55 protein-coding genes and 3 pseudogenes (1 of these 58 cut by a window edge) are annotated in these 55441 nt (G+C 71.1%); 35 read left to right on the forward strand and 23 right to left on the reverse strand.

Going from position 1 to position 55441, the window contains the following annotated elements; all coding sequences use genetic code 11:
• Positions 1-1522, forward strand: a pseudogene (locus IE311_RS20080) (AfsR family transcriptional regulator); the annotation flags it as partial.
• An 89-nt stretch (positions 1523-1611) separates the two neighbouring features.
• Here IE311_RS20080 and IE311_RS20085 read toward each other — a convergent pair.
• Positions 1612-2508, reverse strand: coding sequence for a siderophore-interacting protein (locus tag IE311_RS20085; RefSeq protein WP_189833127.1), 897 nt, complete (start codon positions 2506-2508; stop codon positions 1612-1614).
• A 193-nt stretch (positions 2509-2701) separates the two neighbouring features.
• Here IE311_RS20085 and IE311_RS20090 point away from each other — a divergent pair, with 193 nt between their 5' ends.
• From IE311_RS20090 to IE311_RS20100, 3 genes are all read left to right on the forward strand, one after another.
• Positions 2702-2902 (forward strand): hypothetical protein, encoded by a 201-nt coding sequence (locus tag IE311_RS20090; protein ID WP_189833128.1) that lies wholly within the window; start codon positions 2702-2704, stop codon positions 2900-2902.
• A 290-nt stretch (positions 2903-3192) separates the two neighbouring features.
• Positions 3193-4392: an acyl-CoA dehydrogenase family protein gene (locus tag IE311_RS20095; protein ID WP_189833129.1), complete on the forward strand. Its 1200-nt coding sequence runs from the start codon at positions 3193-3195 to the stop codon at positions 4390-4392.
• A gap of 492 nt (positions 4393-4884) precedes the next feature.
• A complete protein-coding gene (locus IE311_RS20100; protein ID WP_189833130.1) occupies positions 4885-6618 on the forward strand; it encodes a SulP family inorganic anion transporter in 1734 nt (577 codons plus the stop codon).
• Positions 6619-6735: 117 nt separating this feature from the next.
• Here IE311_RS20100 and IE311_RS20105 read toward each other — a convergent pair whose 3' ends face one another.
• From IE311_RS20105 to IE311_RS37100, 3 genes are all read right to left on the reverse strand, one after another.
• Positions 6736-9672 carry an ABC transporter permease gene (locus IE311_RS20105; protein ID WP_189833131.1) on the reverse strand — a complete coding sequence of 979 codons (2937 nt, stop codon included), beginning with the start codon at positions 9670-9672 and terminating at the stop codon, positions 6736-6738.
• Between the two features lie 2 nt (positions 9673-9674).
• Positions 9675-10412 carry an ABC transporter ATP-binding protein gene (locus IE311_RS20110; protein ID WP_189833132.1) on the reverse strand — a complete coding sequence of 246 codons (738 nt, stop codon included), beginning with the start codon at positions 10410-10412 and terminating at the stop codon, positions 9675-9677.
• Between the two features lie 121 nt (positions 10413-10533).
• Positions 10534-10656 carry a hypothetical protein gene (locus IE311_RS37100; protein WP_268257199.1) on the reverse strand — a complete coding sequence of 41 codons (123 nt, stop codon included), beginning with the start codon at positions 10654-10656 and terminating at the stop codon, positions 10534-10536.
• A 170-nt stretch (positions 10657-10826) separates the two neighbouring features.
• On the opposite strand from IE311_RS37100, the gene IE311_RS36765 reads away from it, so the two are divergent.
• Positions 10827-11048, forward strand: coding sequence for a molybdopterin dinucleotide binding domain-containing protein (locus IE311_RS36765; protein WP_229902053.1), 222 nt, complete (start codon positions 10827-10829; stop codon positions 11046-11048).
• A gap of 12 nt (positions 11049-11060) precedes the next feature.
• On the opposite strand, the gene IE311_RS20120 is transcribed toward IE311_RS36765, so the two are convergent.
• Genes IE311_RS20120 through IE311_RS20130 form a run of 3 tightly spaced genes read right to left on the reverse strand, consistent with a single transcriptional unit; the run spans position 11061 to position 13298 of the window.
• Positions 11061-11918 (reverse strand): universal stress protein, encoded by an 858-nt coding sequence (locus tag IE311_RS20120; RefSeq protein ID WP_189833133.1) that lies wholly within the window; start codon positions 11916-11918, stop codon positions 11061-11063.
• Positions 11915-12595 (reverse strand): CBS domain-containing protein, encoded by a 681-nt coding sequence (locus IE311_RS20125; RefSeq protein ID WP_189833134.1) that lies wholly within the window; start codon positions 12593-12595, stop codon positions 11915-11917. Before IE311_RS20125 ends, IE311_RS20120 begins: the two co-directional genes overlap by 4 nt.
• Before the next feature lie 37 nt (positions 12596-12632).
• Positions 12633-13298: a CBS domain-containing protein gene (locus IE311_RS20130; protein ID WP_229902039.1), complete on the reverse strand. Its 666-nt coding sequence runs from the start codon at positions 13296-13298 to the stop codon at positions 12633-12635.
• A 247-nt stretch (positions 13299-13545) separates the two neighbouring features.
• On the opposite strand from IE311_RS20130, the pseudogene IE311_RS37450 reads away from it, so the two are divergent.
• A pseudogene (locus IE311_RS37450) lies at positions 13546-13725 on the forward strand (DUF1918 domain-containing protein); the annotation flags it as partial.
• A 418-nt stretch (positions 13726-14143) separates the two neighbouring features.
• On the forward strand, positions 14144-15052 hold the full coding sequence (locus IE311_RS20140) for a universal stress protein (protein ID WP_189833136.1): 909 nt from the start codon (positions 14144-14146) through the stop codon (positions 15050-15052).
• On the opposite strand, the gene IE311_RS20145 is transcribed toward IE311_RS20140, so the two are convergent.
• On the reverse strand, positions 15016-15303 hold the full coding sequence (locus IE311_RS20145; protein ID WP_189833137.1) for a universal stress protein: 288 nt from the start codon (positions 15301-15303) through the stop codon (positions 15016-15018). The genes IE311_RS20140 and IE311_RS20145 overlap by 37 nt on opposite strands.
• 224 nt (positions 15304-15527) lie before the next feature.
• Between IE311_RS20145 and IE311_RS20150 the strand changes: the two genes are divergently transcribed.
• From IE311_RS20150 to IE311_RS20175, 6 genes and pseudogenes are all read left to right on the forward strand, one after another.
• Positions 15528-16433, forward strand: a complete 906-nt coding sequence (locus tag IE311_RS20150; protein ID WP_189833138.1) for a universal stress protein — start codon at positions 15528-15530, stop codon at positions 16431-16433.
• Complete coding sequence (locus IE311_RS20155) at positions 16430-17434, forward strand: universal stress protein (protein ID WP_229902040.1); 1005 nt, start codon at positions 16430-16432, stop codon at positions 17432-17434. Before IE311_RS20150 ends, IE311_RS20155 begins: the two co-directional genes overlap by 4 nt.
• A pseudogene (locus tag IE311_RS36775) lies at positions 17406-17549 on the forward strand (hypothetical protein); the annotation flags it as partial. The gene IE311_RS20155 and the pseudogene IE311_RS36775, both read left to right, overlap by 29 nt.
• A gap of 273 nt (positions 17550-17822) precedes the next feature.
• A complete protein-coding gene (locus IE311_RS20165; RefSeq protein ID WP_189833140.1) occupies positions 17823-18278 on the forward strand; it encodes an Hsp20/alpha crystallin family protein in 456 nt (151 codons plus the stop codon).
• Positions 18278-18781 carry a flavodoxin domain-containing protein gene (locus IE311_RS20170; RefSeq protein WP_189833141.1) on the forward strand — a complete coding sequence of 168 codons (504 nt, stop codon included), beginning with the start codon at positions 18278-18280 and terminating at the stop codon, positions 18779-18781. The genes IE311_RS20165 and IE311_RS20170 overlap by 1 nt, the downstream gene beginning before the upstream one ends.
• A 44-nt stretch (positions 18782-18825) precedes the next feature.
• Positions 18826-19416: an Rv1733c family protein gene (locus IE311_RS20175; protein ID WP_457853426.1), complete on the forward strand. Its 591-nt coding sequence runs from the start codon at positions 18826-18828 to the stop codon at positions 19414-19416.
• Positions 19417-19694: 278 nt separating this feature from the next.
• On the opposite strand, the gene IE311_RS20180 is transcribed toward IE311_RS20175, so the two are convergent.
• From IE311_RS20180 to IE311_RS20190, 3 genes are all read right to left on the reverse strand, one after another.
• Complete coding sequence (locus IE311_RS20180) at positions 19695-20369, reverse strand: DUF4389 domain-containing protein (RefSeq protein ID WP_189833143.1); 675 nt, start codon at positions 20367-20369, stop codon at positions 19695-19697.
• Between the two features lie 225 nt (positions 20370-20594).
• Positions 20595-21248, reverse strand: coding sequence for a CBS domain-containing protein (locus tag IE311_RS20185; protein WP_189833144.1), 654 nt, complete (start codon positions 21246-21248; stop codon positions 20595-20597).
• A 27-nt stretch (positions 21249-21275) separates the two neighbouring features.
• Positions 21276-22712 carry an MBL fold metallo-hydrolase RNA specificity domain-containing protein gene (locus IE311_RS20190; protein ID WP_189833145.1) on the reverse strand — a complete coding sequence of 479 codons (1437 nt, stop codon included), beginning with the start codon at positions 22710-22712 and terminating at the stop codon, positions 21276-21278.
• Positions 22713-22888: 176 nt separating this feature from the next.
• Between IE311_RS20190 and IE311_RS20195 the strand changes: the two genes are divergently transcribed.
• From IE311_RS20195 to IE311_RS20205, 3 genes are read left to right on the forward strand one after another with little or no spacing between them, the layout of a single operon-like run.
• On the forward strand, positions 22889-23929 hold the full coding sequence (locus IE311_RS20195) for a zinc-dependent alcohol dehydrogenase family protein (RefSeq protein ID WP_189833146.1): 1041 nt from the start codon (positions 22889-22891) through the stop codon (positions 23927-23929).
• Positions 23930-23936: 7 nt separating this feature from the next.
• Entirely contained in the window at positions 23937-24743 is an 807-nt protein-coding gene (locus IE311_RS20200) for an HAD family hydrolase (protein ID WP_189833147.1), read from the forward strand.
• Entirely contained in the window at positions 24740-27130 is a 2391-nt protein-coding gene (locus tag IE311_RS20205) for a glycoside hydrolase family 65 protein (RefSeq protein ID WP_189833148.1), read from the forward strand. The genes IE311_RS20200 and IE311_RS20205 overlap by 4 nt, the downstream gene beginning before the upstream one ends.
• An 8-nt stretch (positions 27131-27138) precedes the next feature.
• On the opposite strand, the gene IE311_RS20210 is transcribed toward IE311_RS20205, so the two are convergent.
• From IE311_RS20210 to IE311_RS20230, 5 genes are all read right to left on the reverse strand, one after another.
• A complete protein-coding gene (locus IE311_RS20210) occupies positions 27139-28128 on the reverse strand; it encodes an Acg family FMN-binding oxidoreductase (RefSeq protein WP_189833149.1) in 990 nt (329 codons plus the stop codon).
• A 22-nt stretch (positions 28129-28150) separates the two neighbouring features.
• Positions 28151-28774, reverse strand: a complete 624-nt coding sequence (locus IE311_RS20215) for a CBS domain-containing protein (RefSeq protein ID WP_189833150.1) — start codon at positions 28772-28774, stop codon at positions 28151-28153.
• Between the two features lie 266 nt (positions 28775-29040).
• Positions 29041-29775 carry an ATP-binding cassette domain-containing protein gene (locus tag IE311_RS20220; RefSeq protein ID WP_189833151.1) on the reverse strand — a complete coding sequence of 245 codons (735 nt, stop codon included), beginning with the start codon at positions 29773-29775 and terminating at the stop codon, positions 29041-29043.
• Positions 29763-31595, reverse strand: a complete 1833-nt coding sequence (gene pstC, locus IE311_RS20225; protein WP_189833152.1) for a phosphate ABC transporter permease subunit PstC — start codon at positions 31593-31595, stop codon at positions 29763-29765. The genes IE311_RS20220 and pstC overlap by 13 nt, the downstream gene beginning before the upstream one ends.
• A gap of 2 nt (positions 31596-31597) precedes the next feature.
• A complete protein-coding gene (locus IE311_RS20230) occupies positions 31598-32509 on the reverse strand; it encodes a phosphate ABC transporter substrate-binding protein (protein WP_189833153.1) in 912 nt (303 codons plus the stop codon).
• A gap of 774 nt (positions 32510-33283) precedes the next feature.
• Here IE311_RS20230 and arsL point away from each other — a divergent pair.
• The 5 genes from arsL (at position 33284) to IE311_RS20255 (ending at position 38318) form a co-directional block, all read left to right on the forward strand.
• The gene (gene arsL / locus IE311_RS20235) at positions 33284-34534 is read left to right on the forward strand and encodes an arsinothricin biosynthesis radical SAM protein ArsL (protein WP_229902041.1); all 1251 of its coding nucleotides are present in this window, start codon (positions 33284-33286) and stop codon (positions 34532-34534) included.
• A gap of 30 nt (positions 34535-34564) precedes the next feature.
• Positions 34565-35827: a GNAT family N-acetyltransferase gene (locus IE311_RS20240; RefSeq protein ID WP_189833155.1), complete on the forward strand. Its 1263-nt coding sequence runs from the start codon at positions 34565-34567 to the stop codon at positions 35825-35827.
• A gap of 36 nt (positions 35828-35863) precedes the next feature.
• Positions 35864-36970, forward strand: a complete 1107-nt coding sequence (locus IE311_RS20245) for a GTP-binding protein (RefSeq protein ID WP_189833156.1) — start codon at positions 35864-35866, stop codon at positions 36968-36970.
• Between the two features lie 19 nt (positions 36971-36989).
• The gene (locus IE311_RS20250) at positions 36990-37781 is read left to right on the forward strand and encodes a methyltransferase domain-containing protein (protein WP_189833157.1); all 792 of its coding nucleotides are present in this window, start codon (positions 36990-36992) and stop codon (positions 37779-37781) included.
• 201 nt (positions 37782-37982) lie between these two features.
• Positions 37983-38318 carry an ArsR/SmtB family transcription factor gene (locus IE311_RS20255; RefSeq protein WP_189833158.1) on the forward strand — a complete coding sequence of 112 codons (336 nt, stop codon included), beginning with the start codon at positions 37983-37985 and terminating at the stop codon, positions 38316-38318.
• 223 nt (positions 38319-38541) lie between these two features.
• Here the strand turns inward: IE311_RS20255 and trxB are convergent, their stop codons facing one another.
• Together trxB and IE311_RS20265 are read right to left on the reverse strand one after the other, a co-directional pair.
• Positions 38542-39540, reverse strand: a complete 999-nt coding sequence (gene trxB, locus IE311_RS20260; RefSeq protein ID WP_189833272.1) for a thioredoxin-disulfide reductase — start codon at positions 39538-39540, stop codon at positions 38542-38544.
• A 5-nt stretch (positions 39541-39545) separates the two neighbouring features.
• The gene (locus IE311_RS20265; RefSeq protein WP_189833159.1) at positions 39546-39965 is read right to left on the reverse strand and encodes an arsenate reductase ArsC; all 420 of its coding nucleotides are present in this window, start codon (positions 39963-39965) and stop codon (positions 39546-39548) included.
• Positions 39966-40036: 71 nt separating this feature from the next.
• Here IE311_RS20265 and IE311_RS20270 point away from each other — a divergent pair, with 71 nt between their 5' ends.
• The 4 genes from IE311_RS20270 (at position 40037) to IE311_RS20285 (ending at position 43031) form a co-directional block, all read left to right on the forward strand.
• On the forward strand, positions 40037-40345 hold the full coding sequence (locus IE311_RS20270; protein WP_189833160.1) for an ArsR/SmtB family transcription factor: 309 nt from the start codon (positions 40037-40039) through the stop codon (positions 40343-40345).
• Positions 40342-41427 carry an ACR3 family arsenite efflux transporter gene (arsB, locus tag IE311_RS20275; RefSeq protein ID WP_189833161.1) on the forward strand — a complete coding sequence of 362 codons (1086 nt, stop codon included), beginning with the start codon at positions 40342-40344 and terminating at the stop codon, positions 41425-41427. Before IE311_RS20270 ends, arsB begins: the two co-directional genes overlap by 4 nt.
• A gap of 76 nt (positions 41428-41503) precedes the next feature.
• Positions 41504-42562: an ArsO family NAD(P)H-dependent flavin-containing monooxygenase gene (locus IE311_RS20280; protein ID WP_189833162.1), complete on the forward strand. Its 1059-nt coding sequence runs from the start codon at positions 41504-41506 to the stop codon at positions 42560-42562.
• Positions 42563-42650: 88 nt separating this feature from the next.
• Positions 42651-43031 (forward strand): ArsR/SmtB family transcription factor, encoded by a 381-nt coding sequence (locus IE311_RS20285; protein ID WP_189833163.1) that lies wholly within the window; start codon positions 42651-42653, stop codon positions 43029-43031.
• A 10-nt stretch (positions 43032-43041) separates the two neighbouring features.
• Here the strand turns inward: IE311_RS20285 and IE311_RS20290 are convergent, their stop codons facing one another.
• Positions 43042-43455, reverse strand: a complete 414-nt coding sequence (locus IE311_RS20290; RefSeq protein ID WP_189833164.1) for an arsenate reductase ArsC — start codon at positions 43453-43455, stop codon at positions 43042-43044.
• A gap of 88 nt (positions 43456-43543) precedes the next feature.
• On the opposite strand from IE311_RS20290, the gene IE311_RS20295 reads away from it, so the two are divergent.
• From IE311_RS20295 to IE311_RS20325, 7 genes are all read left to right on the forward strand, one after another.
• Positions 43544-43852 (forward strand): ArsR/SmtB family transcription factor, encoded by a 309-nt coding sequence (locus IE311_RS20295; RefSeq protein WP_189833165.1) that lies wholly within the window; start codon positions 43544-43546, stop codon positions 43850-43852.
• 583 nt (positions 43853-44435) lie between these two features.
• Entirely contained in the window at positions 44436-45698 is a 1263-nt protein-coding gene (locus IE311_RS20300) for an ATP-grasp domain-containing protein (RefSeq protein ID WP_189833166.1), read from the forward strand.
• Between the two features lie 49 nt (positions 45699-45747).
• A complete protein-coding gene (mtnA, locus tag IE311_RS20305) occupies positions 45748-46773 on the forward strand; it encodes an S-methyl-5-thioribose-1-phosphate isomerase (RefSeq protein WP_189833167.1) in 1026 nt (341 codons plus the stop codon).
• Positions 46770-47462 (forward strand): methylthioribulose 1-phosphate dehydratase, encoded by a 693-nt coding sequence (gene mtnB, locus IE311_RS20310; protein ID WP_189833168.1) that lies wholly within the window; start codon positions 46770-46772, stop codon positions 47460-47462. Before mtnA ends, mtnB begins: the two co-directional genes overlap by 4 nt.
• Positions 47459-48034: a 1,2-dihydroxy-3-keto-5-methylthiopentene dioxygenase gene (locus tag IE311_RS20315; protein WP_189833169.1), complete on the forward strand. Its 576-nt coding sequence runs from the start codon at positions 47459-47461 to the stop codon at positions 48032-48034. Before mtnB ends, IE311_RS20315 begins: the two co-directional genes overlap by 4 nt.
• Positions 48034-48816, forward strand: coding sequence for an acireductone synthase (gene mtnC / locus IE311_RS20320; RefSeq protein WP_189833170.1), 783 nt, complete (start codon positions 48034-48036; stop codon positions 48814-48816). Before IE311_RS20315 ends, mtnC begins: the two co-directional genes overlap by 1 nt.
• On the forward strand, positions 48809-49630 hold the full coding sequence (locus tag IE311_RS20325) for an S-methyl-5'-thioadenosine phosphorylase (RefSeq protein ID WP_189833171.1): 822 nt from the start codon (positions 48809-48811) through the stop codon (positions 49628-49630). Before mtnC ends, IE311_RS20325 begins: the two co-directional genes overlap by 8 nt.
• A gap of 80 nt (positions 49631-49710) precedes the next feature.
• Here IE311_RS20325 and IE311_RS20330 read toward each other — a convergent pair whose 3' ends face one another.
• Positions 49711-50223 (reverse strand): GNAT family N-acetyltransferase, encoded by a 513-nt coding sequence (locus tag IE311_RS20330; protein ID WP_189833172.1) that lies wholly within the window; start codon positions 50221-50223, stop codon positions 49711-49713.
• A 120-nt stretch (positions 50224-50343) separates the two neighbouring features.
• The gene (locus IE311_RS20335) at positions 50344-51465 is read right to left on the reverse strand and encodes a permease (protein WP_189833173.1); all 1122 of its coding nucleotides are present in this window, start codon (positions 51463-51465) and stop codon (positions 50344-50346) included.
• Positions 51466-51853: 388 nt separating this feature from the next.
• On the opposite strand from IE311_RS20335, the gene IE311_RS20340 reads away from it, so the two are divergent.
• Together IE311_RS20340 and IE311_RS20345 are read left to right on the forward strand one after the other, a co-directional pair.
• The gene (locus tag IE311_RS20340; RefSeq protein WP_229902042.1) at positions 51854-52183 is read left to right on the forward strand and encodes an ArsR/SmtB family transcription factor; all 330 of its coding nucleotides are present in this window, start codon (positions 51854-51856) and stop codon (positions 52181-52183) included.
• An 11-nt stretch (positions 52184-52194) separates the two neighbouring features.
• Positions 52195-52590, forward strand: coding sequence for an ArsR/SmtB family transcription factor (locus tag IE311_RS20345; RefSeq protein ID WP_373313918.1), 396 nt, complete (start codon positions 52195-52197; stop codon positions 52588-52590).
• A gap of 98 nt (positions 52591-52688) precedes the next feature.
• Here IE311_RS20345 and IE311_RS20350 read toward each other — a convergent pair whose 3' ends face one another.
• A complete protein-coding gene (locus tag IE311_RS20350; RefSeq protein WP_189833274.1) occupies positions 52689-53201 on the reverse strand; it encodes a GNAT family N-acetyltransferase in 513 nt (170 codons plus the stop codon).
• Positions 53202-54491: 1290 nt separating this feature from the next.
• A complete protein-coding gene (locus tag IE311_RS20360) occupies positions 54492-54854 on the reverse strand; it encodes an ArsR/SmtB family transcription factor (RefSeq protein ID WP_189833174.1) in 363 nt (120 codons plus the stop codon).
• Between the two features lie 230 nt (positions 54855-55084).
• On the opposite strand from IE311_RS20360, the gene IE311_RS20365 reads away from it, so the two are divergent.
• On the forward strand, positions 55085-55441 hold the start of the coding sequence (locus IE311_RS20365; protein WP_229902043.1) for an NAD(P)-binding domain-containing protein. Its footprint extends 1011 nt past the window's final position; the window shows 357 of its 1368 coding nt (coding positions 1-357); it begins with the start codon at positions 55085-55087; its stop codon lies off the right edge, out of view.

Raw genomic sequence — 55441 nt, forward strand, 5'->3', positions numbered from 1 at the left:
GTCCGGGGAGCGGGCGGCGGTCGAGCGGCGCCATCTGACGTACTACCGCGAGCTGGCCCGACGCACCGACCCCGAACTGCGCGGTGCCGGACAGGTCCCCGCGATCGCCCTCCTCGAGCGGGAGCACGACAACCTCCGCGGTGCGCTGCGAACGGCCCTCGCACTCGGTGACGAACACGAGGTGCTCTGCCTCGTCCACTCCCTGAGCTGGTTCTGGCAGCTGCGCAATCACCACTCCGACGCCCGGACCTGGGCCGTGGAGGCCTGCCGCCTCGGCCCCGACCCCTTCGGGGAACCCGTCCTCGCCGCCGGGCCGCTCACCGGGCGGTGCGTGGACGTTCCTCCGCCGTGGACCGGCGAGCGTCTCCACGAGGCCCGGCGCGGCGGTCACCTCTACGCGGTCGCGACCCAGGGAGGCCGGGGCGCCACCGCCCTCGAGCACCCGGAGACCCGCGCCCGGCTCACCCGCCTCGTCTCGGCGTACCGCCCCGGCCTTCCCCAGACCTGCCGACAGCCGGGGACGATGTGGTACTACGCCCGCCTGATGAACGGGGAGTTCACCCGTCTCGACGAGGCCCTCACGGCCATCGTCGACGCCTGCCGGGTGCATGCCCCCGGCTGGGACCTGGCTTTCGCCCTTCTCGTCCGGGCCAAACTCGCCGGCCACGGCCCCGAGGACGCGGCCGAGGGGCTCGCGCTCTTCGAGGCGGCCGGCGACCCCTGGGGCATCGCGGAATGCCTCGCGGCCCGGGGTGAGGCCTATGAGCGTGCGGGCCGGCTCGCCGAGGCCGCCGCCGACTTCGAGCGGGCCTCGGACGCCGCCGCCCGTGTCGGCGCCCGCTCGCAGGTGCCCCTCTACACCGCGCGCCTCGCGGCCGTACGGCTCCGGCTCCGCCCCGAAGGCGACCCGGCGGCCGAACAGCTCCTGGCCGAAGCCGCCGAGGAGGCGGGGGAGTGGGGCGCCGAGGCGGCCGGCTCCGCGCGGTTGCTGCTCGCCCAGCACTACGGGCACACCGGGCGCACCGGCCTCGCCCGTGCTCAGCTCTCCCGTCTCGAGGGCGAGTTCGGAGATGTGACCCCGGCACTGTTCTGGGGCCTCGCGGGCGGGACGTGGGCCTGGCTCGACTGCCTGGACGGTGCGTACGACCGGGCGGTGGGGCGGCTGGCCCGGGCCGTCGCGGACGTCGAGACCCTCGCCCACATGGTCGCCCCGTACCTGGTCGCCGCCCAGTTCGCGACGGCCGCCTGGGCCCTCGGCGGGCGGGGCGGGGCAGGTGACGCCGTGGCCGGGACCCGGCTCCTCGGCGCGTACGACGCCCACGCGGGATCCGACGGGGGCGGCGGCTTCCGTCCGTTCACCCGCGATACGGAGGACCGGATCAGAGCGCGAGCCGAGGAAGCCCTGCGCAAGCACCTGGCCCCGGAGACGTACGCCCGCCACCACGCGGAGGGTGCCGGGCTCACGCTTCACGCGGCGGCGGCGCTCGTCCGCGACCCGGGAGGGGCTCCGGACGACGTCTGATCCGTCGGGAGCGGTCAGCCGAGCCGGCGGTGCCGGCGGGCCTTCCCCTGCCGGCCGGTTCCCTGTCCGCCGCCCGCCTCACGCCCCGTTCAGCCGGCCGCCAGGCGTTCCCGTGCCTCCGCGAGATCCTCGGTCGTCGGCGCGTCGTCCTGGGTGAGGCGGCGGCGCCAGTACCCGGTGAAGTGCACCGCCTGCCGGTCGACGCCGCGCTCTTCCACGAGGTGGCGCCGGAGAGCCCGGACGGCCGAGGCCTCGCCCGCCAGCCAGACGTACGGCCGTCCGTCCGGCAGCGGGTCGGCCCGCACGACCTCGACGGCCGAGGTGTCGCCGTACAGCGGGCGTACGGTCAGCTGCCCGGCCGTGGGCAGGGGCTGCACCTCGGCCGCGTCCGGGACGTGGACGTAGGCGACGGCCCGTTGCCCGGGCGGCAGCGCGGCCACGACGGTGGCGAGTGCGGGCAGGGCGCAGGCGTCGGCGTACAGGAGCGTCCAGTCGCCGGAGCCCGGGTCGACCGGCGTCGCGAAGACGGCGGACGGGCCGAACATGCCGACCGCGTCCCCGGGCCGCGCGGACCGCGCCCAGCGGGTCGCGGGCCCCTCGCCGTCGGGGTCTCCCGCGCCCCCGTGGAGGAAGAAGTCGATGTCGACGGTCCCGGCGGCCGGATCGTGAGCCCGAAGGGTGTAGCTCCGCATCCACGGCCGCGTGGCCTCGGGGAGTGCCGAGTACGACGCGTACCAGCGCATCACGTCCCCGTCGGGGCCGGGGGCGGGCAGAACGGGCTCGGTCTGCCCCGAACGGGGGAAGTACAGCTTCACCTGCTGGTCGGGCCCGGCGGTCGTGAAGCCTTCGAGATCGGATCCGCCGAGAGTGACGCGCCGCATGCGGGGGGTGATGAGGCGGTTGGCGACCACCCGGAGGAGCCGCAGGGGCAGGGGCAGGGGCGCGGGTGCGTGTGCGGGCTCGGACCGTGGCGAGGGCTGGGGCATCGGGGCTCCTGGTGTCGGGCGGGGGTGTCCTCCCACCCTCCCGGGCCCCGTCGACACCGGACCGACACCGCGTCGACACGGGGCGGAGCGCGGAGCGGGGCACGGCGGGCCGTGGCCCGACGCGCCGCCCGGATGCGCTCGGCGTGGCCGGACACGAGAATGGCCAGTGCCGGAAGAACACGTAGGAGGCGGCATGAACGCTGAGCCCGACAAGACGTCCCTGGGGGACTTCCCGACGCCCGACCGGCTGCTGCACGCCGGTTCGGAGGGCGAATTCACGCCGGAGGACCTGGTTCTCGCCTCCGGCCGTGACGTGAATCCGAAGACCCTCGCCTGGGCGGAACGCCGTATGGCGGAAAAGGGTCGTGCCTCCATGGACGAGCTCCTGCCGTAGGCCGGCCCGGCCAAGACACCGGTCGGCTTCGGCCCGACGGCATCGGCCCGATCCTCGGAATCCTCTCCTCGACACCTCGAAGTATCGAGCCACCTCGAAGTGACCGCAGTACCTCGTCGGCCCCGGTCGGTCGTACCGACCGGGGCCGACGGACGTCCGGAACCGAGGCACCCGCCCCGACTCGGCCCGCCCCGAGACTTCCGCATTTATGGAACACGTTCTACCGTGGCCGCCGTCGCGCGTCGCACCGCACCGAGGACGCCGCAGGACCGCCGCCACGGGAGGCCCCCATGCACCTCGAGTACACGCCCGCCCAGAACCGCCTGCGCGCCGAACTGCGCGCGTACTTCGCCGAGCTGGTCCCGGAGGACGTCCACACCCGCTACGCGGACCCGGCCGCGCAGAAGCGGTTCTACCGGGAGACCGTGCGGCGGCTCGGCGGCGACGGCTGGCTCGGGGTCGGATGGCCGACCGAGTTCGGGGGGCGGGGGCTCACCCCGATGGAACAGTTCATCTTCTTCGACGAGGCGGCGCAGGCGGGTGTGCCCCTGCCGCTGATGGCGCTGAACACGGTCGGACCGACGATCATGCGCTTCGGCACCGACGAGCAGAAGGCGTACTTCCTGCCGCGGATCCTCTCCGGCGAGATCGACTTCGCCATCGGCTACAGCGAGCCGGACGCGGGCACCGACCTGGCGGCCCTGAAGACCCGCGCGGTACGGGACGGGGACGAGACCACCGGTACGTACACGGTGAACGGCCAGAAGATCTGGACGACGAACGGCGACACCGCCGACTGGGTCTGGCTCGCGGTCCGCACGGCCACGCCCGAGGAGGGCGTACCGCTCCACAAGGGCATCACGATGCTGCTGGTCCCGACGAGCGACCCCGGCTACTCCTGCACGATCATCAACACCCTGGCCTCGCACGACACGACCGCCAGTTACTACGACAACGTCCGGGTACCGGCCTCGCGCCGGGTCGGCGAGGAGAACAAGGGCTGGCGCCTGATCACCAACCAGCTCAACCACGAACGCGTCACCCTGGCCGCCCACGGCACGATGGCGATCCGGGCGCTCCACGACGTACAGCGCTGGGCCGCCGCCACCCCGCTCGCCGACGGCCGCCGCGTCATCGACCTGCCCTGGGTACGCCGCACCCTGGCCCGCACCCACGCCCGGCTCGACGCGATGAAACTCCTCAACTGGCAGATGGTGAACGCCGTCCAGCACGGCACCCTCACCCCGCAGGACGCCTCGGCCGTCAAGGTCTACGGCTCCGAGGCCCGCCGCGACGCCTATGCGGCCCTCATGGAGGTCGTCGCCGCGGCGGGAGCCCTCAAGGAGGGCTCGGCGGGCACGGTCCTCCACGGCGAACTGGAGCGCGGCTACCGCTCGGCCGTCATCTTCACGTTCGGCGGCGGCAACAACGAGATCCAGCGCGAGATCATCTCCTGGATCGGCCTGGGCATGCCCCGGGTCCGCCGCTAGGGCGTGGCGTGTCCGTGAAGTCGATCGGTCGTTGCTCCGTTCGGGGGGCGTCGACATGAACTGACGGATGAGTCGTGGGCGTTGATCGCTCCGTTGCCGGCGCCGGCCGGATGGGCCGGCCGGCGCGGGGCCGGCGCCAGGACCGGCTGCCGGCCCACGTCCGGCAGTACTTTGACGCCGACGGGACGACGCCGCCCGGCGCGCGCTCGGACCCGATGTCATCCGGACGGGATCACCTACCGGCGCAGTGGGCACAGTCGTGACCAGAGCCAGGAAGGTGGGGCTGTGTCGAGCCCGTCGACCGGCGCAGGTTCACGACCTGCGTGGAGCGGCTCCAAGATGGCTACGGGTTTCAGCCGTCCGGCCCGGCGTTCGTGCCGGCGGGCGCCGTGGCGGTCACGTCCCGAAGCGGTGGCGGCGTGGTGGGACCTTCGGCTCTCGCGGCCGTGACAGAGTCGGTGAGGTCTTGAAGCGGCGGGGGAGAGGAGCCTCATGTCGCAGCACGCCCGATCCGGCGATCCGGGGTGGCGCCGGTGGGTACCTGGAGCGCCGGGCATCGCTGCCCTCGCCCGCTACGAGCGCTCCTGGCTGCGCGGCGATCTGCTGGCGGGAGTGACCGTCGTGGCATATCTCGTGCCACAGGTCATGGCATACGCGACCGTGGCGGGGCTGCCGCCCGTCGCCGGGCTGTGGGCGATTCTGCCCGCGCTGGTGCTGTACGCGCTGCTCGGCTCGTCGCGGCTGTTGTCGGTCGGGCCGGAGTCGACGACCGCGCTGATGACCGCCACCGTCGTCGCGCCGCTCGCCGCCGGGGACCCTGGGCGATACGCCGTCCTGGCGGCCGCGCTGGCGGTCGCCGTCGGGCTGCTGTGCCTGGTGGCATGGGCGGCCAGGCTCGGCTTCCTCGCCGACCTCCTCTCACGGCCGGTCCTGGTCGGCTATCTCGCGGGTGTGGCACTGATCATGATCGTGGATCAGCTGCCGAAGACGACGGGCGTGAGCCCCACCGGTTCAGGCTTCTTTCCGCAGCTGGTGTCCTTCGCACGGAACCTGCCCGAGGTCCAACCGGCCACCATCGCCCTCGCAGGCACCGCCCTCTTTCTCCTCTGCGCCCTTCCGCTCTTCCTGCACGCGGTGCCTGGGCCACTGGTGGTGGTCGGGCTCGGAACCGTGGCAGTGGCGGCGTTCGGCCTGGACGATCACGGCATCGCCGTGATCGGAGCGGTGCCGGCGGGGCTGCCCCATCCGGCACTGCCGGACTTCGACGAGCTGTCCCGTCTGATGGTTCCGGCGCTCGGGATCCTCCTCGTCGGCTACACGGATGTCATCCTCACCGCGCGTGCCTTCGCCGCCGGCGACGAGGTCGGGCGTCTGGACGCCAACCAGGAGTTGCTGGCCCTGGGTGCCGTGAACCTCGGCGCGGGCCTCCTGAGCGGGTTCCCGGTGAGCAGCAGTGCCAGCCGCACGGCGCTGGCGGACTCCACCGGCGCGCGAAGCCAGGTGTACTCGCTGACCGCCGGCGCGGCCGTTCTCGCCGTACTGCTGTTCCTCAGCCCGCTGCTGAGCCTGACCCCGGTCGCCGTGCTGGGCGCCCTGGTCATCTATGCCGCCGTCAAGATGATCGACCTGGCGGGCTTCCGGCGGCTGGCCTCTTTCCGTCTCAGAGAACTCCTGCTGGCCGTCGGCTGTCTGTGCGGCGTGCTGTCCCTGGACATTCTGTACGGGGTGCTGGTGGCGGTCGGTCTGTCGGTGGCCGAGCTTCTGACTCGGGTGGCGCGCCCGCACGATGCCGTCCAGGGGCTGGTGCCCGGCGTGGCCGGCATGCACGACGTCGACGACTATCCGGAGGCTCGCACCATTCCTGGGCTGCTTGTCTACCGATACGACTCGCCCCTGTTCTTCGCCAACGCGGAGAACTTCCGGCGCCGCGCACTGGCCGCCGTCGCGGAGCAGTCCGGGCCCGTCCACTGGTTCGTGCTCAATACCGAGGCCAATGTGGAGGTGGACATCACCGCACTGGACTCCGTCGATGAGCTGCGTCGCGAACTGTCCGGGCGCGGCATCGTGTTCGCCCTGGCGCGTGTGAAGCAGGACCTGCTCGACGACCTCGACGCCTACGGGCTGACCGATTCGGTCGGTGCCGATCTGATCTTCCCCACACTGCCCACGGCGGTGGCCGCGTACGGGGACTGGCACCGCACCCGCGACGACGGTTCTCCTGAGTAGGAACCTCGTTGTGGTGTAGGAGAGTTGCCGATTCCGGGAGGAGGTCCGCCGCTCGGTGGAGCCGCTCGGACGCCGAGGAGGGATGGGCAGGCGCGTTCCGCTCGGACGGGGTGCCCTTCATTCGGTGACGCGGACCGCGAGCGCCGGGCGGATGGCGGCGGCTCGGCGGGCCGGTCCGATCGTGGCGAGGAGCGACGCGGCGAAGGTGGCTGCGGCCAGGGCGCAGATACTCGTCCATTCGACCGGGAAACCTCCTTCGAGGCCTTCGAAAGCTGCGCTGTTGCTGTACATCAGCCAGGTGGTGAGGACGCCCAGCAGTGACCCGAGGACGATTCCCTCCACGGCGATGAAGGAGCTCTCCCACAGGAAGGACCGTTGGACCGTCCGTGCCCGGAAGCCGAGGGCCCGCAGGATGCCGATCGTGCGGCGGCGTTCGCGCACGGCCCGGACCATGACGACGCCGAGGCCGGTGATGCCCACGCCGAGGCCCAGGGCGAGGAAGCCCTGCATGAGTTGGAAGAAGGCGGTGCTGGAGTCGAACTGGCGGCGGATGTCCGACTCGATCGGCGTGGCCACCAGGCTGGCCGAGAGCTGCTCGCCCTGCAGTTGGGTCGCCAGGGCGTCGGGCGGGGTTCCGGGGCTGGTTCTCACCAGCGCGGAGGCGTTCTGTGCCTGGGGGCCGAAGAGCTCGCGCGTCGCCTTCTCGCTCGCCACGACGGGGTAGGTGGTCGAACTGGCGCCGGTGCCCGGGTAGAAGACCAGTCCGTTGCTGAGCACGCCGGCGATGACCTTCTGTTCGCTGCGGCCCGTACGCGTGTCCGTCAGGGTGAGGGTGTCCCCGGGGTCGTAGTAGTCGCCGGCCGGGCCGCCGGTGCTGCCGAAGAAGCCGTCGAGCACGACGTAGCGGGGGTCGGAGGCGAGGGCCTGCCACACGGCGGCGTCGTTGTTCAGGCCGGGCAGACGTTCCCGGAACGTGATTCCGGTGATCGCTTCGTCGGGCACGCCGACGACGGCGGCGTCCAGCGGTCGAGGGCTGCGGTGTCCCGGATCGGTGGCCCGCCCCGTGGCGTTGAGCAGCGGTGTCACGGCGGCGATCCCGGCGGCCGACGGGCCGCCGCGGAGATCGGAGAGGAGCCGGTCGCCGGCGACCTGTGGGTTGTAGTCCAGTCGCAGGGAGTATCCGGCGGTGGCATCGGAGACGACTCCGTCGACGCCGGCGCGGATGATGCCCGAGATCTCCGTCAGGAGGACGAGGACGAAGACGATGAGGGTGTACATCACCAGCGTCGCTCCTGTCCTGAAGCGTTTGGCCAGCGGATACGCGACGGCGAGCCGCGCCGCCAGGCCGCCCTCCGTCGGGCGCTGGAGGAGTCGTCGTACGGGGCGTAGCAACGTCTTCTGGTTGTTGCTGACGAGCACCACGGCGGAGAAGGCGGCCAAGGCACCCTGGATGACGTACACGGACATCGAGGGGGTGTCGAAGATCCGGGGGCGGATGACAGGTGCCAGCAGCGTCCAGGCGAGGACAGCTCCCGCGACCAGGGTGGTCGCCGTGTGACGAGGGAGGACACGCAGCAGAGCAGGAGTGGCGAAGGCGAGTGCGAGTGCCGGCATGAGGTAGGTCGCGTCGGGTTGGCTGCGCGCCACGGCCGGGACGGCCACGAGCGCGCACAGGACGGCCAGGGCTGTGGAGACCGCGAGGAGACGGCGGCGTGTGCCCCGGCCGGGCGTGGCGGGGAGGTCGCGGATCGCGGCGATGATGTTGAACCTGCTGATGCGCACGCTCGTCGCCAGGATCGCGGCGAAGGCGATGAGCAGCCCCATGGCCAGTCCGTTGAGGACGCTGGTGGGGGTGAGGGCGAACACGATGCGGAGGCTACTTCCGCCGACCGACCAGCCCTGGAAGATCTGCGCCGCCACCACGGCGACGCCCCAGCCGACGGCAACCCCGAGCGCCACTCCCGGCAGCGCGGACAACAGCGCGTAAGTGGCCCCTTCGAGAGTGAACGACCCGACAAGGCGCGAGCGCTTCATCCCCACGGCTCGCACCATGCCCATCTGCGACTTCCGCTCCTCGCCGAGCATCACGAAGATGTTCACCAGGAGCAGCGCGCCGGCGATGATGCTGAAACTGCCGATCATGAGGAACAGGGCTCCGAGGGAGTCCCCGGCCTGCTTGGCGTCGCGGAGGACCGTCTGCTTCGGCGTCTCGATCGCTGTCTGCCCGGCGAGCGGGCCCAATGCCTGCCGAATGTCGGTGGTCACCCGGTCGGTGAGGGCCTCGCCGCTCTCGACGCCGCCGCGGTTGGACACGAAGGTGACCGAGCGCGGCTCCGCACCGGCGGCCCGGGCTGCGGAGTCCAAGGCTCCCGGTGGCAGGAACACGTCGCGGTTCAGCCTGCCGCCCAGGCCCACTCCGGCCAGACCCCGCTCCGGCACCACACGCTCGACCTCGTACGTCTGGGGTGTCCCGAACAGGTACACCGTGACCGGATCCCCGGCGCCCACGCTCAGGGACTGGGCCAGCGGCTCGTTGACCACGACCTGGCCGGGCTTCGGGTTCGCCCCACCGAGACCGGAGTCTCCACCCGGCGCGCCGAAGCGTGCGGCCTTGTCGAAGTCCATCTGCCAGGCCAGGACGCGCGGTTCCGCGGCCGTGCGGTCGTCGGCGGTGCTGACGGCCGATGCCTGGGTGGCCCGGGCGTTCAGGACGCCGTCGACGTCGGGATCGCCCGCCAGGTCGGCCAGTCGTTCGGTGACGGCGCGCGCGGTCGGTCCGGGGGGTGCGACGACGCGCTCGTCCACCGGTCCCAGGGTCCGGTACGCCTCCTGGCGCACGGAGAAGTTCAGGGTGTCGCCGACGACCAGGGCCCCGATGACGATGGCCGTTCCGAGCATCGAACCGCCGATCACCAGCGCGGCCTCGGTGCGCCGGCGGGCGACCTGCCGGAAGGCCAGCCGCCGTGACACCGGCTGCCGGACGGCGACCACGACCAGGGCCGCGAGGGCGAGCACCAGGGCGGTGAGCAGCGGGACGAGGAGGTTCGGATACATGGTCAGCCCAACGGTGCGTCGCGGATCGGGACCGGGTCCGTGACGGTCTGGCGGACGTCGTCGACCAGCTGCCCGTCGCGCATCCGGATCAGTCGGGGCACGCGGGCGCCGATGGCGCTGTCGTGGGTGACCAGGACGATGGTCTGGTCCTCGTCCCGGTTGAGTTCGCACAGCAGGTCCATGACCTGGCCGGCCATCGAGCTGTCGAGGTTCCCGGTGGGCTCGTCCGCCCACACGATGGCGGGCCGCCCGGCGAGGGCGCGTGCGATGGTCACCCGCTGTTGTTCACCGCCGGACATCTCGCTCGGCCGGTGCTCGACCCGGTGGCCGAGGCCCACCCGGTCGAGTATCTCCAGAGCCCTGCGACGCGCTTCACGCGGACGCGTGCCCACGAGCAACAGGGGCAGTTCGACGTTCTCCACCGCGGAGAAGACCGGTATGAGGTTGAACGCCTGGAAGACGAACCCCATGGTGTGGGCCCGGTGTTCCGTGCGCGCCGCGTCCGACATCGCGAACAGGTCGTGGCCGTCGACCTCCACCCGGCCGGCGTCGATGTCGTCGAGACCGGACAGGCAGTTCAGGAGCGTGGTCTTTCCGGAGCCGGACGGGCCCATGACCGCCACCATCTCCCCGTGGCGCACGACGAGATCCAGGTCGATCAGGGCGGCGACTTCGACGGAGCCCGTCCGGTAGATCTTGCGTACCCCGCCGGCGACGAGGAGTGGGCGGTCGGCGTTCATGTCTTCCATACCAGCCCCCGGAGAGAACCGGTGGCTACGGCCACCCAGGCCCCGAATCGGGCCGAACGGCCCAATCGCCGGGTATCCGGGAAGCCTGCACAGGTGGTCTTCGCAGCCGCGATCAGGCGTCCGCGGTCGCCCGGGCGTGTCGCCGGACAGCGGTGGTGGCCAGGGTGCCCGCGCCGGTCGCGGTGACGGCGAGGAGGACGAATCCCCACGGACTCGCCCACGTGTCGGCAGCCACCTGTCTACCGCCCGGCGAAGAACCGGACGAGGATTATCCGTTGGTGCTCGTCACCGGGCGCCGATGGGCCCGCTACAACTCCGGGAGCATGCCCCGGCGAGGCGGCAACCTTCTTCTCGACGCCTCCGACCGTCTGGACCCTGCACCCGGAGGACGCCGCCCGGTTCGGTATCGGGGACGGCACCCCGGTCACCGTCGAGAGCCGTCACGGACGGGCGCGACTCGTCGCCCACGTCGGAACGGAATTCGCTCCCGGGCAGGTCTTCTGCGCGTTCCACTTCCCGGTCAGCGGCGTCAACTCCCTCACCTCGGAGCACGCCGACACCGTGACCTCGTGTCCGGAGTACAAGGTCACGGCGGTTCGGCTGCGTCCGGCGGTGTCGGACGACTGAGCGGTACCGGGTTCAGGCGTGGGGCACGAGGGCCACGGGAACCGGGCTGTGGTGCAGCACCGCATGGGCCACGCTGCCGATGTGCGCCCCCAGCTTCGAGTGGCGGGTACGCCGGCCCACGACCACGAGGGAGGCCTCCCGGGCGACCGCCACCAGTTCGAGTCCGGCCGATCCGACTGCCACGCGGGCGACCGCATCGACGTCGGGACACTTCGCCCGCCAGGGCTCCAGCATGTCCTCCAGCGAACGCTTGATCTCCGGAACCATGGAGAGCCTGAAGTCCGGGACCATCGCGGGCCCCATGCCCGCGTGCAGCGGGAGCTGCTGTACGTAGACGACGAGGACCTGGGTGTGCCGTCGCGCCGCTTCCTCGAAGGCGAAGCCCAGCACGGAGTCCACGGGCTGCCGCACGTCGGCCCCGACCACGACGGGTCCCCGTGGAGCGGTTGCGGCGCTGACGGCCCGTACGAGCACGACGGGACGCTCGACGACACCGGCGACCGTCAGGCCGACCGACCCGAGCAGGTATCCGGCCACGCTGCCCAGCGCCCGTGAGCCGAGGACGAGCAGATCGCTCTCCTCGGCCGCGGCGACGAGACCCGGAACGGGCCCCGAGGGCAGCGCCTGCGAGGTCACCGACACGCCGGGATGGCGCTCACGCAGTTCACCGGCGGTGCGCGCCATCATCTCCCTGGCCCACGGCTCCTCGGACTCCCACTTCAGGAGCGATAGAGCGGCCTCCGGTACCGGTTCCGCCGCGTGCACCAGATGCACGTCCGTGCCGCGCAGCAGCGCCTCCTCGGCCGCCCACTCCGCGGCTGCCTTTGCCTGTTCCGTGCCGTCCAGGCCGACCACGATGCTCCGCGTCATGATCGTCCACCTCCTCGTTCGGTGTCGTCGACGTCGTACGTGAGACGGGTGCCGGAGACGGAGACCACGCCGTCCACCGTGGAGCACATGCGCTCGATCGCGGTCGACATGCCGCGGAAGGGCAACCTCCCACGCAGCTCCACCCGCCCGTCGTGCACCTCGACGGCAAGGGCGGCCGGTTCGAGACGCAGGGTGTCACCGAGCACGTCCCCGACGATCTCCCGACGGATGTCGTCATCCTCGCGGAGGAAGATGCCCAAAAGGTCACGCCGGCTCACGATGCCCAGCAGGTGGTCGTCGCCGTCGACGACGACGAGCCGTTTCACCCTCTGGACCTCCATCAGCCGTGCCGCCTCGGTCACGGTCCACTCCGGGCGGGCGCACACCGCGGGGGCGGACATCAGCTCTTCGGCCCGCGTTCCCTCGGCCTTCGCCCGCTCCCATGTCTCCAGGTCCGGCACGGCCGGCATGCCACTCGGTGTGGCTGCCTGGTCGGCGGTCTTGCGCAGCAGATCACCCTCCGAGACCACCCCGACGACCCGGCCGTCGCCGTCCATCACGGGTACAGCGGTCACCTGGTGCTGCGAGAGCGTACGGACGATCTCCTTGAACGGTGTGTCACCGCGCACGCTCACCACCTCACGGGTCATCAGCTGGTCGATCCTGCGGTGGCGCATCTCCCTCTCCTTCCTCGCGCGGACGCACCGGCATCGGTCACCAGGCGATCGGCGCAGCCGTCCCAGGTGTCGAGGGCCGGAAATGATGGCGCCGGTCTCGGTCTGCCACCAGGTGTCGTGGACCGGAAGCCCGAGTGCCTCCCGGCCCCAGCGCACCCCCAGTGCACGGCCTCGGGATTGAGCGGCTCTCCGACGCTCGCGACGAACCGTTCGATCGATTCGTGTCGGCCAGGACGTCGTGCTCGATCTCGTCACGGATCGCGGTGTCACTGCGCAGGAAGGGCCGCGACAGGTCGCTACGGCTGATGATCCCGACGAGCCGACCGGTCTCGTCGGTCACGGGCAGTCTCTTCACAGCTTTGCGCTGCATCGTCCGGGCCGTCTCGACGAGGTTCCAGTTCGCCCGAGCCGTGACGGCCAGCGAGGTCATCAGCTGGGCAGCCGTCTCCGCATCGGGCAGCCCTCGCTCCTGGGACAGCAGCCGGACGCCCGCCCGACGGCCCTCCAGGCCGGGGAGCTCAGCGCTCGACCGCAGAAGGTCGGCCTCCGAGACCACACCGAGCAGCCGCCGGTCGGCGTCGACGACCGGGACCGCCGAGCCGTCGTGGTCGGCGAAGAGCCGGGCGATCTCCTTGAACGGGGTCTCGGGGGCTGCGGTGACCACGTCGGGGGGCATCACCTCGAAAACCGTACGGTGCTTCATGACGGTTCTCCTTCGCGTGACGAGGCCGCCCCAGATCTCACTCTGCTGTGCGAAGCACACCCGGGGCAGTGCCGAACGGTCCCCGTCCGGGACCGTTGGCCCCTATGGAGGTCGGCCGGCCGGGACGCACGGTGGAGAAGGCGGGAGAGCCCGTCTCGGGAGGACCGTGACCGGGCGATCGTGCCAGGAGGCGAGAACCATGACTGCGACCGGAGAACGGCAGGGCCGGGAGAAGCCTCGCGCCTGGTTGTGGGCTCGCGTCGGCGACCGGCTGATCGTGGGCGGTGCCACGGTCGGTGACGAGGGACGTGACGGTGAGATCGTCGGACTGCACCATCCGGACGGCACTCCGCCCTTCGACGTCCGATGGTCGGACACGGGCCGGGTCACCCTGGTGTTCCCCGGCCCCGACGCACGGGTCCAGCACTTCCCGCCGCACGGCACGAGAGAGGCCCGAGCCGTGAAGACCGCTACGCGGTCGTGAACTCCGCCGCCTCGGACACCACGCCGACCACTCGCCCCTCGGCCGGCCAGAGCGGCGGAGGACAAGGGCCGAAAGGGGCGCGTCGGGACCCGGGCAGCCCTGGCACGGCCCGTCTCCCGATGCTTTCCTGACGGTGAGGAAGGGACCGCCAGAGGGACGCGGGGAAGCGGCTCCGAGCCGCGCACTACGCGATCAGGATGCGCGAGCCGAGGATGGCCCCCTCCTCCCGTCGTGTCTCCACGTCGCCGCCACACCTGGTCCGAGTGGGCCGCGCACGGGACCGACCGGCCCTACCCAGCACGTCCGGACGGCTGCGAGCGTGGTGGCAAGCCACCTCACGACCCGGAAGGCGGTGGGCACGATGGAATCGCCCCTGGTGGTAGGAGTGGTGGGCGTCGACGGGTCCGACGCCAGTCTCACGGCCGTGGACTGGGCCGTCGACGAAGCGGTACGGCACGCGGTCCCCCTCCGTATCGTCCATGCGTCGATGTGGGAACGGTACGAGGGAGTCGTGCCGCCCTGGAGCGCGGACCGACCCTCGGGCCAGATCCTCGCCGAGAACATCGCCGCCATCGCGGCCGAACGCGCCCGGCGCCGCGCACCCGACCTCCCGGTCACCACGGACGTCCTCGCCGAGGACGCGTCCACCGCGCTGCTCAGGGAGGGCCGAGAGGGCGCACTCCTCGTCGTCGGGTCACGGGGGCGCAGCGAGTTCGCCGACCTCCTGCTCGGATCCGTCGGTCTCGTCGTGGCCGCCCGAGCTCATTGCCCGGTCGTCGTCGTCAGAGGAGACCGGCACGCCCTGGAGGCACGCCACGGGCGCGTCCTGCTCGGCATCGGAGAGCGCGACGTGGACTCGCCGGCGGTGCGGTTCGCCTTCCGCGAGACGGCTGTCCGCGACGCGGAACTCGACGTCGTCCGCGCCTGGCGACGGCAGGCCCATGAACCGGCCGACAACCTGCTGATGAGACGCGCCGGGGCGGCCTACTTCACGGAAGGGGCCTCCGAACTGCTCGACAAGGCCCTTGAGGCCGCGGCGTCCGAACATCCCCGGGTGCGCCTGCGCAGGAGCACCGTCGAGGGCCCCGCCCACAGAGTGCTGACCGAGCGCTCCGCCGCCGCCGACCTGCTGGTCGTGGGCGCCGGACGCCGGGGCGGGCTCGTCGGCCTGGAGCTCGGCAGGGTCGCCCACCGTGCCTTGCACCACGCCTCGTGTCCGGTCGCCGTCGTTCCTCAGCGGGCTCCGGCGACCGCGGAAGGAGACCGGTGACGAACACGGCCGGTGACCCGTGTCCTTCGCATGCCACGAGCGACCTCGGCCGCCGCGTCCCGCAACAGGCCCTCGGCCCGCTCGGCCAAGGTGCGGGTGTGCGGTGCGGGCAACTCCGGGGTGTTCGGCCACTCCTCCACGTGCACCAGCCGGAGGGGCACTTCGCGCAACACCGCTTCCGTCGCCGCCCAAGCCGCGGCGGCGAGGCTTTCCTCCGAGCCGTCCAGACCGACGGTGACCTGGGCTGTCATGGCCGTCCTCCTCAGTCGTGTCCGCTTCGTTCCGGCCGTGGGCCGGATCGAGCAGTGCACTCAGCACCAAGGCTGGTATCTCCGTTCTCCCCGCAGCAGGGCCGGGCAGGTCGCGATCAGGGCCGAACGGCCCATCCCGCGGAGGCCCGCCACGATGCCAGTCTGGGAGATGTCGCCCCTCGGGACGCGCTCCCGAGCCTCGGGTCCACCCCGGAGGAGGAGCCATGACAAGTGAGACCCCCGCCCGACCGGAGCTCGGCATTGTCGTCGTGGGAGTCGACGGATCCCCCTCCGCGCGCACAGCCGTGCTCTGGGCCGCCGCCGAGGCGGACCGACGGGGGCGGGCGCTGCATCTCGTCCACGCCGCCGACACCGACCGGCGGGCCCTCTTCGCCAATGCCGACACGATCCAGGCGGTGCGTGAAGCGGGTCGTGACCTGCTGACCGAGACCGCGCGTGCGGTCCGTGACCGCTTTCCGGACCTTGCCGTCACGAAGGAGCTGAACCGTCAGGAGCCGGTCGCCGGTCTTCGTGCGGCCGCCGGCCACCGGGGCACGATCGTGGTGGGGAACCGGGGGCTCGGCGGATTCTCCGCACTCATGCTCGGATCCATCGGTCTGGGTGTGGCGGCCCGCGCCGAAGTTCCCGTGATCGTGGTGCGTGGGGACGGTGACCGTCCCGCGTCGGGCTCCGTGACAGCGGCCGTGCACGGTGCTTCGGATCTGGGCTGGCTGCTCCTCGCGGCCGCCGAGGCCGACGCCCGCAAGGCGGCGTTGCGGCTGGTGAGCGTGTGGAACGTACTCACCCACGTCGGCAGCGTCGCGACCATGCTGGACGACCTCGACGGGATCGCGCGGCAACGCGTGCAGGAGATCAAGTCGCTCGCCGACCTCGTGCGTGAGTTCTATCCCCAGTTGATCGTCAGCCATCACGTCGAGACGGGCACGAGCACGCCCGGGATCCTGGTGGAGGCCAGTGCCCACACCGATCTGCTGGTGGTGGGCAGAGAACACCGCGCCCTGGGCGCAGGCCCGTCCCTGGGGCGCGTCGCCCACGTCCTGCTCCACCACGCCCAATGCCCGGTGGAGATCGTCCCACCAGCCTTCGCCACCCGGGTCGAGGAGACGTGAGCGAGATACTGCTCGGAGTCGACCCCGGGGAGCAGTCGGTCCCCGCTCTCGTATGGGCCGCCGACGAGGCCGTACGAAGAGGGCTGGCGCTCCGGCTGGTCGTTGCCGTACCACCCGCCCACAACGGTCTCCGGTACGACGCACTCGCCCGCCAGAGAGCCCTGAGCATCCGCGCGCAGTCGGCGATCACCAACGCCGAGGACCTCGTCCGAGAACTGCACCACGGCCTGAGGATCGCTACGGAACGGGTGAACGGTGTGCCGGCGACCGTGCTGCGTGACATGGCGCAGCACGCCGCACTCGTCGTCGTGGGCTCGCGTCGTCTCGGCAGGGTGACCGAGACCTTCAGCGAGAGCTCCGTGGTCGTCCCCCTCGTGGCGCGGGCCGACGGCCCCGTCGTCGTGGTCCGGGCGCCCGAGCACACCGCCGTGCACCCACCGACCGTCGTCGTCGGCGTGGACGGAAGCGAGTCCTCGCGGGCCGCGGTCGCCTTCGCCGTCGAGGAGGCGAGCCTCCGCGAGGCACGGCTGCGGGCCGTATGGGTCTGGCCCCGGTCCGTCCTCGCCCACGACGACGGTGAGGAGGGCCTGGCCGAGCGGCGTCGTCTGCTCGCCGAATCGGTGGCGGGCTGGGCGGAGAGGTATCCGGACGTCGCTATCTCCGAAGAGGTCCTGCGGGGACACCCGGTCGAACAACTCGCCCTGGCGTCCCAGGAATCCCTCTCTCTCGTGATCGGTCGCAGAGGCCGTGGCGGCTACTCCGGCATGCGCTTGGGTTCGACGGTGCACGGCCTGCTGCACCGTGCCCCGTGTCCGGTGATCACCGTCCCCCTCCCGCAACGCGAGCGCCGGACCGGCGACCCGGCATGGACCGACCGGCCCCGGTCCGGCACGGCCGACCGGCCCGTGCCCGCTGCCCCGATCCACCGCCGAAGCGTACGAGGAGCTGCTCGGCTCAGGCCTCCGCCGTCGAGTGGAAGCACAGATCGACCGACCGCATGAGGGAGCTCCGCTCGACGAGGTGGGGGCGGCCGTCCGTGCCCTGTTCCTCGCGGAGCCGCTGCCCACCCTCCTGCGGAACGCGGTGCCGGCAGCATACGAGCGGCCGGCCCAGGAGATCGGCCGGCAGTCGCCCGAGGTGGCGGTGCGGAGCAGCGCGACCGCGGAGGACCGGCACCCGCGGCGTGGTGCCATGGGCCGGTCGGTCCCCTCCCGGTGCGGCCCGTTCGGCCCCGTCGGACAGCCCCGTTGGGCACTGCGTCACGCGACCTCGTGGGTGGAAGAGTGGGTTGTGGAGTCGGACCGAGCTCCGCAACCCGATCCGCCGCCTGTCCGCACCGACTCGGGTCCACGGCGACCGTCCTGGGCCCCGTACATGAGGAGCAGAGCAATGGCCGGAGGCAAGGTGGAACGCAGGCACAGCCGCTTCCCCGATTTCAACGACTGGTTCGACAGGGAGTTCCCGGGGCTGCCCGGGTGGCGCCCTGCGACGGCCGCCCACTCCATTCCTGTGGAGGTGACCAGTGGTGACGGCGTGTACGTGCTGCGGGCCGAGCTGCCGGGGATGGACCCCGACGACGACATCGGCATCACCGTCGACGACAACCTCATCACGGTGACCGCGGAGCACGGCGAGAGCGAACAGGACAAGGAGCATTCGGAGTTCCGCTACGGATCGTTCCGCAGGACCGTGCGCCTCCCGGCCACGATCCCCGCCGACGGTGTCGAGGCGTCGTACGCGGACGGCATTCTCACCGTGCGCGTCCCGATGCCCGACGAGGAGACCACCTCCGTCCGGACCATTCCGGTGAAGCGGATCGACAAGCCGGACGAGGGAGCGGCGTGATGAACACCAAGCGTGTCCTGGTCGCGTACGGCAGCAAGGCCGGTGCGACTGCCGGCATCGCCGAGGAGATCGGCAGGGCGCTCCGGGACGACGGCTTCGACGCTGTCGTCCTGCCGGCCGACACCGTCACCGACGTGAGCGGTTACGACGGCGTCGTCCTCGGCGGAGCCCTCTACGCCGGGCACTGGACCGGCAAGGCCCGGCGCTGCGCCCGGCGCAACGCCGAACAGCTCAGGCACCGGCCGCTGTGGCTCTTCAGCAGCGGCCCGGTCGACACGTCCGCGGACGAGCACGACATCCCGCCCGTACGTGGAGTCGCCCGGCGGATGAAGAAGCTCGGTGCCCGCGAGCACATGACCTTCGGCGGGGCCATGACCGCCGAGACGTCGGACCCGGTCGCCCGGCACATGGTGAGCGGGGGCAAGGGCGGCGACTTCCGCAATCCGGAACGCATCCAGGCGTGGGCCCACCACATCGGAACGGAACTCGGCGCCAACCATTGAATCGGGCCTCTGACAGGCCGGCCCACCCCGACGGGAGGTGCGGCATGCTCCACCACGAGCCGCCGGGGAGCGGGACCGCCCCGCTCGGGAGACCCGCGAGGCGCGCCGCTCCGGTCTTCGTGCTGATGATCGCTCTGATCTGCGGTGCTGTGGCTGCCGGGAGGCTGTGGACGGCAGGGGCCAAGTCCGACCGAGAACGTGCCGTCCACAGTCATCGGGTGACCGCGACGACCACAGGGCCGGCCAAGGCCCCACCCGTCGCCACGAGGTTCGGCTCCACACCGCAGGCCGTCGCGCCGGCTGTGTGGGAGCAGCCCGAGCACGTCCGTCGGTCCGGCACCGTCAACGTTCCGTCGCAGACACCCAAGGGCCGCGCTGTGACGATCCGGGTGGACGACGCAGGAGCCCCGACCCCGCCTCCGGGCAGTGCCGCGGACCGCGCCTTCACCTCCCTCTCCGGCGGAACGGCAGCGGCGGGTGTGGTCGGAGTGACGGGCACCGCCGTGGTCTTCCTCGTACGGCGGCGGGCCGAAGGCCAACGGCTCGCGGCCTGGGAACGCGAGTGGGAGCAGGTGGAACCCGTATGGTCCGGGAGACTCCGTCGCGGCAGCGGTGCGGGGGACGGCGGTGACTGAGCATGCCGGCGGCCGCGCAACCACGCACCGGACCGCTGCCTCCACGGAGGCGTTGCCCTTCGATCCCAGTGAACCGCTGCCCGGCTGGGTCGTGAACTCGCCACGGGACCGGATGGCCTTTCGGCCGGTGAGGCCGCCCGACGCCTCGCCGTTCATGGACGAACGAGGTGCGGCGGTAGCTCCCGGCTGGGCGGTGATCCTCGCGGTCATCTGCTCGTCGCGGCGTTCCCGGTCCTGGTGCGGGGCATGGACGAGCTGCGGCGCGCCGAGCGGCGCCGTCAGCCGGCGTTCGCGAACCGATCGGTCCCGGCCGTCGGCTCCTCGCCGCCCTGGTCGAGGCGGAAGGGCGGGTAGGTGTCCGTCATGAGGCTCGCGTAGGCGGCGACCCGCAGGACCCAGCGGTTCAGGCCGACGATCAGGGCGAAGAGGTCGCGCGGATAGCGTTCGCTGAAGGTCACGGTGAAGCCCGCGATGAGCGTGAGCAGGGTGATCAGGCCGCTGCTCCACCATCCTGCGTGCATGCCGCTGGTGAAGAAGGCGATCACGAGGTACTGGGGGATGGCGAGCAGCCACCACTTGACCAGGACCAGCGAGCGGGAGAGCCGCTCCGGGTAGGCGATGTCGAGCCGGGCCGGGTAGTCGGGCTCGGGGCCCAGACTGAAGGGCGGGTAGCGGTCGGTGCCGAGCGCGCCGTACGAGTAGTACGAGACGCGCCAGGACCAGCGGAGCACGCCGAGGTTGAAGTCGAACAGACCTCGGGGGAAGCGCTCGGTGAAGAGGACGGCGAAGAACGCGATCACCGTCACCACGAAGAAGGCGACCCAGAGGAAGATCAGCACGATCCAGTGTGGGATCACCAGGATCCACTTGAACAGCCACAACCAGCGCGACAGCGGCTTGTCGAGTTCGGCGGTCACCGCCACGGAAGGGTGCGGGGCGCTCGGGGTGTCCATGGTCCTCACTTCCTCGTCAGGTCGTCGTCTTCGTACGTGACCACGTCTTCGCCGGGGGAGGTCGCGGACGAAGAGGCCGAAGCCGGCCGGGGCTCGCATGTCCTGTCGCAGGTACGAGAGCGCCCTCGTGACCTCGCACAGGTCGGTGGTGGTCACCTGGGACATGCTTCGGGCATGCACGGTGGACCCGTGACCCATGACCTGCGCCGACACGGTCGGACATGGTTACGTCCGGGCTTGGGCGGTGAGCTCGCACCGTACGTCCACCACGCCTTCGACAGCGCGGGCCAGGCGGGCTGCGAGCGGGATGAGCGCGCTGTCGCGGACCTCGCCGGACAGCGTCACCACTCCGGCGTCGACACGGACGTCGACCCGGTGCCGAGAGAGCGGGAAAAGGTGCTCGACGACGTCGCGCCGCACTTCGGCGGCGAGATCCTCGTCCGGGCGGAGGAAGACCTTGAGGAGGTCGGACCGGCTCACGATCCCCTGGATCGTTCCGCTCGCGCCGACGACCGGCAGCCGCTTGACGTGGTGGGAGGTCATGAGGCGGGCGGCCTGGGGCAGGGACGCCTCGGGAGCGACGGTGACCGCGGGCGAGGTCATCAGGTCCTCGGCCCGGCGAGAACCGGCCTTCGCCGTGGCGTCGAGTCGTCGCATCTGTTCGACGAGACCGAGGCGGTGGTCGTGGAACTCCTCCTTGAGCAGCAGATCGGCCTCGGAGACCACACCGACGACGCGGCCCTCGCCCTCGATGACCGGCACGGCCGTCACCTTCCACCGCTCCATGGCGGTGACGATCTCCTTGAACTCGGTGCCGGGCTGGACCGCGACGACTTTCTTGGTCATCACGTCGGCGACGGTGAACGGCTGAGGTGTCATGGCTCTCTCCTTGACCGAGGGACCGGGTCAGCGGACCAGGACGGCCTCCCCGGAGCGGGGTACGACGGCCGTCCAGCCGAGTTCCCGGTCGATGCGATCACGCAACGTCTCGGACGCCGCCGGTTCGCCGTGGACGAGGTAGGTGGTGTGCGGGGGAGGAGTGCCACGGAGCCCACGGAGCCAGTCGATGATCTGTCCCGCGTCGGCATGGGCCGAGAAGTGGGGAACGTCGGCGATCTCGGCCCGCACGGGCACGTACTCGCCGAACATCTTGAGCGTCCGGACTCCGTCCACCAGGTCTCGCGCCCGGGTGCCGGCCGCCGCGAAGCCGACCACGACCACGGCATTGCGCGGATCCGGGAGAAGGCGATGCAGATGGTGCAGGACCCGGCCGCCGGTGGCCATGCCGGCCGAGGAGACGATCACGGCGGGTCCGTGCGTGCTGTTGATGTCGACGGACTCCTGCACCGTGCGTGCCGCGAGGAACGGCTCCGGGCTCAGCGCCCCCTCTCCCCGTGCGAGGATCTCGGGCCGCAGCTCGGCGGAGCGCTCGCGTACGGCGTCCTGGTAGACGTCCAGCGCGGCGAGTGCCATGGGGCTGTCCACGTACACGGGCACCGAACGGGGCAGGAGGCCCGTGTCGCGCAGGCGGCCCAGTTCGTGCAGGACGACCTCGGTCCGGTCGATCGCGAAGGCCGGGACGACGACAGTGCCGTTCCGCGCGAGGGCGCGGGCGATGACGGAGGCGAACTCCGAACGGGCGGAGTCCTGGTCGTGGTGCCGGTCGCCGTACGTGGACTCCATGAGGAGGACGTCGGCGCCGGAGAACGGCTCCGGTGGCAGCAGCAGCGGGTGCCCCGGGCGGCCCAGGTCCCCGGAGGTGGCCAGGGTGTGGCCGTCCTCCAGCGTGAGGTGGGCCCATGCGGAGCCGAGGATGTGTCCGCCGTGGTGGAGTGTCAGTCGGGTGCCGGCCATGATCTCCACGTCCTCGCCGACGGTCACGGGGTCGAAGAACGCCAGGGTCTTCTCGACGTCCGAGTCGTCGTAGAGCGGTTTGGCCGGGCGGTGTTTGGACCAGCCGTGTTCGTTGGCGTGCCGGGCGGCCTCCATCTGGAGCCGTGCGCTGTCGCGCAGCACGATCCCGGCGAGCCGGGCGGTGTGGGCGCTGGCCAGGATCGGTCCCCGGAATCCCTGCCGCACCAGGCGCGGCAGGTAGCCGCAGTGGTCCAGGTGGGCATGGGTGACGACCACCGCGTCGACGTCCGCGGTGTCGCGGGCGAACCGCTCCCAGTTGCGGTGTCGCAGCTTCGCGAAACCCTGGAAGAGACCGCAGTCGAGGAGGATCCGCGCATGGTCGCTCTCGACCAGGAACTTGCTGCCGGTGACCGTCCCCACGCCCCCCAGGAAGCTGAGCAGAGCCGGTCGGGGGGTCCTGGGAGCGGAATTCGGGGCTGCCTCGGACATGGCCGTTCCTCCTTCGGAACGTGTACCGACTTCCACCTTCGCATCCGGACGTGGCCGGCCCCGAGAGTCCGTACGGGCACATCGGGGGACCGACCGGCCCATGTGGCGCCCGAGTACCGGACGGAGCCTGGTGGACGGGGACCGCGGCGCAGCGCGACAGGAAGTGGGTGGGTGCCATGAAGGCACTTGTCTTCCAGGGCCCGGGACGGATCGCCTGGAAGGAGGTTCCCGACCCGGGGATCGAGGATCCCGCCGACGCGATCGTGCGGGTCGACGCCGTCACGATCTGTGGCACGGACCTGCACATTCTGAAGGGGGACGTCCCGGAGGTGACGCCCGGCCGGGTGCTCGGACACGAGGCGGTCGGCACGGTGGTGGAGGCCGGGAGCGACGTCCGCACGGTCCGGCCGGGGGACCGCGTCCTGATCTCCTGCATCACGGCCTGCGGCAGGTGCCGCTTCTGCCGCGAGGGCCGTTACGGACAGTGCCGCGGCGGCGGTGGCTGGATCCTCGGCCACACCGTCGACGGCACGCAGGCCGAGTACGTCCGCGTACCCTTCGCCGACCTGTCCGTCCACCCGCTGCCCGACTCGATCGACAGCTCCGACGCCGTCCTGCTCGCCGACATCTTCCCCACCTCCTACGAGGTGGGTGTGCTGAACGGCGCGGTGAGCCCCGCCGACACGGTGGTCGTGGTCGGCGCGGGCCCCATCGGCCTCGCCGCCGTCATCACGGCGCGCCTCTACAGCCCGGGCCGTATCGTCGCGGTCGACCTCGTCGAGTCCCGCCGGGTTGCCGCCCGCGCCCTCGGCGCGGACACCACCGTGAACGCCGGAGAAGGCCCCGAAGAGCTCGTCGCGGATCTGACCGACGGCCTCGGCGCCGACGTCGTCATGGAGGCCGTCGGTGTTCCGGAGTCGTTCGAGATGTGTACGCGGATGGTCCGGCCCGGCGGCCGGGTCGCCAACATCGGCGTCCACGGCAAGCCCGCGGTCCTTCACCTCGAAGACCTGTGGATCAAGGACGTCACCATCACGACCGGGCTCGTGGACACCTCGTCCACCCCCATGCTGCTGCACATGATGGCGGCAGGGCGACTGCCGTCGTCCTCCCTGATCACCCATCGTTTCGGGCAGGGACAGATGGAGGAGGCATACGACGAATTCGGCCGCGCGGCGGACACGGGTGCCCTCAAAGTCGTGCTCAGCGGCGCCTAGCACGCTCATGACCAGCCCTCGGGCCCACCCGGTACAGAGCGCTCCGGCGGACGACCGAAGCCCCGAACCACGCCCGCCGCGCGCACTCGTCCTGGACACGGACGGAGTGCTCCTGGACTCGGCCCGCATCCACGCGGCGGCGTGGAAGACCGCGCTCGACGTCTGCCTGGAGGCCGCCGGGGGCGAACGGCAGCCGCCTTTCGACGCCGAAGACGAGTACCGCCGGTTCGTCGACGGAAAGTCCCGCTACGACGGGGCCGCCGCCTTCCTCGCGGCCCGTGGCCTCCACCTTCCGGCGGGAACGCCCCGCGACCCGCCCGGCAACGCGACCGTCTGGTCGGTCGCGGCCCACAAGGAACGGGCGTTCGTCCACCTGCTTCGTACGGAAGGCCTCACCGCCTTCGCCGACGTACGGCCCTCCCTGTCGGCCCTGCGCACGGTGGGCGTGCCGTGCGCTGCCGTCTCCGCCTCCCGGCACGCCCGGACACTGATCCGTGCCGCCGGGCTCGCCGGTGTCCTCACGGTGATAGTGGACGGCGAGGACGCCGCCAGGCTCGGCCTCGCCGGCAAGCCGGATCCCGCGCTCTTTCTGCGGGCGGCCGACCTCCTGGACAGCCGTCCGCAGGAGACCGCTGTCGCCGAGGACGCACTCGCCGGAGTCGAGGCAGCGCGTCGCGGCGGCTTCGGCCTCGTTGTCGGCGTCGACCGCACCGCGCTGCGGCGCACCGCCGCCCTCCTGCGTGAGCAGGGTGCCGACCTGGTGGTTCCCGATCTGACGACGCTGGTCCGGAGCGTCTGGGGTGATCACGGATGACCGCCGGCTGGACGTGGACGTACGACCGGTACGAACCGGAACGCGAGCCGCTGGTCGAGGCGCTCTGCACCGTGGGCAACGGCCGGTTCGCCACGCGGGGCTCCGCTCCCGAGTGCACCGCCGGGGGTGCGCACTACCCGGGCACCTATCTGGCCGGCGGCTACGACCGGCTCACCTCGACCGTCGCAGGGCAGCAGGTCGAGAACGAGGATCTCGTCAACCTGCCGAACTGGACGCTTCTGCGCTACCGGCGCCTCCCGGACGACGGTCCGCCGGGCGACTGGCTCACTCCCGACGCCGGGGAACTGCGCCACTACGACGTGCAACTCGACCTGCGTGCGGGCGTTCTCACACGACGTCTGTTCTACGAGGACGCCCACGGGCGGGGCCTGCGCGTCAGCCACATCCGCGTCGTGCACATGGGAGATCCGGGGTCGGCGGCTCAGTGCACCCTGTTCCGGGCCTATGGCTGGAGCGGTGCCGTCGAGGTGCGGTCCGCCCTCGACGGCGACATCACCAATGCCGGGGTCGAGCGCTACCGGCATCTGGACGGGCGCCATCTCGGCGACCACCGGACCGGGTTCAAGCCCGGCGGCGTCGCCTGGCTCACCTGTCGTACCGTCGACCCGGGCATCCGGATCGCCATGGCCGTGCGCACAGTCACCCGCCCCGTTCGAGCCGCGCGGGAGGCAGCCACCTCGACCGGTACGGTGCAGACGTACCGTCTGCCGGTCGTTCCCCGCCGCTCGGCGATGGTCGTGAAGACACTGGCACTGCACACATCGATGGACCGGCCCGCCGCCGACCCGCTCACAGCAGCCACTGACCTGGTCGCTCGTGCCCCGGCCTTTCCCCAGCTGGTCTCCGCCCACAAGGCGGCCTGGCAGCGTGTCTGGAAACAGGGGGAGCTGCACGTGCCCGGGAAGGCGGGCCGCATCCTGCGGCTGCACGTGTTCCATCTGCTGCAGACACTGTCCCCGCACACGGCGGAGCTCGACGTGGGCGTGCCCGCCAGGGGACTGCACGGTGAGGCGTACCGGGGGCACGTCTTCTGGGACGAGCTCTTCGTCCTGCCCTACCTCGACCTCCATTTCCCCGAGGTGGCCCTGGCGCGGCTCATGTACCGGCACCGTCGACTGCCCGCCGGCCGCGAAGCCGCCCGTCTGGCCGGTCGTCAGGGCGGTATGTACCCCTGGCAGAGCGCTGGTTCAGGCCGGGAGGAGACCCAGGCCCTGCACCTCAACCCGCGCTCGGGGCGGTGGCTGGCCGACCACTCCAGACTGCAGCGTCACGTGGGCTCCGCCGTCGCGTTCAATGTCTGGAAGTACGCGCGGGCCACCGGCGACCGGGGGTTCCTCCACTCCGCCGGGGCAGAGATCCTCCTTGAGGTCGCCCGCTACTGGGCCGGCGCCGCCACGTTCGACCCTGCGCTCGGCCGCTACCGCATCCGGGGGGTGGTGGGACCGGACGAATACCACGACGGCTATCCCGATGCGACGGTCCCGGGCATCGACGACAACGCCTACACCAACGCGACCGCCGCATGGGTTCTCGCCCGCGGCCTCGACCTACTCGGCGAACTGCCCGTGGCCCGCCGTTCGGAACTGGCGGAGCAACTGTCGCTGGACGACGGCGAACTCACTCGCTGGGAGGACGTCTCCCGGCGCCTGTACGTACCGTTCCACCAGGGCGTGGTCAGCCAGTTCGAGGGATTCGGAGACCTGGCGGAGCTCGACTGGAAGGCGTACAGGGCCCGTTACGGCGACATTCGCAGGCTGGACCGGATCCTGGAGGCCGAGGGCGACACGGTCAACCGCTACCAGGCCTCGAAGCAGGCCGACACCCTCATGCTCGGCTACCTCTTCCGGCCCGACGAGCTGTACGGCCTGTTCGACCGGCTCGGCTACGCGCTGGACGACGAGATGTGGCGTGCGACCGTCTCGTACTACCTGCGCCGCACCAGCCACGGCTCGACACTCAGCAGCCTCGTCCATGGATGGGTGCTGGCCCGGCAGAAGGGTGCCGACGCCTGGCGGTACTGCGAGGAGGCCCTGCTCGCCGACGTGGCCGACGTGCAGGGCGGAACGACCGGCGAGGGGATCCATCTCGGCGCGATGGCCGGCACGATCGACCTCGTCGAACGAGGGATCACCGGCCTGGAGACGGGACCGGAAGGGCTTCGAGTGGCTCCGGTGACGCTCGCGGAGATCCCCCGGTTCACCTTCACCGTGTGCGTCGGCCGTCATCGGGGCGTGCGCCTGAGGATGCTTCCCGGGCGGCTGGCGGTTCGGGTTCCTGCCTCGCCCGAGGGCCCGCTCACCGTCGAACTCCCCGGCGGACGGCGGGCGACCGTCGCACCCGGACAGGAGCGCTGGTTCCGTCTGTGAGCGGAGGCTCAGTCGAAGGTGAGCACCTCGGAGACGGGCCGGCGCGGCGTGGCCCGCCCCTGGGGGCCGTAGCCCAGGCGGATCACCATGTGGACGAAGCCCGTCGTCGAAGCCGGATCGCGTACGGCGGAACGGAGTTCGGGCCACTCCAGGGGCTGCGACATGAGGGAGGTCGACAGTCCGTCGAGGGTGGCCCGGAGGAGGACCCGGTGCAGCGCCTGGCCGGCCGTCAGCCATTGCTGGGCATTGTCCTCGTACGTGCCGAGGAGGGCGATCTGCGGCCTCTTCTCGAAGCGAGCCGACGGGCGGTCGGGAGCTTTCCGGAGCGAGTCGAAGTCCCGGACCGGAGAGGTGACGTCGTACTGCCGCGGACCGAAGGCGTACGAAGGGATGCCCTCCGTCTGGGAGCCCTCGTCGGACGCACCTGTGCGCGTCCAGGCGGCGATCTCCGCGCGAACCGCCGCGTCAGCGGCCTCGAACCTTTCGGAGTCGTGGACGACCTCGAGGACGGCGTCGGTGTGCCAGTCGCCCGGCACGACCAGCCGGCAGCCCTCCAGGAGGGCCGAGGCCCGCAGACCGTCGACCACCTCGGAGGGGATCCGCTCCTCGGTGAAGGGGAAACGGCTGGTGTGGCGCTGCGACAGGGCGGCGTGGAGCGCGACGAGTCCGCGGTCGACGTCGTCCGCTCCGTGGAGTTCCACGTCGGCGAAGTGCCAGCGGTCCTCGGGGCGCGGCAGCAGCCGGACCTCGGCGTGCCGGCCTCTGTGCGCGGCGCCGACCCGCAGACCGAACAGGGCGGCGCCACAGCCGAGGTGGAGGGCACGGTGGTCCGGGTCCTCGTGCGGCATGCCGCGCAGCGGATCGCCGTGCAGCTCGATGACGCCCGCGTCCGTCCTGCACACGAATGTCCAGGGCTGTGCGTTGTGCATCGAGGGTGCCGTGACGGCGTCTTCGATCAGCGACGTCACGAACGGTCGGGTCAGAGCGGTGGTAGACACGGTTCGTCCTGTCTGCGGTGAGTCACCAAGCGATGTCGTGCGGAGTCCGGGCGGACGGGGCGGGACGTACGTCGTCCTCGTGGAAGGACAGCCGGTCCACGACGGCGACGACGCCGTCGACCCTCTCGGCGAGTCCCACGAGCATCAGGACCTGGCTCTGCCGCCGGACGCGGCCCCCCAGTGTCACCACGCCGTCCAGGACGTGCACGTCCACCGCGTCCCCTGGCAGGTCCATGGCATCCGTGAGGACGTCCTCGCGGATGCGGTGCCGTATCTCCGAGTCCGGGCGGAGATAGACGCAGAGCAGATCACGACGCGTCACGATGCCCACCAGCCGTTCCTCCTCGTCGACCACGGGAAGGCGCTCGACTCCGCGGCGCACCATCAGCCGTGCCGCGTCCGCCACGGTCTCCTCGGCGTGCACCGTGACGGCCGGCGTGGTCATCAGGCCCCGCGCCGTCAGCTCGTCGCTGGACAGGAGGTCGCTCTCGGAGACGACACCCATGACACGGTCCTCCTCGTCCACGACGGGGACCCCGCTGATGTCGTGCTCGACGAGCAGCTTCGCCACATCCCTGAACGACGCCGCGGGGACGGCGGAGACCACGTCGTCGGTCATCAGGCCGCCGACCTTCATGTGCTTCATCACCGAGCCTCCTGTCCGAGGGGCCGGCCGGTGTGTTGTCCCGTGTCTCCACCCTCCCTCGCACGCCCGGGGGCGGCGAGGGCCGAACGGTCCACCCTCAGGCCCGAACGGGCACGACGTCGCCGGTCCGCGCTCTGTCCTGTTCGGGTAGGACCTTCGGTCCCGTCATGGGCCCCAGAGGCACAGGCGGGGCCTGTGCCCGTCGTCGCGGTCGCGTCGCCACGGCGGGCACAGGTTCCGTCCGGCACGGCGGGACGGACGGGTGCTCAGACGGCCGCCGCGGAAGGCTCGCGGGTGTTCGCCAGGTCGATGCGGACCGTCCGGTCGCAGAGCCGTTCCACCTGTGCGGGGTCGTGCGAGACGAGCAGGACCGTTCGGTTGCCCCGCAGGGCCGCCACGGACTCCTCGACGGTGTCGCGGCTCCGCTCGTCCAGGGCGCTGGTCGGCTCGTCGAGCAGGAGGGCCGCCGGTTCGAGGGCCAGGGCCCGGGCCAGGCAGAGCCGTTGGCGCTGGCCGTTGGACAGCGTCTGGGCCGGGGTGTCCAGCCGGTCGGAGATCTCGCTCCACAGGCCCGCTTCGCGCAGAGCCTGCTCGACGCGGTCGTGCATCTCCGTCCGGGACGCCCGTACCAGGTGACGGAGGCCGAAGAGGGCGTTGTCCAGGATGCTGCCGCCGAAGACCACGGGGGTCTGCGGTACCAGGACGACGGTGCTGCGCAGGTCGGCGTCGCCCTTGCCGTACCGGACGGGACGCCCGAGGACCTCGACCTCGCCCTGACGGCGGAGCCCGTGGGGCAGCAGGTCGACCAGGGCGCGGAGCACGGTGGATTTCCCGGCGCCCGACGGGCCGCACAGGCCGGTGGTGGATCCGGCGGCCAGCTCGAACGTCACCGGTCCGACCAGACGCTTGGAGCCGTCGAGGATCTGCAGGTCCCGGACCGCGATGACCGTCCCGTCGGCCTTGCCGCGCGGGGTCGTGGCACCGGTTGTCACGTCGTCCATCGTCGTGCTCCTTCGAAGCGGTTGCGCAGGAGGACCGCCAGGCCGAGCAGGCCCGCGGTGATCAGGACCAGGACGAGGGCGCTGCCCCACGCCTGGGCGATCGCCTCGGGGGCGCCCGAGTCCTGCGACAGGGTGAAGATGTGCGTGGGCAGGGCCTGGACCGGAGCGTCGACGATGCCGGTCGGGAGGGCGGGGGCCCCGAAGAACACCGTGGCGGTGAAGATCAGGGGAGCCGTCTCGCCCGCCGCCCGGGCCAGGCCGAGCAGCAGGCCGGTGAGCGTGGCCGGCCAGGTGTACGGGATGACCACGGAGCGGACGTACTGGGATCCGGTGAGGCCCAGGGCGAGCGCGGCCTCGGTGATCTCGCCCGGCATGCTCCGGATCCGGCCCGCGGTGGTGAGGGCGACCACCGGCACCACCACCGGCACCAGGACCACGGCGCCGGCCAGCCAGGAACGACCCCAGCCCATGGTCGTGCAGAAGAGGACGTACCCCGCGAGGCCCAGCAGGATGGTGGGCGTCCCGCCGATCGCCACGGTCAGCGTCTCCAGGACGCGGGTGGTTCTCGCGGAGGCACGCGTGCCGATCACGATGCCCGCTCCGTAGCCGAGCGGAAGGGCGATCAGTGCCGTGGTCGCGAGGAGCAGGAGCGTACCGATGATCTGGTCGCGGATGCCGCCACCTGCCGCGCCTTCGGAGGGCGAGAACCAGAAGACCGGATGGAGTGCCGCGCCGCCGCGGGCCAGCAGGATGCCGAGCATGCCGACGAGCAGGGCCCCCGGCAGCAGCAGGGCCCCGAGCCGGACGACGGTGGTGATCCGGTCCTTCGGAGTGCGCAGCCACGCGGAGGACCGCCGGGCACGCGGAGCGCGAGCGGCCCGTCCCGTGGAGCCGCGGGTGCCCCACACGGTGGCGACGGCGACCAGGGCCAGCAGGATGACGCCCAGTCCGCACAGCGCCGCGAAGTACGGGCCGGAGGTGCCCGCCAGCATCGGCTCGGGGCCTGCCAGCTTGGTGGTGAGCGTCTGACCGGGGCGTACGAGGGAGGAGAGGACGTCCCCCGGCGACTCCGGCAACCGTCCGTCGGCGCGGCCGATGACCATGAAGACCGCGATGGCCTCACCCAGTGCCCGCGCAAGGCCGAGGAGGACGCCGGCGCGCATGCCCGACCGGGCCTGGGGCAGGACGGCGGACCGGACGACCTCGCGGCGGGTCAGGCCGAGGGAGTACGCGGCCTCCCGGTACCGGCCGGGTACGGCGGCCAGTGCGTCGACGCTGACCGCCACGATCGTCGGCATGATCATCACGGCGAGGACGATGCCGGCGGCGAGGAGGCTGTCGCCGCCCGGCACGTCACCGAGGTCCGCCACGAACGGCCGGATCACCATGATGCCGATCAGGCCGTAGACGATGGAGGGGACCGCTGCCAGGAGTTCGATGCTCAGGCGTAGCGGCTTGGCGAGTCGGGGCGGCAGGTACTCGGACAGGGCGACGGCCGCCGCCCAGCCGATCGGGACGGCGAGGACCAGTGCCAGGACGCACACGGCCGCCGAGCCGTAGATCATGGCCAGGCCGCCGAAGGCGAGGGTTCCCGGACTCCAGGTGGACGAGGTGAAGAGGGCCGTCCAGTCGACGGTTCCGCTCGCGATGCCCGTGACCAGGTAGCCGAGCAGGACCACGAGGGTGAGCAGCACGGACAGGATGCCGCTGTACGCCCAACTCCAGACCCATCTCGCCCGGTTGCCGCGGCCGCTCCCGGAGGAGGGCCGCGACAGGGTGGGTCCGGGCGCCCGGGCGGGGCGCTCCAGAGTGAGACCCATGGTCAGAGGCCCATCTGCTCGCGCGTGAGGTAGCCGTGCTTGGGCAGCAGCTTCTGGCCCTCGGGCGAGAGGATGTAGTCGATGTACTGCTTGACGGCGCCCTTCGGGCTTCCATTGGTGATCATGTACAGCGGACGGGTCATCGGGTACGCGCCGGACGCCACGTTCGCCAGCGTGGGGGCGACGCCCTCCAGGGGCACGGCGACCAGTTCGGGGTGTCCGTCGATGAAGCCGGTCGACAGCGGGGCGACCGAACCGCGGGTGGACTTCAGCTTGTTGCGGGTCTCCAGGTTGCCGCCGACGATGGCGTAGTTCGCGGACTTGGGCGGGGCCGGCGGCTCGTCCTTGCCGTAGATGAACTTGTCGAGCACCTCACGGGTGCCGCGGCCGGGCTCCTTGTCGTACACGAAGACCTGGAGGTCGGGGCCGCCGACCTCCTTCCAGTTGGTGATCTTCCCCTCGAACAGGCCCGCCACCTGCGCCTTGGACAGGCCCTTGACCCCGCCGTCGGCCACTTCCTTCGTGATGATGACGCCGACGGCGTCCGCGCCGATCTGTGTGGTGACGAAGTCCGTGTCGGGGTACGCCTTGTGGTCCTTGTCGGACAGGGGCTTGGAGCTGAGGGCGATGTTGATCTGGCCGGTGCCGAGCTGGGAGATGCCGCCGGCGGAGCCGCCCTGGGTGGCGACGGTGATGTTCAGGCCCTTGGCCTTGAGTGCCTCGGCGGCGTCGGAGGCGACCGGGGCGACGGTGGTCGAGCCGCTGGCCTGGATCGCGTCCGAGCCGGCCTTCGCGGAGCCGGCGCAGCCGGCCAGGGCGGCGGTGAGGACGAGAGCGGCGGAGGCGGCGGAGGTGCCCTGGCGGACACGCCGTCCGGTGGGGCGCGGTGCTCTCCTGCGGATTTCGGTGGACATGAAAGACATGGCGGTGCCTTTGCGGTGAGGGAAGGGTGGGAGTCGGGGAAGGCCGTCGGCGGAACGCCGGGGCCGGGCCGGGCGAGCCCGCAGGCGTTCTGGGCGCGCGGCGTGGTGGACGCCGAGGGTGTGGGTGATGGCTGCTGACGATGTGCAGCCGGATGTCCTTGCGATCCTTGTCGCGTTCCCCGTTGAACTCGCTCAGGACCGTTGGGGCTGTCGTGGGGCGCTTGCGCGCCCGAACGACGGTGCTCGGCCCGCTCCCCTTGTGACAGGGCCCGAAGCATCAGGGCATCGGTGTCCGTTCACCCGCTGACCCCGGGTGCGGACCGCGATGCCGTGGGCGAACGCTACCGCCTCCGAGTTGTCCTGGCGAGATCTTGATGGACGAAATCATCGATGATCAGCGATTGAATTTGAGTCATGCGCGGGGCCGGCGGGTGTGCCGCCGAGGGGCGGCCACGAAATCCGAAGCCGCACGGGTCGTCGGTCTACTCCCTATCCCCAGATGGCTTCAAGCTGTGTGAACAAACGGATTCAAGCGGATGACCTCTCTTCGCAACCAGCCACAGAGGAGGGCGAATCGGGGCAGTGGCGCTGTGCGGCCACGGGGGTCGGAGAGATGGGCTTTCAGTCATTCATCGATCTATTGACATACATCGCTCGATGCTGGCAGGGTTCCGGCCGTCGGTCGACAGCGTCGTTACCGACCTCGGCTCTGACCCGGCCCCACCTCGAACCGTCACGCTCCTTGATCACTCCCTGGGGGGAAGTGTGAGTAGTCCCCGTGTTCTGGTTGCCTCCGCGTTCGAAGCGGAGCTCCAGCCCTTGACGTCCGCATGTGCGGCTGCCGCTCTGCAGCACCACGGCGCCGACGTCGTCGGCTGGGACGCGCACCTGCTTCCCGATGCCATTCCGGAAGGCCCCTTCGACCTCACGCTCGTCTCCGTCCAGCAGTTCGAGGGTCTCGAGCGGGGAATCGCCCTGGCGCGCCGGGTCTCGGAGGCGTACGGCACCACGGTCGTGACCTTCGGCCAGTACGCGCAGATGAACCACCGGGAGTTCCTCGACGTCGCCGACGGCATCATCATGGAGGAGCCCGAGCTGATCAGCGAGGAGCTGGCCCAGCTCGCCGCCGGCACCCTCACGCTCGACGCGGTGCCCGCCCTGATGACCCGCAACGGCATGCGCCCCAAGCCCCCGCGCCGACGCATCTCGGTCACCAGGCCCGCCCGGGACCTGTTCCCCTCCCTCGTGCACTATCCGGCGCATCACTCGCCGTTCGGCCTGATGGGCAACATCGAGGCGTCCCGCGGCTGCCACCACAAGTGCACCTACTGCTCCGTCTACGGCGCGTACGACGGCGGTGTCGCCGCCTACGACGCCGACAGCGTCCTGGCCGACGCACTGCAGCTGGCGGAGGAGGGCGTCCGGCACTTCTGCTTCATCGACGCCGAGTTCTTCAACTCCCGCACCATCGGCATCGGTGTGGTCGAGCGACTCGTCGAGGCCATCGGCCCCATCACCTTCGAGTTCACCACCCGCGTCGACCACGTCCTCGACTACACCAAGGAACTGGAGAAGCTCGTCTCGCTCGGGCTGCGCCGTGTCACCTGCGCCCTCGAGTTCCCCTCCGACCGCATCCTGCGCATCTTCGACAAGCACATCGACGTCGACCACATGCGCGAGGCGGTCGACGAGGCCGAGCGGATCGGCTTCGAGCTGTACCCGACGTTCATCCCGTTCACCCCGTGGATCGAGTACGAGGAACTCCTCGGTTTCGAGGACTGGCTGGTCGAGACGGGCCTCGCCCGCGTCACCGACCCCACCGCCCTGCAGACCCGACTGCTGCTGTTCAAGGGCTCCCCGCTGCTCTCCTCGCCCTGGATGGAGGACATCGCGACCGTCGACCGCGGTTTCTGGGTGGAGTGGACCCACCCCGACAAGCGCGTCGAGGAGCTCTGGCAGGAGCGCCGCACCGACGCCGAGGACGCCGGCAAGATCCGCTGCTGCGTGAAGTGCTGACCCACCCGCTCACACGAAAAGGACACTGACATGGGTGGATCACCCCGCGTCGTCATCTCCACCGGCCAGGCCCTCCCGGACATGGACTGGGCGGGCGAGCTCGCCGGCCTCACCGACTCGTGGCCGTACCTCGGCCCCACCTGGCTGCGGGCCACGGAGAAGGTGCTCCCCGACGTCCAGCCCTGGCACACCCTCGCCCACCGTGCCCGCGGCGAACTGGCCCTCCTCCCCGGCTACATCCTCACCACCCCGCCGGTCGTCGACCACGAACCGCGCACCTACCTCGGTTGGCAGGCGCCCTCCGGCGAAGAGGTGTGCTGCGGCGCCGAGACCGACGCCGCGCGCAGCGCCGAGGTCGACGCGCTGGGGACCGAGCCGTTCTTCCCGACGCTCCTGCTCGGCTCCCCGCTGGGCTACCGCACCGAGGTCGCCTACAACTTCTGGACCCCCACCCTGATGGGCGCCATCGTCGACAAGCTGGTCCCGGCCGCGTTCGAGGCCGGCATCAGATGCATCGTCGCCCCCTGGATACCGGGCCGCCGCGGCAACGACGCCCTCGTCGACGCCCTCGACGCGGCCGGCGCCTCCAGCACCTTCTGGGGCTACGAGGACTTCATGAGCCTCGACGCGCCGAACTGGGAAGGACACCTCGCCGCCCTGCCGCTGAAGAAGCGCCAGCGCATCAAGGGCGACGTCCGTCGGGCCGAAGCCGCCGGCGTGACGATCAAGCGCGTCGACGGCACCGACATCCGCCCCTACATCGCGCGCATCGCCGAACTCACCTGCCTCAACCGGGAGAAGAACGGCGCCGGTGAGGAGCCCGAGCACATCGTCGGCGTCCTCTCCGCCCTGATCGACGAGGGCGCGGACGTCCGCGCCTACCTGGGATACAAGGACGGCGCGCTGGTCGCCACCTGCGTCACCATCCGCAAGAACCACCGCCTCTTCCCGAAGTGGGCCGGCTTCGACTACGCGGCGATCGGCGAGCGCAGCGGCATCTACTTCGCCCTGGTCCTCGACGCGCCCGTCCGTGACGCGTACGCCGAGGGTCTGCGCACCGTCGAGTTCGGCGCCGGAGCGCACCAGGCGAAGGCTCTGCGCGGCTGCACCCCGCGTGAAGTCACCACCTCGATACTTCTGTCCGACCCGGCGCTGCGACCGCGGGCGAGCGCCTGGCTCGACGCCTTCGGAAACAGCAGGCGGGCCGCGTTCGGTGCCGCGTCCCCCGCCCCTGCCCAGCCCGCGCAGCTGCCCCTCCTGGGCGGCTCCTGCGACAGCGCCTGCGGCAGCTGACACCGCCCGGCTCACGACAAGGACGAGAAGGACCACATGATCACCTTCATCCCTCTGACCGGATTCCTCGGGGCCGGCAAGACCACGACCATGACCGCCGCCGCGCTGGCACTCCAGGCGCAGGGCCGCAAGGTCGCGGTCATCACCAACGACCAGGGCGTCGAGCTCGTCGACACCAAGCTGGTGCGCAGCAAGCTGGACAGCGTCGCCGAGGTCACCGGCGGCTGTTTCTGCTGCAAGTTCGAGGACCTCGTCGAGGCGATCGTCGCGCTGGTCGCCTCCGACAGCGTCGACACCGTCATCGCCGAGGCCGTCGGCAGCTGCACGGACCTCCAGGCCACCGTTGTCCGACCGCTGCGCCAGTACTACGGCGACGACATGGTCGTCGCCCCCCTGACCACCGTGGTCGACCCCCTGCGGCACCTGGCGTTCGCCCGCGCCGCGGAGCGGGGCGAGCCGGAGTCGGACCTGTCGTACCTCTTCCGCCAGCAGGTCACCGAGGCCGACGTCATCGCCGTGAACAAGCTGGACACCATCAAGCCGGACCGGGCCGAGGAACTCCTCGCCTCGCTCCGTACGAGTCATCCGAAGGCGACCGTCGTCGGTTACTCGGCCACCACGGGCGCCCACCTGGACACGCTGCTCGACGCGTGGCAGGCGCCGGCCACGAACGAGGACGTCGTCCTCGACATCGACTACGACCGCTACGCGGCCGCCGAGGCCCAGCTCGCCTGGATGAACCAGGAGCTCGACCTCACCGCCGCGGGGGACGGTTTCGACGCGACCGCGTGGGCCCGCACCGTCCTTCAGGAGCTGTCCGGCTGGGCCGCGGAGCACGACGCCGTGATCGGCCACGCCAAGATCACCGTGGAGACGGCCGACGGCGACTTCGCCAAGCTCAGCCTCACCGAGTCCGGCGCGCAGCCCACCCTCGACCGCGCCGCCGAGGCGAGCGTGCCGACCGGCAGGGCCGTCGTCAACGCCCGGGTCGCCTGCGAGCCCGACGCCCTGGACACGGCCGTCACGGAGGCCGTCGAGGCCGCCGACCTGGCCACCGCCGTCACCTCCTCGGCGACCACCCCGGTGTCGTTCAAGCCCTCCTACCCGCGCCCCGTGCACCGTCTCGCCCCCGCCGGCGCCTGACCGAGAAGGACCCCCCGTCATGAGCGACACCACCACTGCCGGCAGCCTGCAGGAAGAGGTCCGGGAGTACTACCGGGCCAAGGCCGCCGAAGCCGAGACGAGCGGCGCCTGCTGCTCGCCCGACCCGCAGACCTTCGGCCCCGCCGCGTACGACGAGATCGGCCCCGGCACCGCCCCGGACGCCGCCCTCCTCGCCAGCCTCGGCTGCGGCAACCCGAGCGCCGTCGCCGAACTGCGCGAGGGCGAGACGGTCCTGGACCTCGGCTCCGGCGGCGGCCTGGACGTCATCCTCAGCGCCCGGCGCGTCGGCCCGGACGGCCGCGTCTTCGGCCTGGACTTCCTGGAGGAGATGCTCGCCCTCGCCGCCCGCAACGTCGCCGACGCCGAGATCGACAACGTCGTCCTCCTCAAGGGAACGATCGAGTCCATCCCGCTGCCCGCCGACACCGTCGACGTGATCATCTCCAACTGCGTGATCAACCTGTCGCTGAACAAGCCCGCCGTCTTCGCCGAGATGGCGCGCGTCCTCACCCCCGGCGGCCGCCTGGGCATCAGCGACGTCGTCGCCGAGGACCGGCTCAGCCCCGACGAGCGGGCCGAACGCGGCGGGCACAGCCAGTGCATCGCCGGCGCTCTCTCGGTCGCCGAGTACAAGGAACTCCTCGACGCGGTCGGCCTGAAGGACGCGGAGGTCGTCTTCACCCAGGAGGCGGCCGACGGCCTCCACGCCGCGATCATCCGCGCCCACAAGCCGGCGGACGGCACCGCCGGCAGCCCGCAGGAGTGCGCGCCCGGCGGAACCTGCTGCTGACCATGTCGTCACGGCCGGGGTGTCCGTGGCCGGAGCCGGAGCTCGGGCCACGGACAGCCTGGCCACGTTGTGCACGCTCGTGCCCGCCGCGTGCCGATCCCGGCGCGCGCAACGGCCGACAGCTCTTGATCGCACGGCCGGTCCGCCGCTCGCCGCGGCCGGCACGGCGGCGGTTCTCCTCGTGGTCCGCCAAGGATTCCCATGCCCGAAACGTCGCTCGACCGGGAGACCGTCGAGGAGTACGCCCGCTGGTTCCGAGCCCTGGCCGACCCCACGCGCATCCGCATCATGCGGTTCCTGAGCGGTCGGCCGGGGCCCGTGCCGGTGGGGGAGATCGTCGACCATCTTCGACTCAACCAGTCGACCGTCTCGCACCACCTGAAAATCCTTCACACCGCCCGCTTCCTGACGAGGCGCCGTGCCGGTGCCAGCATCCGGTACGCCATCAACCCCCGCTGCATCACCGAGTTCCCCAGCGCCGCCGACATCCTCATCGGCGCCCCGGCCCCCTCCTGCCGGGAACCGGGATCCGGCTGAAGGCCCCTCGGCCGCTGCCGTGAGCGCGGATCAGCCGGCAACGCGTCGCGTTGCCGGCTTCTTGTGCTTGCGCGTGGCCGTGGAGCGGAGGCCGACCGGAGTGCGTCCCACCCCGCATGGCGATCGGATCAGAGGGCCAGCTCCTGCCCGTCAGGTCCGCCAACGTGGCGGGCAGGAGCTGGTGTTCATGGGAAGGGTCGACGGCGTGGGCTCCGGTGCGGCCTCAGGCCGTGGCGGCGACGCTCGCGACGGCCGTGCTCCTGTCGGCAAGGGCGGCGAGGTGTCGCTCCGCGTCGAGTGCGGCCCGGCAGCCGGAGCCCGCGGCCGTGACGGCCTGGCGGTAGGTGTGGTCGACGACGTCGCCGGCGGCGAAGACTCCCGGCAGGTTCGTGCGCGTGGAGGGCGCCTCCACCTTGATGTAGCCCTCGTCGTCGAGGTCGACCTGGCCGGTGAAGAGTTCGGTGCGCGGGTCGTGGCCGATGGCGATGAACAGCCCCGTGGCGTCCAGGTCGCGGGTCCTGCCGGTGAAGGTGTCGCGCAGGACGACGCCGGCGAGCATGCCGTTCTCGGACTTGATCTCCGCGATCTCGCTGTCGAAGGCGAAGGAGATCTTGTCGTCGGCGAAGGCGCGGTTCTGCATGACCTGGGAGGCGCGCAGGGTGGAGCGCCGGTGGACGACGGTGACGGAGCGGGCGAAGCGGGTGAGGAAGGTGGCTTCCTCCATGGCGGTGTCTCCGCCGCCGACCACGACGATGTCGCGGTCGCGGAAGAAGAAGCCGTCGCAGGTGGCGCACCACGAGACGCCTCGGCCCGAGAGTTCGTCCTCGTTCGGCAGGCCGAGCTTGCGGTAGCCGGAGCCGGTCGCGATGATCACGGCCTTGGCGCGGTGGACCGTGCCCTCGCTGTCGGTGACTTCCTTGATGTCGCCGGTCAGGTCGACGGAGACGATGTCGTCGTCGATCATCTCGGCGCCGAAGCGCTCGGCCTGGGCCCGCATGTTGTCCATGAGGTCGGGGCCGTCGACGCCCGTGGGGAAGCCGGGGAAGTTCTCGACCTCGGTCGTCGTGGTCAGGGACCCGCCGACGAAGATCGAACTGCCGAAGAGCAGCGGATCGAGCTGGGCGCGGGCGGTGTAGAGGGCGGCGGTGTATCCGGCGGGGCCGGAGCCTATGACGATGACCTCACGGACGTCGCCCGCGGTCGCCGCGTTCGAGGCGGTCAAGGGAGTCACGCCTCCTGCTGCGCGTCGATCTCGGCGATGAGGCCCTCGATCAGGACCTTGATCTCGTCGCGGATCGGGCGGACGGCTTCGACGCCCTGGCCGGCCGGGTCCTCCAGGGCCCAGTCGAGGTACTTCTTGCCGGGGAAGACCGGGCAGGCGTCGCCGCAGCCCATGGTGATGACGTAGTCGGACGCCTGGACGGCCTCCGTGGTCAGCACCTTCGGCTTCTGGTCGGAGATGTCGACGCCGGCCTCGGCCATGGCCTCGACGGCGGCCGGGTTGACCTGGTCGCCCGGAATCGAACCGGCGGAGCGGACCTCGACACGGTTGCCGGCCAGGTGGCGCAGGAATCCGGCGGCCATCTGGGAGCGGCCCGCGTTGTGGACGCAGACGAAGAGCACGGAGGCGAGCGGAGCGGTGGTCATCGGTTCTTCCTTGCCGGCAAGAGGTCAGCCCCGGCTGGTATCAGCAGCGAGTGATGTGACAGTATCAGTCCATGATGACGTCAGTCGACACTGATCTGATCCGGGTTCTGGCCGATCCCCTCAGGCTCCAGATCGTGACCCTGCTCGCCCGCGAGACGCTCTGCACCACCCATCTGGTCGAGGAGACGGGTGCCAAGCAGACCAACCTCTCCAACCACCTGCGCGTCCTGCGCGAGGCCGGTGTGGTGGAGACCGAGCCCTGCGGTCGCTTCACGTACTACCGCCTGAAGCCGGACGTCATCGCCCAGCTCGCCGACCGGTTCGCCGACCTGGCCGAGTCCGCCCGTACCGCCGCCGAGAACAAGAGGGCCTGTCCGTGACCCCCACCCAAGCGTCCGCTCCGGCGGTGGAGTCCTCGGTCGTCGCGAAGCTGTCGACGCTCGACCGTTTCCTCGCCGTCTGGATCCTCCTCGCCATGGGCCTCGGCCTCGGGCTCGGACGGCTGATCCCCGGTCTGAACGACGCCTTGGCCGAGGTCGAGATCGGCGGCATCTCGCTGCCCATCGCCGTCGGCCTGCTGATCATGATGTACCCGGTCCTCGCCAAGGTCCGGTACGACAGGCTCGACGCCGTCACCGGCGACAAGAAGCTCATGGTCTCGTCGCTCGTCATCAACTGGATCCTCGGCCCGGCACTCATGTTCGCCCTCGCCTGGATCTTCCTGCCGGACCTGCCCGAGTACCGCACCGGCCTGATCATCGTCGGCCTGGCGCGGTGCATCGCCATGGTGATCATCTGGAACGACCTGGCCTGCGGCGACCGTGAGGCCGCCGCGGTCCTCGTCGCCCTGAACTCGGTCTTCCAGGTCGTCGCCTTCGGCGTCCTGGGCTGGTTCTACCTCGACCTGCTGCCCGGCCTGCTGGGCCTCGGCGAGGGCGAGACGCTCGACATCTCGATGTGGAAGATCGCCCTGAACGTCGTCGTCTTCCTCGGCGTCCCGCTGGTGGCAGGCTTCCTCACCCGCCGGATCGGCGAGAAGAAGCTGGGCCGGGAGTCGTACGAGACGACGTTCCTGCCGAAGATCGGACCGTGGGCGCTCTACGGACTGCTCTTCACGATCGTCATCCTCTTCGCCCTCCAGGGGAAGACCATCACCTCCCAGCCGCTGGACGTCGCGAGGATCGCGCTGCCGCTCCTCGTCTACTTCGCGGTCATGTGGTTCGGCACCTTCGCCCTCGGCAAGGCCATCGGCCTCACCTACGACCGCACCGCGACGCTCGCCTTCACCGCCGCCGGCAACAACTTCGAACTCGCCATCGCCGTCGCCATCGCCACCTTCGGTGTCACCTCCGGCCAGGCGCTCTCCGGGGTCGTCGGCCCGCTCATCGAGGTGCCGGTCCTGGTCGCGCTCGTGTACGTGTCGCTGGCCTGGCGCAAGAAGTTCGCCCCCGCCCAGCGGTGACCCCGCCCACGCCGCTCCTCGGTGTCCCGCCCCTTCGACCGGGCGAGTCGCCGTCGCACGAAGGGAAGCCGGAGAGATGAGCAGCTCACTCGACGTCGTCGTGATCGGCGGTGGCCAGGCGGGACTCGCCGCCGGATACCACCTCCGCCGCCTCGGCGGCCTCGACTTCGCCGTCCTGGACGCTCAGCCCACGCCGGGCGGAGCCTGGCAGCACACGTGGGACTCGCTGCACCTCTTCTCGCCGGCCGCGTACTCGTCCCTGCCCGGTCGTCTCATGCCGCCGCAGCAGGGGGAGACGTACCCCGACGCCGCCCACGTCGTCGGCTACCTGACCGACTACGAGCAGCGCTACGAGCTCCCCGTCCACCGGCCCGTCCGTGTCGAGGCGGTCCGCCGCGACGGCGGGCACCTTCGCGTGGAGACCGACTCGGGTACCTGGCGCGCCCGCGCCGTCGTCAGCGCCACCGGAACGTGGTCACGGCCGTTCCTCCCCGCCGTCCCCGGCCGTGACGCGTTCCGGGGACGGCAGCTCCACACCGTCGAGTACCGCACCCCCGGCGAGTTCGCCGGCACGCGGGTCATCGTCGTCGGAGGCGGGAACTCCGGAGCGCAGATCGCCGCCGATCTCGTGTACGACACCGACCTCACCTGGGTCACGCAGCGCCCCGCGCGATTCCTCTCCGACGACATCGACGGCCGCGCCCTCTTCGACCACGCCACCGCCCGCCGCCGTGCACTTGACGAAGGCCGCACCGACGGCGGGGGAGTCGCTTCGCTCGGTGACATCGTCGCCGTACCGCCCGTACGTGAAGCCCGCGACGCGGGCCTCCTCAAGGCGCAGCCGATGTTCGCACGTGTGACGGGGACCGGTGTCGAGTGGGCCGACGGCACGCGCGCCGAGGCCGACGCGATCATCTGGTGCACCGGGTTCCGTCCCGCTCTCGCCCACCTCGCCCCGCTCGGGCTCCGCGGTCCTCGCGGACACATTCCCACCCGGGGCACAGAGGCTGTCGGAGAGCCCCGACTTCATCTGCTCGGGTACGGCGACTGGACCGGGCCCGCCTCGGCCACTCTCGTCGGCGTCGGCCGTCCCGCCCGCGAAGCCGCGCGGGCGATCGCCGACCTTCTGCGATGAGGCCGCGTGGGTGAACGAAAGGTGAACGCCTGACGGATATCGATCGTCGAATTCGCCCTGCGATCTTGTCGGCTCGTATGGTGTCCGGATGGCAACTCCGTTGGCAGGCATACCGATCGAGGACGTGAGCGGGGAGCACTGTGTGCCCTGCTCACCGGGGCGGCTGATCGACCGCGACGAAGTCGAGACGCTGACAGTCCAGTTGAAGGCGATGGCCGACCAGACCCGCCTCCAGATCGTCCACCTCATCGACAAGGCGCCGGCCGGGGAACTCTGCGTCTGTGACCTGACCGATTCGCTCGACCTGGCGCAGCCCACGGTGAGCCGTCACCTGAAGATCCTCACCACCGCAGGGCTGCTGCGCCGTGAACAGCGGGGAACCTGGGCCTGGTTCTCGATCCGCTGGGATGCTCTTCAGGAGCTCAGGAAGCACGCTTTCCCCCGAGGCATCGACTGCTCGCCGTTCTGACCGCTCCGATTCAACGCGCCGGCGCCGCGTCCATCTCCGCGATGAGATTCTCGACGAGGCCCCTGATGGCGTCGCGGACGAGGCGCACCGCCGCCACCCCCTGCCCGGCCGGGTCGTCGAGCTTCCAGTCGAGGTAGCGCTTGCCGGGGAAGACCTCACAGGTGTCCCCGCAGCCCATCGTGACGCACACGTCCGACGCTCCGACGGCTTCCGTGGTGAGGATCTTGGGGACCTCCGCGGACATGTCGATCCCGACTTCGCGCATCGCTTCGACCGCGGCCGGATTCACCGCCGAGGCCGGGGCGGAGCCCGCCGAACGGGCCTCGATCCGGTCGCCGGCCAGGTGGCGAAGCCACGCGGCGGCCATCTGGGACCGGCCGGCGTTGTGAACACAGACGAACAGGACGGAGGGTGTCCGGGACACTTGTGTCTCCTCAAATGAGTTGCGGTACAAGGGTGTTCTGAAATCCGGTGGTTGACACCGGTTGTGCTCGGCGTGTCACGATCGGGCCATGCTGACGTCGGTGAACGCGGAACTGCTGAGGGCCCTGGCGGACCCCCTGCGGCTTCGCATCGTGTGCCTGCTTGCCCGTGAGTCGCTGTGTACGACTCACCTCGTCGAGGAGACGGGCGCGCGGCAGGCGAACCTGTCGAACCATCTCCGGGTTCTCCGGGAAGCGGGTGTCGTGGAGACCGAGCCCTGCGGGCGTTTCACCTACTACCGGCTGCGCCCCGAGGTGCCGGCCGACCTGGCCGCGTTCTTCGGTGGTCTGGCCGACGGGGGATGCGAGGCCTCCGCGCCCCGGCGGCCCTGCGGTTGAAAGTCCGGCCGCTTCTTCATCGGAGCGCCCGTGCCGTCTCCACGTCCACTCGCCCGTGACCTCGCGGGCTGCGGATCGCGATCCGGGCGCGAACGTTACTCCCTCCCCGCCTCTCCGGCGACCCTCCACAGGTGGCTCGATCGTGCCGGCGCCCCTTTGGGGGCAGGCCCGACCCGGAGTCATCCGTCACGCCTTGACGATCGATGGTCACCGATCGAATTTCGCCGTGTTCCGCGCGGACCAGGCGCGCCCCGCGGTCCTGGCGGCGGAATCCGCTGAAGTCGCCAAGTCTGTGAGCGCCCTTGGTTCTCGCCGGGCCCATCTGCGTGAACGCCCACACTGGGTAACCTGACCGACTTTCGCAAGCACACACAGAGGCGGTCGAATCGGGGCAGTGACATCGTGTGGCAGTGACGTCCGGCAAGGGGTCCTCTTCGGCCATTCATCGATCTATTGACATACATCGCTCGAAGCTGGAAGGGTTCCGGCCGTCGGTCGACAGTGCCGTTGCCGACCTGGGCTCCGCACCACTCCGTCGGCCGGCCTCGGCCCCGACCACACGTCGACACCAAAGGTTTCCGCCATGGCCGCCACGCCCCACCCGCACTCGTCCACCACCGAGGCACCGGTCCTGCTCCTCATGGGCAGCGGTGACCGCCGCTACCGGGAGTACATCGTGGCGGCCGTCTCCCGCCACTTCCGCCTGTGGCTCCTCGACGCCCACGAGCCGAGTTGGCAACTGCCGTACGTGGAGGGGACCTCGCTCCTCGACACCAAGAACCTCGACGAACTCCTGGTCGAGGCGAAGAAGCTCATGCAACAGCTGCCCGTTGCGGGGGTCTTCACCTACGACGAGTCCCTCGTGCACGCCGCCGCGCGACTCACCGAGGTCCTCGGCCTGCCCGGAAGCGCGCCCGACGCGGTGCTCGCCTGCCGCGACAAGGCGACCACCCGGGCACGGCTGACGGCAGCCGACGTGCCACAGCCGGCCTGCACCGCGGTCTCCACGGCGGCCGAGGCACGTCGTGCGGCCGACGCGACCGGCTATCCCGTCGTGGTCAAGGCCCGTGGACTCGCCGGCAGCCTCGGTGTCGTCCGGGCCGACCACGGCGACGCCGTCGAAGCGGCCTTCGAGGCGGCGAGCTCCGCCAACTGGCCCGGAGTACCCCGCTACGAGGCCGACGTCCTGGTCGAGGAGTACCTCACCGGCCCCGAGATCAGCATCGACGCAGTTGTCGTCGACGGCGTGTGCACCCCGATGATCGTGGCGCGCAAGCAGGTCGGCATGGACCCGTACTTCGAGGAGACCGGCCACACGGTCGACGCCGCCGACCCCCTCCTCCAGGACACCGAACTCCTGGACCAGCTTGACCGCATCCACAAGGCGCTCGGATTCGCACACGGCTCCACGCACACCGAGTTCAAGCTCACCCCCAAGGGGCCCCGCCTCGTCGAGATCAACGCGCGCCTCGGGGGCGACTTCATCCCCCTCATCGGGATGCTCGCCACCGGGACCGATCCCGCCGTCGCCGCCGCCCACGTGGCGGCCGGGCTCGCCCCCGACACCGCGCCGAAGACACAGCGGACCGCGGCCATCAGGTTCCTCTACCCGGAGCGCGACTGCGAAGCGGTCGAAGTGATTGTCCGCACCGACCTCTTCGGGCCCACGGTGCACAGCGCGGTCGCGACGGCCGGCCCCGGCACCCGGCTGGCCCTCCCGCCCCGGGCGTACATGAACCGGTACGGCCATGTCATCGCTGTCGGAGAGAACCACGACCAGGTGACCGCCGACGTGGACGCCGCGCCCACCCTGGTCGAACTGCGGTCGCGCCCCCTGACCGGCTGACCGCCGGACCGACCGGTTCCACCCTTCAGGCCCCAAGGAGCCGCCGCCCGTGAGCAAGCCCTCCGACCAGCCGTCACTGCGCTGGGACGACAACGCGATCGTCACCCTCGACCAGCGCGCGCTGCCCCACGAGCGGCGGCTCCTGCGCCTGGACACCGTGGACGACGTCATCACCGCCCTCACGACCCTCGCGGTACGGGGCGCCCCCTCCATCGGTCTCGCCGGCGCCCTGGGCGTCGCGCTCTCGGCGTACACGCACTGCCGGCCGGGCGGCACCGGCGACGGGCAGGAGGCCGTGCGCGCCGACGCACAGCGGCTCGCCGCCGCCCGTCCGACAGCCGTCAACCTGGCCTGGGCGGTCGACCGGGCTCTCGCGCAGCTCGCCGATGGTCCGGACGCGGTCCTGGCCGAAGCCAACGCCATGATCGACGAGGACCGGGCGGTCAACCGGCGGATGGTCGACCACGCCGTCCAGGCCGTACAGGACCGCTGCCCGCAGCGGTCCCTGCGGCTCCTGACCCACTGCAACACCGGCCGGCTGGCGACAGCGGCCGTGGGTACCGCCCTCGGCACGATCCTGGCCCTCGCCGACGCCGGAAAGGTCACCGAGGTCCTCGTGGACGAGACCCGACCGCTCCTGCAAGGAGCCCGGCTGACGGCCTGGGAGCTGGCCGAAGCCGGGGTGCCGCACCGCGTGTGCGTCGACAGCGCGGCCGCCGCGGCCATGAGCCAGGGGCTCGTCGACTGCGTCCTCGTCGGAGCCGACCGGATCACCGCACGCGGCGACGTGGCCAACAAGATCGGCACCTACGGTCTGGCGATCGCCGCCGCCCACCACGGCATTCCGTTCATCGTCGTCGCCCCCGAATCCTCCTGGGACAGGTCCCTCGCCGACGGCCGGGACATCGTCATCGAGGAACGCGCGGCCGACGAGGTGACCTCCTACGGCGGGACCCGCACCACCCCGCCCGGCACCCGCGCGTACAACCCCGCGTTCGACGTCACCCCGGCCTCCCTGATCACCGCCATCGTCTCCGAGCACGGTGTCCACCACGCATCCGGGGCAAGGGCATGAGCTACGCGCCGTCCACCGCCGCCGGCAAGCAGACCGCCCAGCAGCTGGCCGACACATCCCGCACCCTGTACGAGCGCGGATGGATGCCGGGCACGTCCGGCAACATCTCCATGCGGCTGCCCGACGACCCCGGCCGGGCACTGATCACGGCGAGCGGCCGGGACAAAGGCGAACTGACCGCCCGGGACGTGGTGGAGGTCGTCGCCGGCACCGGCCGGGCGTCCCGTCCCGGCCAGGACCGCCCCTCGGCGGAGACCTCCATCCACGCGGCGGTCTACCGCGTCACCGGAGCCCGCGCGGTCATCCACGTCCACTCCCCGTACGCCACCGTCGTCGCCCACCGTGCCGCTGCCCGGGACGCCGTCTCCTCGGTACGAGTGGAGCGCTTCGAGCTGCTCAAGGGCCTGGGGCTGAAGGATCCGGCCTTCACGGACCTGCCGGTGTTCCCCAACTGGCCCGAGGTCGACCGGATCGCCGACGACGTGGCCGCCCACCTCACCGCGGACCGGGAAGGCCCGCCCGGGCTCCTCCTGGCCGATCACGGCATCACCGCGTGGGGCGACTCGCTGGGCCAGGCCAAGAACCGGCTCGAATGCCTCGAGTCGCTCTGCCAACTGCTCGTGCTCTCCCACGCCGAGCTGCATGTCTCCCGTGCCGCGCAGGCACCCGACCACAGGACCGCGCCATGACACTGCTGCAGATCATGCCGGACGACGCACCGGACACCGTCCTGCTCCGCACCCGCGACGAGGAGGCCATCGCGCAGGCCCTGCGCGAACGGTCGGTCTCCTTCACCCGCTGGCCGCGGCGCACAGAGGTGACGCCGCAGACGTCGTCGGAGGAGCTGCTCGACGCCTACCGCGCCGAGGTCGACGAGCTGTGCGCCGACCAGGGGCTGCGCCTCGTCGACGTCGCCCGGCTCCACCCCGAGGAGGGAGCGGAGTGGCGGGAGCGTGCGGCCAAGGCACGCTCGACGTTCCTCGACGAGCACCGGCACGCCGAGGACGAGGTCCGGTTCTTCGCCCACGGCACCGGCTGCTTCTACCTGCACCTCGACGACCGCGTCTACGCCGTGGTGTGCGAGGCGGGTGACCTGCTGTCGGTCCCGGCCGGCACCCGGCACTGGTTCGACATGGGTCCGGTACCGGACTTCTGCGCCATCCGGTTCTTCGAGAAGGAGGACGGCTGGGTGGGCGACTTCACCCAGGAGCCCATCGCCAACGGCTTCCCCCGCCTCGACGCGCTCCTGCGGGAAGGCTGATGCCGGGCAGCCGGCAGGCCCGGGTTCCCGAGAACGGGCCGCGGGCCGTCGTCCTCGACATCGAGGGAACCACCGGTTCCCTCGGTCACGTACGTGACGTCCTCTTCCCCTACGCGCGTGAGCGGCTGGCTCCCTGGCTCGCCGCTCACCGCGGCACCGCGCCCTGGCAGCAGATCCTCGACGCGGTCACCACCCACACCGGGGCCGCCCACGACGAGGCGAGTGCGCTGGCGCTCCTGGAACAGTGGGCCGACGCCGATGCGAAGGCGGCGCCGCTGAAGACACTGCAGGGACTGATCTGGTCCGGCGGATACGCGGCGGGCGAGTTGTACGGTCACGTGTACCCGGACGTACCGGCCGCACTGGAGCACTGGCGGACCCAGGGCACAGGCCGCTTCATCTACTCCTCCGGCTCGGTGGCCGCCCAGCGGGACTGGTTCGGCCACACCGCCCACGGCGACCTGCGCCCCCTGCTCGACGGCTACTTCGACCTGACGACGGCCGGCCCCAAGGCGGACGCCGACTCCTACCGCGCGATCGCGGCGGACCTGGGGCACGCACCCGCCGACCTGCTGTTCGTCAGCGATGTCGGAGCCGAGCTCGACGCCGCGGCCGCGGCCGGCTGGCGGACGGTGGCCGTGCGCCGCCCCGACGACGCTCGCGCGGCCGTGACCGGCCACAGGGCCGTCGCCTCCCTCACCCCACTCGTTTCCCGACCCGCCACGGACAGCTCCGCGGCCCCGGTCGACACGCACACGCAGGAGGACCCAAGCGATGAGTGACCCGTCCGACTCGGTGCCGAAGGCCGACATCGCGGTCATCGGCGGCAGCGGCTTCTACGAACTCCTGGAATCGGTTCAGCGCGTCGAGGTCACCACCCCGTACGGCGCACCCTCCGACGCGGTGTCCGTCGGCACCGTGGGCGACCGCAGAGTGGCCTTCCTGCCCCGGCACGGGGGCCACCACGAACTGCCCCCGCACCGCATCAACTACCGGGCCAACATGTGGGCCCTGCGCTCGCTGGGGGTACGCCAGGTCCTCGCGCCCTGCGCCGTCGGTTCGCTGCGCGGCTCCCTCGGCCCCGGAAGCGTCGTCCTCCCCGATCAGCTCGTCGACCGGACCGCCGGCCGCGTACAGACGTACTACGAGCACGGCGCCACCCATGTGTCGTTCGCCGACCCGTACTGCGCGTCGGGCCGCGCGGCCGTGCTCAAGGCCGCGGGGGAGGCGGGCGCCGACGTCCACGACGGGGGAGTGATGGTGGTCGTCGAAGGCCCCCGGTTCTCCACCCGGGCGGAGTCCCGGTGGTACGCCTCCGCAGGCTGGTCCCTGATCAACATGACCGGGCACCCAGAAGCCGTACTCGCACGTGAACTCGCCCTCTGCTACACCTCCATAGCCCTGGTCACCGACTACGACGCGGGTGTGGAGCACGGAGAAGGCGTGTCGCAGGACGAGGTGTTCCGTGTGTTCGCGGCGAACGTGGAACGCCTGAAGGGCCTGGTCCTGAAGACCGTCGACGTCCTGGACCGCGAGAGGAAATGCGCGTGCGCGACGGCGCTCGACGGGATGGACCTGCCGTTCGAGCTGCCCTGAGAGGGCGATCGGCGCGGCCCGGATCCGCGCCGATCAGCCCGTGCGCGGCTGATGCCGGTCACTCGGGTGACCGGCATCAGTCATTCGACCACCGGGCTACGGCGCTCCACCAGCAGGACGTCGCGCCAGACGCCGTGGTGGCGGGCCACGCGCTCCCGCCGGCCCAGCACGCGGAATCCCGCGGACTCGTGCAGGGCCAGGCTCGCCACGTTCTCGGGGAAGACGCCCGCCTGGATCGTCCAGATGCCCGCCTTCTCCGTGGAGACGATCAGCGCCTCCAGAAGCGCACGCCCCACGCCGGCTCCGCGTGCCGTGGGACCGACGTACACGGAATGCTCGACGACCCCCGCGTACGCGGGGCGAGCCGAGACGCGGGACACCGCCGTCCAGCCGACGACCTGCCCCCGCGGGTCGAGTGCCACGAGCCGGTGGGCCGGCAGTTTGGAGGTGTCGAAGGCGCTCCACGGCGGTGCGACCGTCTCGAACGTGGCGTTTCCCTCGTCGATGCCCTGCTGGTAGATCGCCATGACGGCGGGCGCGTGGTCGTCGGTCATGGGGGCGAGAGCGATTGCGGTGCGTGGGGGTGCGGCCATGCTCGGATCCTTTCCGGGGTGCGCTTCTGGAAGGTGCGCACGGGGGCGGGTACGGCGACGCTCCTGTGGCGGCGTCGACCGCCACAGGAGCGTGGGTGGGGGGTGAGGAGGGGTTCCGGGTCAGAGAATCGCCAGCGAGACCAGGCCGATGCCCACGCTGCCGAGGAGGCCCACGCCGAGGTAGAACGCGAAGACCTTCGCCTTGACGACGCTCTTGACGGCCACCATCGCCGGGATCGTCGTGATGGCACCGCCGAGGAGGAAGGTGACACCCGCGGCAGCGACCATGCCCTGGTCCAGGAGGCCCTCGACGACCGGGATCGCACCGACGCCGTTGAGGTAGAGCGGGACGCTGATGAGGCCGGCGACCAGGACGGAGAGGACGCCGTCCGTGCCCAGGATGCCCGATACGACGTCGGTGGGCACGTAGCGGACGATCAGGGCTTCGAGGACGATGGCGAGCAGCAGCCACTTGCCCAGGATCAGCGAGTCGCTCACGATCTCCTTGAGGATCTCGCCGGCGCGGAGGTTCTTGATGTCACGCCTGACGAGCACACGCCACGGAGTGCCGTCGTCGTCCGCGTCGTTCCGCGCGGCGGTGGAGCACCCGCCCGCCGCGGGAGCCGGCTCCTGCGCGGCGCCCCCGCAGCCGCCCTCGGAGGTGCCGCCCCCGGCACCGCCGCCTCCGACGGTCACGGGCTCGGGAACGTTCGCCTTCGCCGTGGAGCACGCCGTCTCGGGAACGGTCACCGTCTCCTGCGAGCAGGTCTTCGCGGGCGTCTTCTCCTCGGTGGAGTCGAGCAGGGGATCCGCGAATCGTCCGCGCCGTTCGAGCGCCAGGACGATGAGGCCCGCGCCGAAGCTCAGCACCAGGGCGCCGATGAGGCGGGCCGTGGCGATGGGGAGCCCGAGCTGGGCGGCGGAGAGCGCGTAGATCTCCGGGTCCATGGAGGGGGAGGCGATCCAGAACGACATGACCGCCGAGAGCGGGACGCCGGCTATCAGGAAGCGGCGGATCAGCGGGATCACGGTGAAGGAGCAGAAGGGGCTGAACGCTCCGATGGCCGTGACGATGGCGATGCCGAGGACGCCCCTGCGCCCGTGGGCGAAGCTGCGGCGCGCGACCACGTCGATCGACAGACGCTGTACGGCGATCCCCAGGACGATGGCGACCAGGAACCACGGGAGATAGTGCAGCACCTCGAACAGGATGAACCGGCCAAGGGCCAGCAATTCGTCCACAGGTGAACCTCTCTGAGACGGTGACACATGAGGGAGAGCGGCGCCGTGAAGGGGCGTTCGGGGGACGTGGCGAGCCGCGTGGGGACGCTCGATCGGCATCCCCTTTATCGAATATCGATGATAGACGATTAAAGAGATGCCCGGCAATGGGGATCCGAGGCCCCTCGTCGTGCCGAAGGGGCCCGCCCTGCGGTTTCGCCGGCGGTTGCCGGGAAGTGAGGCTTGTTCCCAGGTCGCACCGATGCGACTGCCTTCCATGTGGTGTCTACACAGTCACTCGCGCCGGCGGTTGCGGGCGTACCTGTGGCGCTCACGGCCCTCCGCGGGCCCTGTCTGGGCGGAACGAACCTTGCCGTCGCGGGTGGTCATCGAATAACATCGATGGATCATGAGCGGTACGATGAATGCCCAACTGATCGACCGAAGCACGGCCGAGTCCTACGCAACCTGGTTCAAGGCCCTCTCCGACCCCACCCGCGTGCAGATCCTCAATCTCCTCGCGCTGGCAACCGGGCCGATGAGTGTCGGAGAGATCGTGGACCGGATGGGCGTCGGACAGTCGACGGTGTCCCACCACCTGAAGCTGCTCGCCGACGTGCGATTCGTCCTGCGCGAGCGCCAGGGGACCTCGATGCTCTACTCCATCAACGTCGCCTGCGTGGCGTGCTTCCCGAGTGCTGCCGACGCTGTCATGGGCCGCCCCGCGGCCTCGGCGTGAGGAACGGCCCCTTGACCGAGCCGACCCCGCACATACCCGGTGCGACCCCTACCGCCTGCTGCCCGCCCATCGTGACCGCCGCGCTGTCCGAAGGGGACGCCGAGATCATGGCGGCGATGTTCAAGGCGTTGTCCGACCCCGTCCGGCTCCGCCTCCTGTCCCGAGTGGCCTCGCACCCCAACGGCGAGGCATGCGTCTGCGACATAGCCGACGTGGGCGTCTCCCAGCCCACGGTCAGCCACCATCTCAAGAAGCTCCGGGAAGCGGGCCTGCTCACCTCCGAGCGGCGCGGCACCTGGGTGTACTACCGTCCGGCGCCCGGGGCCCTGGCCTCGCTGGGCGCGTTTCTCGCCGACACCGAGAAGGCCGGCAAGGAAGAGATCGCTCTGGCTGCCCGGGCGTTCTGACGTCAGGCGCCGCCGCCCCCTGAACAGGGGAGGCGGCGCCGTTCTGTCGTGGTGTGCCTGCCCGCGTGTGGGCAGGCGTGCGTCCGTGCTCGCTCGCGTCAGTCGATGCGCGGGCTGCGACGTTCCACGAGGACCGTGTCGCGCCAGACACCGTGGTGGCGGCCGACGCGCTCGCGCGTGCCGACGATCCGGAAGCCCGCGCGGGCGTGGACGGCGAGGCTGGCGGAGTTCTCGGGGAAGATGCCGGACTGAATCGTCCAGATCCCTGCCGTCTCGGTGGAGTCGATGAGCGCCTTCAACAACAACGAGGCGACGCCACGCCCCCTCGCGTCGGGGTGTACGTACACGGAGTGCTCGACGACACCGGCGTACGCGCACCGGTCGGAGACCTTCGTGGCCGCCACCCACCCGAGCAGTCGGCCCGCCTCGTCGAGCGCGGCGAATCGGTGCTCGGGCAGTTTGGCCGCGTCGAACTGTTCCCAGCTCGGGGCGACGGTCTCGAAGGTGGCGTTGCCCTCGTCGATTCCGGCCTGGTGGATCGCGACGACCTCGTCGGCGTGATCGGCCGTGAGGGGTGCGACGGTGATGGCGTGGGTGGCTGATCCGGTCATGGGGCCTTCCGGCCCGTGGGGACCCCAGACATGGAGGACGTCACGGGTGGGGGAGAGAGTCGACCAGACGCCGCTTCCCAGCGCGGTCGGCTCGCCGGAGACCGGTGCGGGGTAGTCGATGGGCAGGAAGCCGTGCGTTCCCGTGGTGTCGACCAGCCAGTGCCGGCCCTGCCCCCACTCCTCGTCGCACTCGACGGTCGAGGTGACAAGGGTCGTCTCGTCGAGGAAGCCGCCGGCCCAGTCCCAGCAGACGTCCAGCTCGTCGGAGTCCGAGTCCGAGTCGGAGTCCGAGTCGGTGTCGGTGTCGGTGGCGGGAGCTTCAGGGTGTCGGGGAATCGTTGCTTCGGCGTTCCAGTCCAGCGCCTCGACGACGGTGCCGCGAGAGTCTCGTACGGCGAGGGAGTCCTGGTCGTGGGAGACGGTCATGAGCCGGTCGCCCGAGGGGCTGAGGCTCAGCAGGCACAGATCGCCGTCCAGGCAGTCCACGGTCAGCTCCTCGCCGTCCCACCGGCCCCATCGCAGCGGTGCACCGTCCTGGCCTTCGCCGATGCTCAGCCCCATCTGATGAGGATCGGTCGGGTGGGGAAGGTGAAAGCTGCCGGCCGCTGCGGCTTCGGCGTCGGCCCGAGCGAGCACGCGACCGTTCTCGGCGTCGATGACAAGCCACTCGTCGGCCGTGTCGGGGCTCAGCTCGCCCTGGGGCAACGGGCCGCGTACGTGCGCCCAGACGAGCTCGCCGTCGGCGGAGAAACCGACCGAGCCGCTCTCGGGATACCGATGGTCCTGTCGGTCCGCGTACTCGTCGTACGACTCGTGCATCTCCCGGCACGCGCCGTACCAGCATCCGTGGCGGACCTCCCAGCGCGTCGCACCCGACGGATCCACCGCGCGCACCGCATGGACCCCGGCGAAGACGGCCAGGCTCGCGTCCGGCGCCACCTCCCATGTTCCCCGACTGCGGGGCCAGGGCGCGGGGAAGTAGACGCTCGCCCCGGCGCGTGCGACGAAGTCGTCGTCCAGGGGCTGGGCCACGATCTCGTCGTCGCTCCGCTGGACGAGCATCCGGCGCCCGGGCGGCCCCGTGATCTCCGGCGGGCCGGCCTGCGACGAGGGCATGAGGGCGGGGACGGTGGCACGGAGCCGAGCGTGAACGGACAAGCGAGTCTCCCGGGGCAGTCGAAACTCGGGGAAGAGTACGGCGTACCTCGGACATCGGCCGCGAAGGGCGCAGCCGGCTCCGGCGGCGCCGTGTCACAGCGCGGGTGACGCCCCGGCGAGCGTGCGACCGGGTCAGGCCGAGGCGGCCTTCGTGAGGAGGGCTCCCATGGCCGCGAGGACGGTGGGTTCGACGCGGTAGTAGACCCAGGTGCCGCGCCGTTCCGAGGAGAGCAGCCCGGCTTCCTTCAGCTTCTTCAGGTGATGGGAGACCGTGGGCTGGGAGACGCCGACGTCGGAGATGTCGCAGACGCACGCCTCGCCGCCCTCGTGCGAGGCGACGGAGGAGAAGAGCCGCAGCCGGACCGGATCGCCCAGCGCCTTGAACATGACGGCGGTCCGCTCGGCCTCCTCGGCGGTCAGTGGCCGTTCGTCGAGAGGCGGGCAGCAGGGCTCTATCTCGGGCTCCAGTACCGGCAGCACCTTCACGTTCGACATGTATCTATGTTGACACACGTCGAACCAGTCGCCCAAGGCTCTGTCGGACGGGATGGCCGTCGCTGGGGCGCGTAGTGCCACGGCCCGCCTTCGCCATCGACGTGCACCCGTTCTTGCAGAGCTCTTGCGAGCCATCGATTCGATGAATGTCTATGTTGACGCTTGTCGAATCAAGTGCCATGCTGAAGGCGCAAGAGATCGACGAACGTCGAATCAAAAGGGGAAGATCCGTGAACGTCACCGCCATCGACCAGCTGCCCGTCGTGGTCGTCGGAGCCGGGCCCGCCGGTCTGGCCGCTGCCGCGCACCTCGTCGACCGGGGCCTGGACCCCTTGGTCCTGGAGGCCGGCACACAGGCGGGAGCCGCTGTGCGGGAGTGGTCCCACGTGCGGCTCTTCTCCGCCTGGGGCGAGGTCGTCGACCCGGTCGCCGAGAAGCTCCTGGCCCCGACCGGCTGGGTGAAGCCCGACGCGGACACGTACCCGACCGGTGGGGACTGGGCGGCGGCCTACCTTCAGCCGCTCGCGGACGCCCTCGGCGACAGGATCCGGCTCGACGCCCGGGTCACCGGCATCTCCCGCACCGGA

This window comes from Streptomyces zaomyceticus (assembly GCF_014656215.1).
Lineage (GTDB): Bacteria > Actinomycetota > Actinomycetes > Streptomycetales > Streptomycetaceae > Streptomyces > Streptomyces zaomyceticus.

Bases quoted from the DNA above. Each gene is read 5' to 3' on its own strand.
- IE311_RS20085 (WP_189833127.1), bottom strand. From the start codon at position 2,508: ATGCCCCAGCCCTCGCCACGGTCCGAGCCCGCACACGCACCCGCGCCC.
- IE311_RS20090 (WP_189833128.1), top strand. From the start codon at position 2,702: ATGAACGCTGAGCCCGACAAGACGTCCCTGGGGGACTTCCCGACGCCC.
- IE311_RS20095 (WP_189833129.1), top strand. From the start codon at position 3,193: ATGCACCTCGAGTACACGCCCGCCCAGAACCGCCTGCGCGCCGAACTG.
- IE311_RS20100 (WP_189833130.1), top strand. From the start codon at position 4,885: ATGTCGCAGCACGCCCGATCCGGCGATCCGGGGTGGCGCCGGTGGGTA.
- IE311_RS20105 (WP_189833131.1), bottom strand. From the start codon at position 9,672: ATGTATCCGAACCTCCTCGTCCCGCTGCTCACCGCCCTGGTGCTCGCC.
- IE311_RS20110 (WP_189833132.1), bottom strand. From the start codon at position 10,412: ATGAACGCCGACCGCCCACTCCTCGTCGCCGGCGGGGTACGCAAGATC.
- IE311_RS20120 (WP_189833133.1), bottom strand. From the start codon at position 11,918: ATGACGCGGAGCATCGTGGTCGGCCTGGACGGCACGGAACAGGCAAAG.
- IE311_RS20125 (WP_189833134.1), bottom strand. From the start codon at position 12,595: ATGCGCCACCGCAGGATCGACCAGCTGATGACCCGTGAGGTGGTGAGC.
- IE311_RS20130 (WP_229902039.1), bottom strand. From the start codon at position 13,298: ATGAAGCACCGTACGGTTTTCGAGGTGATGCCCCCCGACGTGGTCACC.
- IE311_RS20140 (WP_189833136.1), top strand. From the start codon at position 14,144: ATGGAATCGCCCCTGGTGGTAGGAGTGGTGGGCGTCGACGGGTCCGAC.
- IE311_RS20145 (WP_189833137.1), bottom strand. From the start codon at position 15,303: ATGACAGCCCAGGTCACCGTCGGTCTGGACGGCTCGGAGGAAAGCCTC.
- IE311_RS20150 (WP_189833138.1), top strand. From the start codon at position 15,528: ATGACAAGTGAGACCCCCGCCCGACCGGAGCTCGGCATTGTCGTCGTG.
- IE311_RS20165 (WP_189833140.1), top strand. From the start codon at position 17,823: ATGGCCGGAGGCAAGGTGGAACGCAGGCACAGCCGCTTCCCCGATTTC.
- IE311_RS20170 (WP_189833141.1), top strand. From the start codon at position 18,278: ATGAACACCAAGCGTGTCCTGGTCGCGTACGGCAGCAAGGCCGGTGCG.
- IE311_RS20175 (WP_457853426.1), top strand. From the start codon at position 18,826: ATGCTCCACCACGAGCCGCCGGGGAGCGGGACCGCCCCGCTCGGGAGA.
- IE311_RS20180 (WP_189833143.1), bottom strand. From the start codon at position 20,369: ATGGACACCCCGAGCGCCCCGCACCCTTCCGTGGCGGTGACCGCCGAA.
- IE311_RS20185 (WP_189833144.1), bottom strand. From the start codon at position 21,248: ATGACACCTCAGCCGTTCACCGTCGCCGACGTGATGACCAAGAAAGTC.
- IE311_RS20190 (WP_189833145.1), bottom strand. From the start codon at position 22,712: ATGTCCGAGGCAGCCCCGAATTCCGCTCCCAGGACCCCCCGACCGGCT.
- IE311_RS20195 (WP_189833146.1), top strand. From the start codon at position 22,889: ATGAAGGCACTTGTCTTCCAGGGCCCGGGACGGATCGCCTGGAAGGAG.
- IE311_RS20200 (WP_189833147.1), top strand. From the start codon at position 23,937: ATGACCAGCCCTCGGGCCCACCCGGTACAGAGCGCTCCGGCGGACGAC.
- IE311_RS20205 (WP_189833148.1), top strand. From the start codon at position 24,740: ATGACCGCCGGCTGGACGTGGACGTACGACCGGTACGAACCGGAACGC.
- IE311_RS20215 (WP_189833150.1), bottom strand. From the start codon at position 28,774: ATGAAGCACATGAAGGTCGGCGGCCTGATGACCGACGACGTGGTCTCC.
- IE311_RS20220 (WP_189833151.1), bottom strand. From the start codon at position 29,775: ATGGACGACGTGACAACCGGTGCCACGACCCCGCGCGGCAAGGCCGAC.
- pstC (WP_189833152.1), bottom strand. From the start codon at position 31,595: ATGGGTCTCACTCTGGAGCGCCCCGCCCGGGCGCCCGGACCCACCCTG.
- IE311_RS20230 (WP_189833153.1), bottom strand. From the start codon at position 32,509: ATGTCCACCGAAATCCGCAGGAGAGCACCGCGCCCCACCGGACGGCGT.
- IE311_RS20240 (WP_189833155.1), top strand. From the start codon at position 34,565: ATGGGTGGATCACCCCGCGTCGTCATCTCCACCGGCCAGGCCCTCCCG.
- IE311_RS20245 (WP_189833156.1), top strand. From the start codon at position 35,864: ATGATCACCTTCATCCCTCTGACCGGATTCCTCGGGGCCGGCAAGACC.
- IE311_RS20250 (WP_189833157.1), top strand. From the start codon at position 36,990: ATGAGCGACACCACCACTGCCGGCAGCCTGCAGGAAGAGGTCCGGGAG.
- IE311_RS20255 (WP_189833158.1), top strand. From the start codon at position 37,983: ATGCCCGAAACGTCGCTCGACCGGGAGACCGTCGAGGAGTACGCCCGC.
- IE311_RS20265 (WP_189833159.1), bottom strand. From the start codon at position 39,965: ATGACCACCGCTCCGCTCGCCTCCGTGCTCTTCGTCTGCGTCCACAAC.
- IE311_RS20270 (WP_189833160.1), top strand. From the start codon at position 40,037: ATGATGACGTCAGTCGACACTGATCTGATCCGGGTTCTGGCCGATCCC.
- IE311_RS20280 (WP_189833162.1), top strand. From the start codon at position 41,504: ATGAGCAGCTCACTCGACGTCGTCGTGATCGGCGGTGGCCAGGCGGGA.
- IE311_RS20285 (WP_189833163.1), top strand. From the start codon at position 42,651: ATGGCAACTCCGTTGGCAGGCATACCGATCGAGGACGTGAGCGGGGAG.
- IE311_RS20295 (WP_189833165.1), top strand. From the start codon at position 43,544: ATGCTGACGTCGGTGAACGCGGAACTGCTGAGGGCCCTGGCGGACCCC.
- IE311_RS20300 (WP_189833166.1), top strand. From the start codon at position 44,436: ATGGCCGCCACGCCCCACCCGCACTCGTCCACCACCGAGGCACCGGTC.
- mtnB (WP_189833168.1), top strand. From the start codon at position 46,770: ATGAGCTACGCGCCGTCCACCGCCGCCGGCAAGCAGACCGCCCAGCAG.
- IE311_RS20315 (WP_189833169.1), top strand. From the start codon at position 47,459: ATGACACTGCTGCAGATCATGCCGGACGACGCACCGGACACCGTCCTG.
- mtnC (WP_189833170.1), top strand. From the start codon at position 48,034: ATGCCGGGCAGCCGGCAGGCCCGGGTTCCCGAGAACGGGCCGCGGGCC.
- IE311_RS20325 (WP_189833171.1), top strand. From the start codon at position 48,809: ATGAGTGACCCGTCCGACTCGGTGCCGAAGGCCGACATCGCGGTCATC.
- IE311_RS20330 (WP_189833172.1), bottom strand. From the start codon at position 50,223: ATGGCCGCACCCCCACGCACCGCAATCGCTCTCGCCCCCATGACCGAC.
- IE311_RS20340 (WP_229902042.1), top strand. From the start codon at position 51,854: ATGAGCGGTACGATGAATGCCCAACTGATCGACCGAAGCACGGCCGAG.
- IE311_RS20350 (WP_189833274.1), bottom strand. From the start codon at position 53,201: ATGACCGGATCAGCCACCCACGCCATCACCGTCGCACCCCTCACGGCC.
- IE311_RS20360 (WP_189833174.1), bottom strand. From the start codon at position 54,854: ATGTCGAACGTGAAGGTGCTGCCGGTACTGGAGCCCGAGATAGAGCCC.